We start from the raw sequence: 53743 nt of genomic DNA, 5'->3' as shown, positions 1-53743 counted from the left end.
GGGACGATGCGCCCAGCGGCGAGAACCTCGAATACGATCCAGCCTTCACCGAGATGGAGCTGGCTGCGCAGCCCGGGGAAGAATCCGTTGTGGGCAACGAGACCATCGAGGCCACGGATCCGGATTACCGAGAAGTTCAGAAGAAGGCGCTGGAGGTTTTGGAGCGCAGCCACGACCTGCGCGCGGCGGTGTTCCTTGGCGACGCGCTGCTGCATTCCGAGGGGCTGACCGGGTTTGCCGATGTGACAACCTACATGCGCGGCTGCCTGGAGGACTTCTGGGAGACCTGCCATCCGGAGCTGGATGAGGATGACGGCGACCCGACGATGCGGATCAACGCGGTGCAGGACCTTTGCGGCCAGCCGGACGGGATGGCGGGGGCGTCGCCGCTTTACCGGTCGCTGCGGCGGGCGCCGCTGAGTGAGAGCCGCGGCTTTGGCCGGTTCTCCCTGCGCGATATCGAGATTGCCGAAGGGGTGATGACCGCGCCTGCGGACATGGAGCATATCCCCGACACCGCCACCATCGGCGCTGCCTTTCAGGACAGCGATGAGGAGATCATCGCCGAGCGGCTGGCGGCGATCGAAACGTCAGAGGAGAACGTCCGGGCGATTTCGGCGGTGTTTGATGAGCAGACACCGGGGCAGGGGCCGGACCTGAGCGCGCTGATCAAACTGCTGCAGCAGACCGCCAAGCGCATCCGCGACTATGGCAATGTGAGTGCCGGGGACGGGGCCGCCGAAGACGGTGCTGCGGATGATGGTGCTGCGGACGAGGCCGGAGCGGCAGCCGCTCCGGCGGCGGCAGGCGGGCGCGCAGCGCCGGCAGCGCCGGGGGCGATCAACTCGCCCGCGGATGTGTCCAATGCGCTGGACCGGATCATCGGCTATTACCGGCGGGCGGAACCGTCGAGCCCGCTGCCGATCCTGCTGGAGCGGGCCAAGCGGCTGGTGGGGGCCGACTTCCTCACCATCATGAACGACATGGCGCCGCAGGGGGTGGACAACGTCAACCTCATTGGCGGCATCGAAGACGACGACGACTGACAGACACGGGAGCACGCTGCGGCCGGACCGGCGGCGGGGCCCGTGACAGCAAGACGAGTAAGGAGACCTAGATGGCCGGAAGTTCACAGAAATTCATTGCACGCAACCGGGCCCCGCGGGTCCAGATCGAATATGACGTGGAGCTGTATGGCGCCGAGAAGAAGGTGCAGCTGCCGTTTGTGATGGGCGTGATGAGCGACCTGGTGGGCAAATCCGAAGTGGAGCAGCCCGCGGTCGCAGACCGCAAGTTCCTGGAAATCGACGTGGACAACTTCGATGACCGGATGAAGTCGATGGCGCCGCGCGCCGCCTTCACCGTGCCCAACACGCTGACCGGCGAGGGCAACCTGGCGGTCGACATCACGTTTGAGAGCATGGACGATTTCAAGCCCGCCGCGATCGCCGCCAAGGTGGAGCCGCTGCGCGAGCTCTTGGAAGCGCGCACCCAGCTGTCGAACCTGATGACCTACATGGACGGCAAGACCGGCGCCGAGGATCTGATCTCCAAGATCATTCAGGATCCGAGCCTGCTGAAAACCCTGGCCGCGCAGCCGAAGCCCGGCGGCGACGCCGACAGCGAAGAATAATAGGGGAGGACAAAGATGGCTGAAGAAGAACTTCAGGCGGAAGCCGCTGCCGGTGAAGCCGCCTTTGGCTCTGCCGAATTCGCCAACCTGCTGCAGAAGGAATTCCGCCCCAAGTCGGACCAGGCCAAGACCGCTGTCGAAAGCGCGGTCAAGACCCTGGCCGAACAGGCGCTGGCAAATTCCGCGCTGATTTCGGATGACGCGCTGCGTTCGATCGAGAGCATCGTGGCGGAGATTGACAAGAAGCTGACCGAGCAGGTCAACCTGATCCTGCACAACGAGGAATTCCAGCAGCTGGAAAGCGCCTGGCGCGGGCTGCACTATCTGGTCAACAACACTGAAACGGATGAGCAGCTGAAGATCCGGGTGATGCCGATCACCAAGAAGGAAATGTCCAAGACCCTGAAGAAGTTCAAGGGGACGGCCTGGGATCAGTCGCCGCTGTTCAAGAAGATCTATACCGAGGAATTCAGCCAGCTGGGCGGCGAGCCCTATGGCTCTTTGGTGGTGGACTACCATTTCGACCATTCGCCGCCGGACATCGAGCTGCTGGGCGAGCTGTCCAAGATCGCCGCGGCCGCGCATGCGCCGCTGATCACCGGCGCCAAGCCGACGCTGTTCCAGATGGACAGCTGGGCGGAACTGTCGAACCCGCGCGATCTGACCAAGATCTTTCAGACCCCGGAATATGCCGCCTGGCGGTCTTTGCGCGACAGCGAAGATGCCAAGTATGTCGGCCTGGCGATGCCGCGGTTCCTGGGCCGTCTGCCCTATGGCTCCAAGACCGACCCGGTGGAGGAGTTTGCGTTTGAGGAAGACACCGCAGGCGCGACCAGCGACAAATACGGCTGGGTCAATGCGGCCTATGGCATGGCGGTGAACATCACCCGGTCGTTCAAGATGTACGGCTGGTGCTCGCGCATCCGCGGCGTCGAAAGCGGCGGCACGCTGGAGAACCTGCCCAGCCACACCTTCCCGACCACCGATGGCGGCGTCGATCAGAAATGCCCGACCGAGATTGCCATCGACGACCGGCGCGAGGCGGAACTGGCGAAGAACGGCATGATGCCGCTGATCCACCGCAAGAACACCGATGTGGCGACCTTCATGGGCGCGCAGTCGCTGCACAAGCCGGCCGAATATGACGATCCGGACGCGACCGCCAACGCCAACCTGGGCGCGCGGCTGCCGTATCTGTTCGCCACATGCCGGTTCGCGCACTATCTCAAGTGCATGGTGCGGGACAAAGTCGGCTCGTTCAAAAGCCGTCAGGACATGGAATCCTGGCTGCAGGACTGGATCAACAACTATGTTGACTTCAACGCGGATATCTCCTCGGAGAACGAGAAGGCGCGCAAGCCTCTGGCCGCAGCCGAAGTGGTTGTGGAAGAGGTCGAGGGCAACCCGGGGTATTACACCTCGAAATTCTTCCTGCGCCCGCATTACCAGCTTGAGGGGCTTTCCGTCTCGCTGCGGCTGGTATCGAAACTGCCCTCGGAAAAAGGAGGCTGATTTCCACTCCCCAGCCTCAAACCCATCATAGTGCAGTAGAGTTCTTAGTTTTTGAAAGGATAGAAAAATGGCTGCAAATATGTTCGTGCATATCTCGGATATCGACGGCGACGCGACCGAGGAACAGCACAAGAAATGGATCGTTGTCCAGTCCGCGAGCTGGAATGTTGAACGTGCCGTGGAAATGACCGACCTGGGGTCGACCCAGCGGATGCATGCGAACTCCAACTTCGGCAAGGTCGAACTGACGTCGCAGATGGGCAAGGCGTCCAACGATCTGGCGCTGTCGGTTGCCAACGGCACCGTGCGCCCGGAAATCACCATGCACTGGTGCCGGTCGGGTGACAGCGCCAGCCAGGGCCTGCTGGTCTATTCGATCTGGAAGTTCAAGGACGTGGTGGTGGACAGCTATTCCATCTCTGCCAGTGAAGACGGCATTCCGGAAGAGACCTGGTCGCTGGCCTATGCCTCGATCGAGCATGAGTACAAGTCGACCAACCAGAAAACCGGTAAACTCACCACTGAAGGCACCTTCAAGTGGAACGTGCAGACCGGCAAGGTCGAGTAAGACATTCGGCTGGCCCCGGGCGTGTTTGCGCCCGGGGTCCGTTTTTTCTGAAGCATTTGCAGCATCCAGTCCTAGTTGCGGAGTAGAGCCCCATGACACCCGAAGAGCATCTGAAGGCCGGTGATCCCAGGGCGGCGCTGGAGGCGCTGCAAGACAAGATCCGGGCGGACGCGAGCAATGCCAAGCTGCGGGTTTTCCTTTTTCAGCTGCTCTGTGTGCTGGGCGACTGGACCCGGGCGATTGCCCAGCTGAAGGCGGCGGCGGGTCTGGATGAAGGCGCCACGGTGATGGCGCAGGCCTACCGCGAGGCGATCATTTGCGAGGTTTACCGCGAGAAGGTTTTTGCCGGGGAGAAATCGCCGCTGATCCTGGGCGAGCCGGAGGAATGGCTGGCGCATCTGATCGAAGCGCAGAAACTGCTGGCGCAGGGCAATCCCAAGGAAGCCGCGGAGCTGCGCGCCAAGGCGTTTGAGGCCGCACCTGCCAGCCCGGGCGAAGCGAATGGCAAGCGGTTCGACTGGATTGCCGATGCCGACATGCGGCTGGGCCCGGTGCTGGAGACCATCGTCAACGGCAAATACTACTGGCTGCCGTTTACGCAGATCGTCTCGTTCGAGGCGGAGGAGCCGAGCGACCTGCGCGATGCAGTCTGGACCGCCGGCACTCTGACGCTGGCGGGCGGCGGCGCGGTGGCGGCGATGATCCCGACCCGCTACCCGGGGTCTGAAAAGGCCGACGGTCTGTCGATGCTGGCGCGAGCCACCGTGTGGGAGGACGCCGGCGAGGAAACCTATACCGGTCTGGGCCAGCGGCTGCTGACGATCGGGGAAGAGGACATTGCCATCATGGATGTGCGCACACTCCGGATGGATGGGCATGACGTAGAAAATGGCTGACAAGACACTGGCCGAGCGCCTGCAGCCCTCGCTGCTGGACCGGCTGACCGACAATGCACCTGGCGATCTGAAGGAAACCCGCGAGAGCCGGGTGATCGACCTTGTGCGGCTGCGGGAAATCATTCAGCGCGATCTGTCCTGGCTTTTGAATACCCAGAATGTGGAAAGCCATTTTGATGCGGAGAAATACCCGTCGGTGTCGGCCTCGGTGCTGAATTACGGGCTGGTGGAAGTGGCGGGTGAAGCCTCGACCACTGAGAAGGCGGAGGCGATCCGCCGGTCGATCAAGCAGGCGATTGCCACCTATGAGCCGCGGATCATCGACGGATCGGTCGATGTGCGGCTGCAGGACGGGACTGACGCCACCGAGATGACCGTCGGCCTGGAGATCCGCGCCGACATGTGGGCGCAGCCGATGCCGCTGGAGCTGTATCTGCGCAGCAAGGTCGATCTGACCACCGGTGAAGTGGAAATGGAAAGGGCGCTGTGAGATGGATACACGGCTGCTGACCCATTACGAGAACGAGTTGAACTACCTGCGCGACATGGGCGCGGAGTTTGCCGCCGCCTATCCCAAGATCGCCGCGCGGCTGGGGATGGAAGGGGTTGAGGTTCTTGATCCTTATGTGGAGCGGCTGCTGGAGGGCGCCGCCTTTCTGACCGCGCGTGTGCAGCTGGAGCTGGAGCTGCAGTATCCGAATTTCACCTCCAACCTCTTGGAGATCATTTATCCGCATTACCTGGCGCCGACGCCGTCGATGATGATCGCGGCGTTTGAGCCGGATGCGGCGAACTCGGCGGTGAAAAGCGGCTATGTGCTGCCGCGCGGCTCCACCCTCAGGTCACGGCTGACCGAAGGCGAGCAGACGCCCTGCGAGTTCCGCACCGCCGCCGATCTGACCATGTGGCCGATCGAGATCACCGAGGCGCAGTATATCGACGGGCGCGGCGAGCTGGTCGCGGCGGGTGTGGCCACCGGCTATGACGCGCGGGCGGGTATCCGGCTGCGCATCAAGCGGATCGACGGCGACCCGATCAGCAAATTGCAGATGGACAGGCTGTCGCTGTACCTGTCCGGTGCCGCGGGCAACAGCTGGCCGCTTTTGGAACTGCTGTGCACCCAGGTGCAGGGGATCGTCGCGCGCTCTACTGACCGGCGGGCCGATTGGCAGCTGCCGCTGCGTGGCGCCAAAGTGGTGCAGAAGGGGTTCAGCCCGGAGGAGGCGCTGCTGCCGCTGCCGCGCCGGGTCTATGACGGCTACCGGCTGCTGCAGGAATATTTCGCCATGCCGGAGCGGTTCCGCTTTGTCGAGCTGCAGGGGCTGCGGGCGGGGCTGGAGAAATCGGCGGGCAATGAGGTGGATCTTTATATCCTGTTGCGCGAGGGCATGTCCGAAGTTGCCCCGATCGTGGTGCCGGAGGTGTTCCAGCTGAACGCGGTGCCGGCCGTGAACCTGTTCGAGAAACGCTGCGACCGGGTGCGGATTGCGCCGATTGATACCGAGCATCACGTGATCCCGAACCGCACCGCAGGCCTGGATTTCGAGGTCTATGCGCTGCAAAGCGTGGTCGGGATCAGCGGCGAGGGCGAGGACGATGTTGTGTTCCGCCCGTTCTATTCCGCCAATGACTTCACTGCGGCAGGCGAAAGCCACCCGGCCTATTACACCGTCAAACGGCGGATGCGGCAGCGGTCGGAGAAGGAGCGTTTGCGCGGGGTGCGCAGCTCTTACCTGGGGTCGGAGGTGTTCCTGACGCTGGTCGACCGTGCGCAGGTGCCCTATTCGCCGGGGCTGGAGCAGCTGGCGGTGACCGCGCTGTGCACCAACCGCGACCTGCCGATGCTGCTGGCGACCGGCAGTGACGACGTCTTCCACCTGCCCGAAGGCGGCCCGGTCAAGAAGGTGACACTGCCGGTGTCGCCCACCCGTCCGCATCCGACGCTGGCGCAGGGGGATACTGCCTGGCGGCTGATCTCGCACCTCAGCCTCAACTACGTGTCGATTGCCGAAACAGGCAAGGGCCAGTCGGCGGAGGCGCTGCGCGAGCTGGTCGGGCTGTATGCGCCCCTGGGCGACCGGGTGACCGAGAAGCAGCTGGAGGGGATCCTGTCGGTCGGCGCGCGGCCCATCGTGCGGCGGATGAGCGATGAGATCCTGTCCACCGCGGTGCGCGGGCTGGAGATCACCCTGGGCTTTGACGAGAGTTTTTTCGAAGGCAGCAACATCTACGCGCTGGGGGCCGTGCTGGAGCGGTTCTTCCGCGGTTATGCCAGCATCAACTCATTCACGGAGACCGTCCTGAAAACTGAAAAACGCGGGGAAATTGCCAGATGGCGACCGGAAAAGGGCCTTGGCCGGATGATCTGAGCCTCTATGGCCGGCTGGCCATGGAGCCTGAGAAACACCACGTTTTTCAGGCCCTGAGGGTATTGGAGGCGCATTTCGAGGAGGCCCCCCGGCTTGGCGAAAGCCGCCGCCCGCGCGAGGACAAGCTGCGGCTGGGACAGGAGGCGGAGCTGGCCTTTCCGCCCTCGACCATTGCCGCGTTCAAGCCGGCTGAAGGGGACAAGCCCGCGGTGCTGACCAACCGCTTCTTCGGCCTGTTCGGGCCGCAAGGGCCGTTGCCGCTGCATCTGACCGAATACGCCCGCGACCGCAAACGCAACCACCGAGACCCGACGATGGTGGCCTTTGCCGATATGCTGACGCACCGGCTAATGAGCCTGCTCTATCGCGCTTGGACGCAAGGCTCGCCCGCCGTCAGCTTTGACCGGGCGGATGATCCGATGGCGCGCAAGGTGGCGTCGCTGATCGGCTATAATGGCTTCAAGTTCGCCCGCCGGGACGACATGCCCGACCTGGCCAAGCTGCATTTTGCCGGTCACCTGGCGCGCGGCGCGAAGAACCCGGAAGGGCTGGTGTCGATCCTGGCGGCGTTTTTCGAGGTGCCGGTTTCCTTGGAGGAATACATCGGCAGCTGGCTGGAGCTGGAGCCGGACGACCGCTGGGGGCTGGGCTATGGCGGGCTGGGGCAAAGCACCAGCATCGGCAACAAGGTGTGGAGCCGCACCGCCAAGTTCCGCATCCGCATCGGGCCGCTGACGCTGAAGGATTACGAGCGGCTGCTGCCGGGCGGGGAGGCGCTGAAACGGCTGCGCGCCATTGTGCGCTCTTATGCCGGCGATGTGCTGGACTGGGACGTGAACCTGGTGCTGGCGGGCGATGAAGTGCCGCGGGCGTCCCTGGGCGGAACCACCCGGCTGGGGCACACCAGCTGGATCCGTTCGCGCCCGGATCCGGATGCGGATCAGCCGGACGTGAATGATTTGTACCTGTACCCGGGATTTGGCGCCGGGGCTGAAGAGCGAGTAGAGGGAGGGATTTGAGATGACCGAGATCAGCCGCGTGGCGCTGTTTGGCAAGCTGAACAAGCTGGGATACCAGGCCGTTGAAAGTGCAACCGTGTTCTGCAAGATGCGCGGAAACCCCTATGTCGAGCTGGTGCATTGGATGCATCAGCTGCTGGCGCAGCAGGACAGCGACCTGCACCGGATCATCCAGCATTACGATCTGGATGCGGGTAAGATAGCCACCGAGCTCACCCGCGCGCTGGACATGCTGCCGCGCGGCGCCTCGACGATCTCGGACCTCTCCGATCACCTGATGGATGCGATGGAACGCGGCTGGGTCTGGGGCTCGCTGCTCTACTCCTCGGGGCATGTGCGCAGCGGCCATCTGCTGCTGGGGATGCTGAAGACGCCGGCCTTGCGCAACATCCTGTCGACCATGTCGCCGGAGCTGGCCAGGATCGGCGCGGATGATCTGGCCGACAATTTCAACGAGGCCACCGATGGCTCGCCCGAGGAAACGCTGGGGGCGCAGGACGGCTCCAACGTGACCGGCGGCGGGGCCGAGCCGGGCGAGGCTTCCTCTGCGATGGCGCCGGGCGCGATGGGCAAAGGTGAGGCGCTGGAACAGTTCTGCACTGACCTGACCGAACAGGCCCGCAACGGCGAGATCGACCCGATCGTGGGCCGGGACGAGGAAATCCGCCAGATCGTCGACATCCTGATGCGGCGGCGGCAGAACAACCCGATCCTGACCGGCGAGGCCGGGGTGGGCAAGACCGCGGTAGTCGAGGGCTTTGCCCTCAGGATTGCGCGCGGCGACGTGCCGCCCAGCCTGCACGATGTGCGGCTGCTGGCGCTGGATGTGGGGCTGCTGCAGGCTGGTGCCAGCATGAAGGGTGAGTTTGAAAACCGTCTGCGCCAGGTAATCGACGAGGTGCAGGCGAGCCCGGTGCCGATCGTGATGTTTGTGGATGAAACCCACACGCTGGTGGGGGCAGGGGGCGCGGCCGGCACTGGCGATGCGGCCAACCTGCTGAAACCGGCGCTGGCGCGCGGCACCCTGCGCACCATCGGCGCCACGACCTGGGCCGAATACAAGAAATACATCGAGAAGGACCCGGCGCTGACCCGCCGTTTCCAGGTGGTCAAGGTCGATGAGCCGGATATCCCCAAGGCGGTGCTGATGATGCGGGGCATCGCCTCGATGCTGGAACAGCACCACCGGGTGCAGGTTCTGGACGAGGGGATTGAGGCGGCAGTCAGTTTGTCGGCCCGCTATATTCCGGCGCGGCAGCTGCCGGACAAGTCTGTGAGCCTGCTGGATACCGCCTGCGCCCGCGTGGCGGTGAGCCAGCACGCGGTGCCGGCCGAGGTCGATGACAGCCAGCGCCGGATCGAGGCGCTGACCACCGAGCTGGAGATCATCGGCCGCGACGAGACCGCAGGGTATGAGGTTGCCGACCGGCGCGAGGCGGTGGAGGCCGCCAAGGCCGCCGAGGAGGAACGGCTGGCCGGGCTGACCGAGCGCTGGGACAAGGAAAAGGCGGTTGTCGAAGGCATCCTGGACCTGCGCGCCAAGCTCCGGGAGGGGGCTGCGCCCGTGGATGATGCCGGGGATGCTGGGGACGACGCAGCGGAGGGCGCCGCCGATAGCCCGCTGTCGGACGATGAGCGCGCCGAGCTGATGCAGCAGCTGAAGGACAAGAACGCGGAGCTGGAAGCCTTGCAAGGCGACTCGGCGCTGATCCTGCCGATTGTCGACCACCAGGCGGTGGCCTCGGTGGTGGGCGATTGGACCGGCATTCCGGTGGGGCGCATGGTCAAGGACGAGATCGAGACCATCCTGAACCTGGAAGAGCGGCTGGCCCAGCGGGTGATAGGCCAGGACCACGCGATGAAGATGATCGCCAAGCGCATTCAGACCAGCCGCGCAGGCCTCGACAACCCGAACAAGCCGATCGGTGTGTTCATGCTGGCGGGCACCTCTGGCGTGGGTAAGACCGAAACCGCGCTGGCGCTGGCTGAGGTGCTGTATGGCGGTGAACAGAATGTCATCACCATCAACATGTCGGAATACCAGGAGGCCCATACCGTCAGCTCCTTGAAAGGGGCGCCTCCGGGTTATGTCGGCTATGGCGAGGGCGGGGTGCTGACCGAGGCGGTGCGGCGCAAGCCCTACTCCGTTGTGCTGCTGGATGAGGTCGAAAAGGCGCACCCGGATGTGCATGAGATCTTCTTTCAGGTGTTCGACAAGGGCGTCATGGAAGACGGCGAGGGCCGCGTGATCGACTTCAAGAACACGCTGATCCTGCTGACCTCTAATGTGGGTACCGAGACGATCATGGATCTGTGCTCTGACCCCGATCTGATGCCGGAGCCGGAGGGCATGGCGAAAGCCTTGCGCGACCCGCTGCTGAAAGTGTTCCCGCCCGCCCTGCTGGGGCGTCTGGTGACGATCCCCTATTACCCGCTGTCGCCGGACATGATTGCCGAGATCACCAAGCTGCAGCTGGGCCGCATCCAGAAGCGGGTCGAGGAAGCGCACGGGGTGCCGTTCTCTTACAGCGGCGAAGTCGTCGACAAGATTGTCGAGCGCTGCCAGGAGCTGGAATCCGGCGGCCGGATGATCGACGCCATCGTCACCAATTCGATGCTGCCGGACATCTCCAACGAATTCCTGCGCCGTCTGATGGAAGGCAAGGAAGTGGAGAAGGTCGAGATCGGCGTTACCGACGGAGAGTTTTCATACGCATTTGACTGATGCGGCGCCGCACAGCCTGCGCCGCAGGGTGATGAGTACAAGGGAGAAATGAGATGGCCAAGACAACAACCGTTAAGCACAAGTTCTATGTTGTCGATCTTGTGCGTTCCAAACCCAAGCTGAACTACATCGAACTGCCGAAATACCGGGTCGATGTGGAGTTTGAAGTCACCACCAAGGGCACGGTGAAAAAGCCGGATCCGGCACCCTCGACCAAGCTGAAGCGCCTGGAAGAGGCCGGCATGGCGGAGCTGGAGCGCTATGAGAAGGTGATCACCGAAGAGGCGGTGAAGCTGGACGCCAAGGTCGGCAAGCTGATGGAGACGCCGGGGGCGGCGGCGCAGAAAGAAGCGGAAAAGATGATCCAGGCGACCAACGCCTCGATCAAGAACGCGATGGATTCGGCGGAAGGGGCCGCACAGAAAGCCATCGAGGCCCGGCTCAAGAAAGAGGCCCAAGGCGACAAGCTGCTGAAGGAGGCGCGGGTCAAGACCACGCTCAAGGTGGGGCTGGGCACGATCAAGATTGCGGGCTCTGTGGCCAAGCTGGTGGCGACCTCCGGCGCGGATGTGACCTCTTACAAGACCATCGTTGTTGAGGTTGTGAAGCTGGGGATGGAGATCAATCAGCAGCTCAAGAACGAGGCCAAGCTGCGCAAGGATCTGTATACCGGGATCCAGGCCTATATCACCCTGCGCGGCACCGTACTGATGCAGGCGGCGGAGCGGCAGGGGATCACCGACACCTCCGGCATTTCGGTGAAAAAGCCGATTGAAGCGATCAAGAAGCTGACCGCCAAGGCGCTGGCGATGGGCGATGAGGTGACCAAGGGCAAGGATGCCAAGTCGATCGCCAAGAACCTGCTGGACGCCACGGTCAAGGGGATCTCAGCCAAGGTGAATGACGCCGAGAAGGCGCGCAAAGCTTACCGCGAGCACACCACCAAGACCCGCAACAAGACCGACAGCCTGGGTGTTTCGGCGGACAAGCTGATGAAGAAGGTGCGCGCGTCGAAAACCCTGAAAGAAGGGGTGAAGCTGGGTGCCGAATGCATGACGCTGAAACGCGCCGCCAGCGAGCTGGCCGCCAAGCTGAAGGACCGCGAGGCCTATCTGGAGGAAATGCAGGCCCTGATGGAGGGCAACGGCATGAAGATCGACGACCAGACCACGATCCAGAAGCTCAAGGCCCTGGACAAGAAGTCGATCGCCTCGGAAGCGGCCACGCTGATGGGGGCGATCAAGACCGTGAAGACCCTGGTAGACAACGTCAGCAAGGCGGTCGCCTGATCCAGACCGGCAGACGATTGGCCCGGCCCAAAGCCGGCCGGGCCGCGAAAAAGGGAGAAGACCAGTGGAAACCCAGGCCAGCACCGGCATGACGCTTCGGGACCGCGCCCGTGAATTCGTCGAACGCCCTTGGGTGACCAATACCATTTTGGGCATCATCATCTTCAACGCCATCACGCTGGGTCTTGGCACCTCTGCCGCGGTGCGGGCGCACGCGGGCGGGCTTCTGGACGTGATCGACACAGCGGTTCTGACCATCTTTGTGCTGGAGCTGGCGCTGAAGCTGTTTGCCTATGGTCTCCGTTTCTTCTCCTCTGCCTGGAACATCTTCGATCTTGTCGTGGTCTCCTTCGGGCTGCTGCCGGACAGTCAGGGCCTGTCGGCCTTGCGCGGCCTGCGGGTGGTGCGCGCCTTGCGCCTGCTGTCCGTCATCCCGCAAATGCGCGCGGTGGTGCAGGCACTGCTGGACGCCTTGCCGGGCATGGGCGCGGTGATCGTGATGATTTCCATCGTGTTCTACGTGTTCGGCGTGATGGCGACGATGATGTACGGGCAGGCTTTTGACGAGTGGTTCGGCACCCTGGGCCGGTCGCTGTATTCGCTGTTCCAGATCATGACGCTCGAAAGCTGGTCGATGGGGATTGTGCGCCCGGTGATGGAGGAGTTCCCCTTTGCCTGGTCGTTCTTTGTTCCCTTCATCGTGATCACCGCCTTTTCGGTGCTGAACCTGTTCATCGGTCTACTGGTCAACACCATGCAGTCGGCGGTGGAGGCGGAAGCCGAGGCAGAGTTTGAGAAGCTGCGGGATCTGGTGAAGTCGGAGACGGATGTGATCGACGAGCGTGTTCTTGAGCTGCTTCAGGAGATCAAGGCGCTCAGGGCGGAAGTCGCAGAGCTGAAAGGGCAGGGCAATGGCTGACAGCTCGCAGAAGTTCATCGCCCGCAACCGGGCGCCAAGGGTTCAGATCGAGTATGATGTGGAGCTGTACGGCGCCGAGAAGAAGGTGCAGCTGCCCTTTGTCATGGGGGTGATGAGCGATCTGGCGGGGAAATCCACGGTGGAGCAGCCCGCTGTTGCAGACCGCAAGTTCCTGGAAATCGACGTCGACAACTTCGACGAGCGGATGAAGGGGCTGGCACCGCGCGCCGCTTTCACCGTACCCAACACGCTTACTGGTGAGGGCAACCTGGCGGTGGATCTGACGTTTGAGAGCATGGCGGATTTCTCGCCCGGGGCGATTGCCGCCAAGGTGGACGCCTTGCGGCCCCTGCTGGAGGCGCGCACCCAGCTGCAGAACCTGATGGCATATATGGACGGCAAGACCGGCGCCGAGACGCTGATCGAGACGATCCTGAACGACCCGTCGCTGCTGCAGGCGGTGTCGGCGCCGGCGGCGGATACGGACAGTGCTGCTGCATTGGACAGCCTGCGTAATCTGGAGCTGCCGGAGGAAGAGGAGGACACCAGCGGCGACGTGCTGGCAGGCCTTGCCGCGCAGGCACCGGCGGATACGGCACCTGAGGATGCTTCAGGCGGGGTATTGGAGGGTTTGCGCTCTGCCGCTCCGGTGGAGGCTGAACCGGAAGACACCTCGGCGGATGTGCTGGCGGGGCTGGCCGCGCAGGAGGTGGAGGAGGACACACCGGAAGACACGGCCTCAGCCGCGCTGGAGAGCCTTTCGGACGTTGAAGTGGCCGAGGCGGAAACGGAGGATCATTCCGGCGTTTTGGATGCGCTTGCTGACGCCGGAGTGGAAGAGCCTGAGGACACCGCCGCGGAGGACGCGCTGGAAAGCCTTGGGGCTGTTGAAGCTGAAGAGCCGGCGGAAGAGGATGCTGCGGGTGCTGCTTTGGAGAGCTTGGCGGCGGCCGAAGTGCCTGAGGCTGAAGACACTGAGGAGGCCTCTTCGGTTCTGGATGAGCTTGCCGCAATCGAGGTGCAGGAAGAAGGCGAAGACGAAGACGCCGCCGGAGCCGCGCTGGAGAGCCTGGCCGCGGCGGAGGTTGAGGCACCCGAGGCTGAAGATCACTCGGACATTCTGGAAGGGCTGGCAGATCTGGAGCCTGACGAGGCCGAAGCGGATGATTCTGCGGAGGCGGCTTTGGGCAGTCTTGAACCTGTGGAGGCCGACGGGGGCGAAGAAGAAGATGTTTCCGGTGTTCTGAGTGACCTCGCGGATGCCGAGCCAGAGGCAGACGAGGAGGGTGCGGAGGCCGCTGCTGCGCTGGACAGCCTGGCGGATGCAGAGGTTTCCGCGGCTGAGGAAGACGACGGCCTGGACGATGTACTTGGCGGCTTTGTGGAGGAAGCTCCTGCGGAAGAAGACGCCGGCAGCGAGGCGGAGGGCGCGCTGGAGAGCCTTGCGTCCGTTGAGGTTGAGGAAGAGGACGATGACGGGTCCGATGACGTTCTGGAAGGGCTGCTGGAGGGCGGCCTGAATGAAGCGGAGGACACGGACGAGGATCTGAACGCGGTTCTGGATGGCCTTGAAGCGCCCGAGGAGGCAGACGCCGGGGAGACTTCTGACGATGTGCTGGCCGGGCTTGCCGATGACCTGCCGGAGGAAACTGCGGAAGAGGACAGCGGCCTGGAGACGATCCTCGGCGGGCTGGATGCGCCGGAGGAAGCGGAGGAAAGCGATGATCTGAGCGCCGCGCTGGACACCCTGGACGCGCCTGCGGAGGAAGACGCGGACGATAGCGGGCTGGACGATCTGCTTGGCGACCTTGGCAGTGACGGCGTCGAAGATGCGGAGGAGGATGCCGCCGGGGTGCTGGATGCTCTGACCGCGGACGAGGACAGCCCGGAAGACGCAGGCGGCGGCGAGCTGGACCTGGATCTGGACGCTTTGCTGGACAGCGGAGACGAGGCTGAGGACACAGCCGGGGATGATGACCTTGACAGCTTGCCAGGGGACCTGACCGAGGAGACAGCAGGCTCGGATGATGATGATCTGGATGCGCTTCTAAGCGGTGCCGATGATGAAGCGGGCGCCGAGGACAGCGGTCTGGATGATTTGCTTGGCGATTTGGATGATGTGGAGGCCGACGCGGCTGAGGAGGGCAGTCCCGGCGCGCTGCTGCCGGACGATGGGGGCTCAGAAGAAGCCGGCGGGGATGATTTGGATGATTTGCTGGGCGATCTGGATGAGCCCGGAGATGAGGCCGCGGAGGAGCCCGAAGACAGCAGCCTGGATGATCTGCTTGGCGGGTCGGAGGACGACGGCGCCGCCGCTGCCGGCGGGGCTGGCGATGATGACCTGGACTCACTGCTTGGGGATCTGGACACGGAGGATGCCGGGGAGGCTGATGACGCCAGCCTGGATGATCTTCTCGGCGATCTGGGCAGCGGTGAGGAAGACGACGGTGATCTCGACGATCTGCTGGCCGGTCTTGGGGAAGAGGCGGAGGCCGAGGAGGCGGCAGATGAGGAGAGCGCCGAGGATGACCTTGACGCGCTGCTGAGCGGCTTGGGGGATGCGGACACCGACCTGGACAGCCTGATGGGCGAGGATGGGGATATGGATCTCGACGACCTGCTGGGCGATCTTGGCGGCGATGATGAGGCGGCGGAGGATGATGGCGGAGACGATCTGGATGCGCTGCTGGGGGATCTGGAGGAAGGCGGCAGCGAACCGGAGGCCGTGGCTGCGGTGGAGGCTTCGGAGGAACCGGAATTCGCCTATGGCACTATGAGCGCGGACCGGCCCGAACCGCAGAAGCTGGCGCGCAAGCGGTTCCGGATGGCGGTGCTGGGGGATTTTTCGGGCCGTGCGGCCAAGGGGCAGCTGGAGACCGGCGACGCGCTGGCGGCGCGCAAGGCGATTCTGCTGGACCCGGATACGGTTGAGGATGTGATCGAGCGCTTTGCCACCGAGCTGATCCTGCCGATCGGCAAGGAGGGCGCCGGGATTGCGGTCAAGCTGGAGGATCTGGACGGCCTGCATCCGGATGAGCTCTATGAAAACGTTGAACTGTTCTCGGAGCTGGTGGGCCTGCGCAAGCAGCTGCAGAGCGGCGCGACGGCGGATCATGCGGCCAATACGCTGAAGGCCTGGGCGGAGAAACACGGCACCAAGGCGCGGGCGCCCAAGCGGACCTCGGCGGGCAATGCAGTACCTGCTGACAAGCGGTTGAGCGCCTTTCAGCAGCTGATCAAGGACACTGGTATCACGCCGCGCCCGGCGACGCCGGTGGAGGAGCTGCTGGCACGGGTTGTCGGCCCGCATATCCGGGCGCTGCCGGATCCGGACGTGGCCGCGATGCAGAAGGCGGTGGATGAGGCGTTGTCGGATGCGATGCGGCTGGTGCTGCATCATCCGGAGTTCCAGTCGGTCGAAGCGCAGTGGCGTTCGCTGGATCTGATGGCGCGTTCGATCGAGGCGGACGATACGCTGGATGTGATGCTCTATGACATCTCGGCGGAGGAGCTGGCGGCGGACCTGGCCGCGGAAGAGGATCTGTCGAAGACCGGGTTTGTGAGGCTGCTGACAGAGGAGCCGCTGGATGAGGAGAACGGCCGCGGCGGCTATTCGGCGCTGATCGGCATGTATCAGTTCGAGGAAACCCCGCCTCATGCGGAGCTGCTGGGCCGGATCGCGCGGGTGGCGGCGCATGTGGATGCGCCGTTCTTCGCGTCGATCTCGCCGGAGTTCCTGAAAACGCCCAAGGCGGAGCGGCCCAAGCTGGTTGCGGAGGCCTGGGATACACTGCAGGGCATGGCGGAGGCCGGGCATCTGGGGCTGGTCAGCCCGCGGTTCCTGCTGCGGCGCCCCTATGGTGAGAAAACCGAGCCTTGTTACGAGTTTGATTTCGAGGAATTCACCGAAGCGGAAGGCCTGAAGGGTATGCTCTGGGCCAATCCGGTGGTGCTGGTGGCGATCCTTCTGGGGCGGTCCTTCAAGGAATACGGCCCGTCGCTGCAGCTGGGCAAGATCATGTCTTTGGGGGGAATGCCCTATCATTATGTGAACGACAAGTTCGGCGACCAGGTGGCGCTGCCCTGCACTGAGCGCAATATCGACCTAGACAAGATCGCGCTGGCACAGGAGCGCGGCTTTATGGCGGTGAGCGCGGTCAAGGGGCGGGACGAGGTGCGGCTGACCTCCTTCAATTCCCTGAAGGGCAGCGAAATTCTGGGGCCCTGGACCGGATTGCCGGCACCTGAGCCCTCGCCGCCGGATCCGCGCGGCCTGCCGAAACCGGCGGCTCCTGCGGGCGGCGGGGATGAAGATGACCTGGATTTGGGCGGAGATGACGGGGACGATCTCGGCCTGGATGACCTGGACCTCGGGGGTGATGAGGAAGACGACCTGGATCTGGGCGAACTGGACTTCGATGCCGATGACGGGGGGCTTGATGATCTGCTGGCGTCGTTTGGGGATGACGACAACGAGGATGACGAAGACGGCAGCGGCGATGAGGAAATGGATGCAGAACTCGCCGCGCTTTTGGATGATTTGTGATGCGAATGTTTGAGAACACTGCCGGTGATTTCCGGCCCGGTTCCCTTCGCGGAAAGGAGGAACCATGGTTGTAAGCAAGGGCCATGAAAACGACCTCGCCTGGATGTCGGGGAGCTACAGCACCGATGGGCTGATGCTGAGCCGCGCAATTGTGCGCGAGGGCTTGAGCAAGCTGACCGAGACCACCATCGAATTTGCCGCCACCAAGGCCCAGCCCAAGCTGGAGGATCTGGTCGGCAAGACGATGAACGTGCATGTGATGCGCAACCCGGACACGGAGCAGCAATTCTCAGGCCTGTGCATCTCGGTCGAATACCTTGGGTTCCGCAACGGCTATGAGATGTATGTGGCGGAGGTGCGCCCCTGGTTCTGGCTGCTGACGCGGACCAGCGATTTGCGGGTGTTCCAGGAAAAGACCACGGTCGAGATCATCAAGCAGCTGTTCAGCGAGTACGGGTTCAGCGACTACACTGACAAGCTGAGCGACAGCTATGAGCAGCGCGAGTACTGCCTGCAGTACCGAGAGAGCGATTATGCCTTCCTGTGCCGGCTGATGGAGGAGGAGGGGATCTATTTCTACTTCGACAGCACCACGAGCCCCAGCAGCCCCGAGAAACTGGTGCTGTGTGACGGCGTCAGCGGCCATTCTCCAATCAAAGGTGGTGCGGAGATCGAATTTCACGCCCGCGACGACCGCGACCGGCGGCGGGAGGAGCATATTTCGGAATGGGCCAAGGAGGAAATCCTGACCCGCGGCAAGGTTACCCTGAACGATTTCGACTTCCTGACCCCGTCGGCGGATCTGAAAGCGGCCACGGCCATTGCCAAGGGCAAGCATTCCCACAAGGATTACGAGGTTTACGATTACCAGGGCCATTACCGAAAGAATTCCGGCCTGGGCACCAAACGGACACGGGTGCAGATGGAGGCGCAGGCGATCAAGCACAAGCGCTGGCGCGGCGCGTCCAGTGTGGCGACCCTGGGCACCGGCTATACCTTCACAATGAAGAAGCATCCGGTTGCGGAGAATAACCAGGAGTATCTGGTCACCGATGCAGAACACCATATCAAGCTGGCCTGGGACTACGGCGAGCGGGAAAGCCGCACGACCGAGGTCGCAACCTCGGGCGAGATGCGCCATGACGTGAAGCCGCGCAACATGGACTACCCCAAAGAGATGGAGCACGACACCTATGCGGCCACCTTCGGGGTGATCCCGAAGTCCGATCAGTTCCGGGCGCCGCTGGTGACTCCCTGGCCGGAAGTGCAGGGGCTGCAGACCGCGACTGTGGTCGGTAAAAGCGGCGAGGAGATCTGGACCGACGAGCACGGCCGGATCAAGATCCAGTTCCACTGGGACCGCGAAGGGCAGGAGAACGAGACTTCGTCGTGCTTTGTGCGGGTGATGACGCCCTGGTCTGGCAAGAACTGGGGCATGGTGGCGATCCCGCGGATGGGCCAGGAGGTGGTGATCCAGTTCGAGGACGGCAACCCGGACCGGCCGATCTGCACTGGCATGCTTTACAATGCCGAAACGATGCCGCCCTATACCTACCCTGACGATCAGACCCAGCTGGGGATCAAGACCAACTCCTCCAAGGGAGGCGGCGGCTATAACGAGCTGATGTTCGACGACAAGAAGGACAGCGAACTGATGCGGGTTCAGGCCGAGAAGGACCACCAGATGCTGGTCAAGGACCGCTCGACGGTGACGGTCGGCATGGATGCGCCCGACCCGGAGGTCACTTCGGCGGACGAAAACAGCTATGTGTTCACGGTCCAGCAGCACATGACGGAAACCGTGCACCAGGGCGACCGCACCGAAGTGGTGGAGACCGGCGACAAATCCGAGAACATCCAGACCGGCAACATGACCCTGGATGTGGATACCGGCAACCTGACCGAGACCATTGCCCAAGGAAACCACACGGAGACCGTGTCGCTGGGCAATCTGACCGTCGATGTGACCGCGGGCAAGATCGCGATGAGCGCAGGCCAGGAGATCAAGCTGACCGTGGGGGCCTCGGAGGTCAAGATCGACAATTCCGGCGTGACCATTAAAGGGCCGATGATCAAGATAGAAGGCTCCGGCATGGTCGAAGCCAAAGCACCGATGACCACCGTCAAAGGCGAGGCCATGCTGACCCTGAAGGGCGGCCTCACGATGATCAACTAGGTGGTGCAGATGTCGGCAAGATTTGAAAAGCTGATCAAGATGCCCGCCGACCCGGTGGCCAAACTGCTGTCGCGGGCAAATGTGATCCTGAAGACGCCGCTGGAGGCGCCGCCAACGGCGCAGGCAGGGGTGGTGCTGGAGGAGCTGGACCGCAAGGGCGCGCTGGTCGATCTCTTGCGGGTGCTGGCCGTTCTGCTGCCCCCGCGGGAACGGGTGTGGTGGGCCTGTTTGGCCGCGCGCGACTATATCGGGCCGCGGTCGGACAAGGATCCGGCCTCGCTGACGGCGTCGGAGGCCTGGGTGTTCGAGCCCAGCGAGGAAAACCGCGACAAGGCGCGGATCACCCTGGATCATGCCTATGTGGATGATGACACGGTGAACTGCGCGCTTGCGGTGCTCTATGCCGCGGGAACGCTGGGACCCGGAGAATTAAATCAATATCCTGCCCCGGCAGGCGCCTCTGAGGCGGCGGCCTTTGCCATGAATATGGTGGCCTTGGGTCAATTGTCTGATAAGTTTGAAGAACACGGCGGCGTGCTGGTTGAGCGCGCGCTGGATATCGCGCGCGGCGGCAAAGGTCAGGTGATCGAAGTCCCGCAGCACGCGGCGCAGGAATAACGGGGAGGATGTAACAGATGGGAATGCCACAGGCCCGGTTGACGGATCTACATGCCTGCATGCTGCCCTCCACCCCGCCGCCGCCGGTTCTGCCGGTGCCGACGCCGATCCTGCCGCCCTGTGCGGTAACTGTACTGGTGGGGAAGCTGCCGGCTGCGCGGTTGGGCGACATGTGCACCGCGGCGCCCGCGCCGCACCCGATCATCAAGGGGTCCGCAACGGTGCTGATCAACAGCATGCCGGCCGCTCGGATCCTGGACAACACCGCCTGCGGCGGCATGGTCGTCAAGGGTGAATTCACCGTGCTGGTGGGAGGTTAGGCCCAGTCATGGGAGTGACGCTGAAGTTTCAAAGCTCGGGCGCGATGCCCGGCGATGCGGCCCCTGTTCCAATGCGGGGGCCGAGCCTCACGGTGGGGCGCGGGGCCAGCTGCGACCTGGTGCTGCCGGATCCGGACCAGATGCTGTCGCGCAATCACTGCGTGATTGAGGATCACAACGGCAATGTGGTGGTGGTGGACCTGAGCTCCAACGGCACCTTTCTGAACTATTCCAAGATCCCGCTGGGCCGGACGCCGACGCCGCTCAACAATGGCGATGTGCTGTGCATCGGCAACTATGAGCTGGTGGTGGAGATCCGCGACGATCTGATGGACCTTGGGGACATGATCGCGGCACCTGCGGCGCAGGCGCCCATATCGCACGGCAACGCAGCGAATGCGCCCGATCCGCTGCAGCTGCTGGAGGACAGCGGCACGGGCGGAGATTTCCTGGACGATCTATTGGGCGAGGGTCCGAAGGGGCCCGCGCAGCTGAACCCGGTCGACCCGATTGACGAGCTGTTGCCGCCGCTGGGCGAGGAGGAGGATCCGTTCTTTCAGAAAGCCAGCGACGGGCGCGAAGGCGAAGGGGCCAGCCTGGCCAACCACAATCCGACCGCCTCGGACGGGTTTGCCGCGCCCGCGGCGCAGTCCGGCATGATCCCGGACGATTGGGATGACGAATTTCTGTCCGGCATCGGCGGGCCGGAGGAACCGGAGCCCAAGCCCGAGCCGCCGCGCGAGGTTCCGGCGCCGCCGCAGGAAGTGCCGCCATCGGGTCCGCCGCAGGAAGCCCCTCCGGCACCGCCTCAGGAAACGCCGCCGTCGCCGCAGGAGGCCCCGCCCTCTGCACCGCCCGAGATTCCGCCTTACCAGAAATCGGGTGCGCAAGCAGCTCCGCCTGCCGGGACGCAGGACGCGCTTGAGGCTTTTCTGAATGGCGCCGGCGCCGAGATCAGCATCGACCCGGCGGATCAGGCCAGCACAATGGCGCGTATGGGCCGGGTCATGCGGACGCTGGTCACCGGCTTGCGCGAAATCCTGATGACGCGGACCTCGATCAAGTCGGAATTCCGCATCGAGCAGACGATGATCTCGGCCGGCGGAAACAATCCGCTGAAATTCTCGATCACGCCGGAGCAGGCGATCGAGGCGATGGTGCGCCCGGCGACCAAGGGCTATCTCAGCCCCGAAACCGCCGCCGAGGAGGCGCTGAAGGACATCAAAGCGCATGAGGTGGCGATGGTCACCGGTATGGAAGCAGCGCTGAAGGGCGTGCTGAAACGCCTCGACCCCAAGGCGCTGGAAGCGCAGATCGAGGACAAGGGCGGCTTTACCGGCCTCTTGCGCGGCAAGAAGGCGCGGTACTGGGACGTTTACGAACAGCTTTATGCGGAGATTTCCGACCAGGCTGAGAATGATTTTCACGACCTGTTCAGCCGCGAATTTGCGCGGGCTTACAAGCAGCAGCTGGACAGGCTGAAGGAATGATTGGCGGCGCGCTCTGGCGCGTGCCTGCAAAGTAAGAGGAGATCCCGGTGTCCTGGGACAGCAAGGTACTTTGGACGGAGGGGCTGTTTCTGCAGCCGCATCACTTCCAGCAGTCCGACCGTTACAACGAGGCGCTGGTTGCCGGGCTTGCGCGGCGGCTCAGCCCCTATGCCTGGGGCGTGAACGGGCTGGAGATTGACCACGAGGCGCTGAAGATCGGCCAGTTTGCGGTGAAGTCCTGCGAAGGGCTGACCCATGACGGCACGGTGTTCCGGGTGCCGATGGCGGACCCGCATCCTCCGGCAATGGAGGTTCCGTCCACCGTCAAGGACTGCATCGTCTACCTGACCGTGCCGCAGCGGCGGCAGGGGGCGGTGGAGGTCGACCTGAGCGGCGCCGAACGCTCGGCCAGCCGCCTGCGCCCCGACAAGCAGGAAGTGACCGATGTGACCTCGACCGAGCGCAAGCCGGTGGAACTGGACGTCGGCAAGATGCGCCTGCAATTCGCGCTGGAGGTGGATGATCTGGCCGACCTTCTGGCGGTGCCGGTGGCGCGCATCATCGAGGTGCGCCCGGACAAGGAGATTGTGCTGGACCAGGCGTTTATCCCGTCCTGCCTGGATGTGCGCGCAGCACCTGCGCTGAGCGGTTTCCTGCGGGAGCTGGAGGGGCTGCTGGCGCACCGGATGGAGGCGCTGGCGGGCCGCCTGTCAGAGGCGGGCGGCGCCCGCGGCGTGGCGGATGTGTCGGACTTCATGCTGCTGACGGTGGTGAACCGTCTGCTGCCGCAGGTGCGCCACCTGCGCAATATCGAGAACCTGCACCCCGAACGCCTGTTCACCCTATGCGCCGGGCTGGCGGGGGAGCTGTCGGTGTTCATGTCGACCGAAAAGCAGGCGCCGGAGTTTCCGCCCTATACCCATGACAACCTGATGGAATGCTTTGCGCCGGTGATCCGGGTGCTGCGCCAGTATCTGAGTTCGGTTCTGGAGCAGACCGCGATCCCGATCAAGCTGGAGGCGCGCAAATACGGCATCTCGGTGGGGGTCATTGCCGACCGCAAGCTGCTGGGCAACGCCGGTTTTGTGCTGGCGGTCAGTGCCGATATCCCGGCCGAGGATGTGCGCAAGCATTTCTCCGGCCAGGCCAAGATCGGCCCGGTGGAGGAAATCCGCCAGCTGGTGAACTCGGCGCTGCCGGGGATCACCCTGCGCCCCCTGCCGGTGGCGCCGCGGCAGATCCCCTATCATTCGGGTGTTGTCTATTTCGAGATGGACGCGGACAGCCCCTATTGGCGCAAGATGACCACTTCGGGCGGAATCGCGGTGCATGTGTCGGGACAGTATCCGGGGCTCAAGATGGAGCTTTGGGCAATCCGTAATGCATAAGGGAAGGCGCTGAGATGGCTGATTATGACGATCCCTTTGCCGAACCGGGGGATACCGACAAAACGGTGATCAAGCCGAACCCGGGCGGGCGGCGCTCTGCCGCGCCGATGCAGCAGCCGGAGACACCGCAGGCCCAGCCGGCGCCGGAACAGCCCGCCGCGCCTGCCGAGGCCGGTCTGGATGCCTATGGCGTGCCGCAGGCGGCGGCACCGAAACCGCAGGCTGCTGCGGGCGGTCAGAAAGCGCCGAAGATGGCGCTGACAGGGATGAACCAGCTGACCGCCTGCGCCTCGACCCTGTTTGCGCTGATTTCGCGCATCCGAAACCGGGCCCAGCACATGGACCCGGACGCGCTGCGCAAGAGCGTTGTGGCGGAGGTGCGCGCGTTTGAAAACCGAGCCCTGCAGGCGGGCATTGCCGCGCAGACCGTGAAGATCGCGCGCTATGCGCTGTGCGCGACGCTGGACGATGTGGTGTTGAATACGCCCTGGGGCGGGCAGTCTTCCTGGGGGTTGCAGTCGATGGTGGCGACCTTCCACCGCGAGGTGGTCGGCGGCGACCGGTTCTATGACCTGCTGGCGCGGCTGGAAAAGGAGCCGGGCGCGAATATCGACATGCTCGAGTTCCTCTATATGTGCCTGTCGTTGGGGTTCGAAGGACGCCTGCGGGTGGAGCAGGGCGGTTCCGAGAAACACCTGCAGATCCGTGGAGCGCTGGCGCGGATCATCCGAAACCAGCGCGGGCCCGTCGAGCGCGATCTGTCGCCGCATTGGGAAGGCCTGGTGAAACCTTTCAAGGCGCTGTCGGTATGGCGGCTGGTGTGGATTACCCTGGCGGCCACCGCTGCAGTGCTGGCGCTGCAGTTCATCGGCCTCAGCTGGATGCTGTCGAACAAGACGGAGAATGTGGTGGGGCAGCTGTCCATTGTCGACTCAGGCCCCAAGGTGGAGCTGGAACGGCGCGCGCCGCCGCCGCCGCCGCGACTGGCACCGACCACCGAGGAACAGGTCGCCAAGGTGGCCGGCTTCCTGGAGCCGGAGATCAAGGAAGGCATCGTGCAGGTGTTCCAGAAGGGCAACACGCTGATCATCCGGCTGACCGGCTCTGGCATGTTCGGCTCCGGCTCGGATCAGCTCAGCAAGGCGTTCCGAAACCCGGTGAACCGGGTGGCCGAGGCACTGAATGATGAAAAAGGCAGGATTATCGTGGCAGGGCATTCCGACAATGTGCCGATCCGGTCGTCGCGCTTCCCGTCCAACATGGCGCTGTCGCTGGCGCGCGCGAAATCGGTGATGGCGGGCATGGCCAAGGTGATGACCAATCCGGACCGGCTGTCGGCTGAGGGCCGCGCGGACAAGGAGCCGATTGCAGACAACAGCACCCGCGCAGGGCGGGCCAAGAACCGCAGGATCGAAATCCTGCTGGTTCAGGAGGTTGAAGGATGATCCGCCGTTATATCTTTCCCCTGTTCCGGTCGATCTACACCATCCTGCTGATCCTGGCGTTGGTGCTGTCGGCCTGTGTTTGGTTCTTTGCGCCCTTCATTGGGAGTTCCGAGTGGCGACCCTTTGACGGTGCTATGGCGCGGCTGATCACCATAGGGGTGATCTTCCTGCTGTACTTCATCATCATCGGCCTCATCTTCTGGCGGCGGCGCCGCAAGGACAAGGAGATGACCGAGGAGATGGCCGAGGTGGCGGACACCTCGGAAGATGATGTTTTGTCGGAGGAAATCGGCGAGCTGCGCGGCAAGTTCAAGGACGCGATGAAGGAGCTGCGCAAGTCCAAGGGCGGCCGCCGGCACCTGAACGACCTGCCGTGGTACATCATGATCGGCCCGCCGGGTGCGGGCAAGACTACTGCGATTGTGAATTCCGGCTTGCAGTTCCCATTGGCCGAGAAAATGGGCAAGGCGGCGATTGGCGGCGTTGGCGGCACCCGCAACTGCGACTGGTGGTTCACCAATGACGCGGTGCTGATCGACACCGCCGGGCGCTATACCACGCAGGAGAGCGATGCGGATGCGGACAACGCCGCCTGGCTCGGCTTCCTGGGGCTGCTCAAGAAATACCGCAAGCGGCAGCCGATCAACGGCGCCATTGTCGCGATTTCGCTGTCGGACCTCAGCTTGCAGGATGAGATCACCCAGAAAAGCCACGCCGCCGCGGTGCGCCATCGCCTGACGGAGCTGCGCGAGAAGCTGGGGGTGCGTTTCCCGGTCTATGTGCTGTTCACCAAGACGGACCTGATTGCCGGCTTCCAGGAATTCCACGACAACTTGGGCAAGGAGGACCGCGAACAGGTCTGGGGGTTCACCCTGCCGCTTCCCAAGGGCAAGAAGGAAGAGCCGCCGATTGCTGCGTTTGACGAGGAATTCGGGCTGCTGCTGGGGCAGATCAACGCGCAACTGCTGGAGAAGATGCAAACCGAGACCGACCATCAGCGCCGGGCGCTGATTGCCGGCTTCCCGGCGCAGGTGGCCTCGATGCGCGGGGTTGCCCGCGACTTCCTGATGGAGGTGTTCCAGGACAACCGCTATGCGCAGCGTCAGATGCTGCGCGGGGTCTATTTCACCTCCGGCACGCAGGAAGGCACTCCGATTGACCGGCTGATGCTGGGTATGGCCCAGACGTTCGGTATTGGACGTCAGGCGATTGGCTCGGGGCAGGGGACCGGGCGTTCCTTCTTCCTGACCCGGCTGTTCGAAGGCGTGATGTTCCCGGAGGCGGGGCTGGTTTCTGCCGATGACAAGGTCGAGCGCCGCTACCGCTGGACGCGGCGGATTGCCATCGCCGCAACCGTGCTGGTTGCCATTGCGATGGGCACGCTGTGGGTTCGGTCCTATCTCAAGAACACCGATCTGATTGCCCAGGCGGAGGGCCAGGTCTCGGCCTATCAGGCTGCCGCGGCCCAGCTGCCGCCAAGCCCGGTCGGCGACACCGATCTGGTGCCGGTGGCCGCGGCGCTGAACAATCTGCGCGACATGCCGGGCAATCCGGTGCTGTCGGACCCGGAGCCTGAGCGGGCGATGACCTATGGCCTCTATCAGGGCGAGGTGATTGGCACCCAGGCAGCCCAGACCTACCGGGCGGCGCTGAATCAGCGCCTGCTGCCGCGGCTGCTGGTGCGGCTGGAGCAGCAGATCGAGGGCAATACCAACAACCCCGATACTCTCTACGAGGCGCTGAAGATCTACCTGATGTTGGGCCTGCAGGGTCCGATGAACCAGGATCTGGTCAAGGAATGGATGCGGCTGGATTGGGAAAACATTGCTTATCCCGGCATTGCCCGCACCCAGCTGCGTGCGGACCTGATGGACCACCTCACGGCGCTGCTGTCGCAGCCGATGGAGGAGATTGCGCTGAACGGGCCGTTGGTAGCCCAGGCGCAGAACATCCTGTCGGAAATGCCGCTGGCGCAGCGGGTCTACAACGGCATCCTCAATTCGCAAAAGGCCACCAGCCTGCCGAAATGGCGGATCACCGATGTCGGCGGCCCGTCGGTCAAGCGGGTGCTGGTGCGCAGCTCCGGCAAGCCGCTGAATGACGGGATCGAGGGCATCTTTACCTATGATGGCTTCCACAACGTGTTCCTGCCGGAAGCGGTCAGCGTCGCCGAGCGTGTCCACCGCGAGGCCTGGGTTCTGGGCGAACAGAGCGGGGCAGCCCAGAACGAGGCGGTGCTGCTGAAGCTTAGTCGCGATGTTCTGGACCTCTATTACAACGACTACATCAGCCGTTATGACCAGATCCTTGGCGATATCGACATCATCCCGCTCGAGTCTCTCTCCCATGCGGTAGAGGTGACCAATGTGCTGTCGGGGCCGACCTCTCCGATCGTCAATATCCTGACCGACGTCAGCAAAGAAACCCGGCTGAACGAGGACAAATCGCTTCTGGACGCGGGCACTCTTGCCGCGGGCGCCCAGAACGTGGCCGCGATTGAGGCGCGTTCCAACCTGTCGATCCAAGGGCAGATCCTGCTGGAGGCGTTGGTCGGCTCTGCCGAAAATGCGCCTGGTCAGGCGGCTAAGCCGCCGGGAGCCTATGTGCAGGAGCGGTTCCAGTGGCTCTATGACCTCGTCAACCGGCCCGAGGGGCAGCCCTCGCAGCTGGATGATCTGATGGGGCAGCTTCAGATGGTCTATCAGGAGCTGAACAAGATGTCTTTCTCCGGTGTTGCCACCGGCGGGCAAACCGGGCAGGCACTGTTGCAGTTCCAGCAGACCGCCAGCCGCATGGGCGGCCCGCTGCCCCGCTGGGCAACGCAGATTTCGGCGGGCTCCTCCGGGATCACCTCTGAGGGAACGCGGGCGTCGATCAACGCGCGCTGGCAGTCCGCCGTGCTGCCGTTCTGCGAACAGGCGCTGGCCAACCGTTATCCGTTCAACCGCTCGGCCCGGGCAGATGTGGCGATGGCGGATTTTGCCAAGCTGTTTGCGCCGGGCGGGCTGATCGACGGCTTCTTCAATGACCAGCTGCTGAAATATGTCGACACCCGCAGCCGCCCCTGGACTTGGAAGCGGGTGAATGACGTGGATCTGGGCATCAGCCAGGCGGTGCTGCAGCAGATGCAATATGCCTCCGAGATCAAGGAGGCGTTCTTTGCCGGCGGCGCGCAGCCCGCGGTGCAATTCCAGATCACCGTCAACGCACTGGACCCCAAGGCCAAGGAGGTTCTGCTGGAGATCGACGGCACCAAGGTCGCCTACAACCACCGCTCCGGCGCGCCGACGCCGGTGGCGGTGACCTGGCCCGGCTCGGTCGGCCTGGCGCGGCTGACCCTGCTGCCGCAGAAGCGTGACAGCGAGAATGTGCTGTCGCGGGACGGGCCCTGGGCTTGGTTCCGGCTGCTGGACGCGGCAGAGGTGCGCCGCACCAATGTCTCGGACCGCCGCCGGGTGAATTTCCGCGTGGGCGGCCGGCTGGCGCTGTTCGAGCTGCAGTCCGGTTCGGTGATCAATCCCTTCGCCCTGCCGGCGATGGCAAAATTCAGCTGCCCGAAGTCGATGTGATGGCGGGTTTCGGTGCCTTCGGTAAGATGCCTTCAGCCGGGGATTTCTTCCGGCTGAACACGCCGGGCGGGTTTGTGCGGGTGTGGGATGCCTGGCTGCAGCAGGTTCTGCTGGACGGCAGGGCGGCCTATGGCTCAGGCTTTGACGCGCACTACATGACCGCGCCGATCTGGCGGTTCACCCTGCCCGCCGGACTGGGTGGTTCGGGTAAGGTCATGGGCGTCATGATGCCCTCGGTCGACCGCGTCGGGCGCCGGTTTCCGCTGACGCTGATGGCGGGATTGCCGGGGCAGGGCGCGGTGGCGTTGTACCATTTCGGCGAGGCCGCATTATTTGAACGGCTGGAGGATGTGGCGCTGGATGCATTGGAGGACACGATGACCAAGGACCGCCTGGCAGAAACACTCGCAGAGATACCGGCGCCGGCGGCACGGGTTGCCGCACCCTTGGCAGCACCAGACATGGCGGTGGTTCTGGCAGGAGCGCACGGCACAGTGAGGCTGACGGCCGCGGCGGCTGGCGCCCGGCTGGCGGGATGCAGCCTGTGGACGGCAGTTCTGGACGGGGAGCCGCGGACGCTGGCGTGCAGCGGGCTGCCGCAGGGCCTTGCGGCGCTGGGGCTGTTTGACCTTGGCGCGCCGGTTTGGGCGGGGGCCGAGGTTTCATGATGAACCCGATGCGCAAATACCGTTACACCGCGAAAACCCATGTGGGGCTGAAGCGCAAGGTCAACGAGGATGCCGTGCTGGCACTGCCGGAGCATGACATCTGGCTTGTGGCCGATGGCATGGGCGGCCATGCAGCGGGTGATTACGCCAGCCGCTTGATTGCCGATGCTGCCGCGACGATCCCGCTGGGGCTGGATCCGGCGGCGCGGATGCGTGCGCTGCGGGATGCGTTTCAGACCGCGCATAAGGCGATCCGGGCGGAGGCCGCCTCCCGCGGCGGCGGCACCATCGGCTCAACCGTGGCGGCGCTGATCATGGCGAACCAGCATTTTGTCGGCCTTTGGGCCGGGGACAGCCGCATCTACCGGCTGCGTGATGGCCGGATCGAGATGCTGACCGAGGATCATTCGGCGGTGGCGGAATATGTTCTGGCGGGCAAGATGACCTGGGATGAGGCCGACCAGCACCCGCAATCCAATGCCATCACCCGCGCCGTCGGGGTGGGGGAGGACCTGGAGATCGATAAGGTCCGCGGGGATACAGAGCCGGGCGACCGCTTCCTGGTCTGCTCCGACGGGCTGACCAAATACGCCACCTTCGCGATCCTTGAGGATGTGCTGGGCGGCACACCTTTGGAAACTGTCGGTGACCGGCTGATCCAGATTGCGCTGGACGGCGGCGGCGCAGATAATATCACCGCCGTCGTGGTCGATGTGATGTAAGCCGACTGTTCTCCTGTACGGGAGGACGCCCGGAAAACTCATCTCACGGTTCTGCGATTAGGGTTTGGCAGTAACCAGAATACGGCTGTCGAGAGAGCGGATGCGGCTGGAATCCGCCTCGTAGCTGGCCTGCAGCGCTTCTGCAAAACCCACGGCGCTTTCCGAGGTCGGGCGCATGCCGTCAAACAGCGGCTCCGAGGAGTGCAGCACCAGAACCTTGCTTTTACCCAGGGTGCTGTCATCCACCTTGAAGGCGATGCCGCCGCCGGAGGAGGATTCCTCAAGGCTGTAGGCAACCCGCACCGGCACATCGCCCGCAGCACCGTCGCGCAGGCTGGCCACCGCATTGTCGGGCCGCGCGATATTGGGCAGCAGGTGGAACACGTTGCCGGATACATCCAGCACCGAGACGGTCAGGTAGCCATCGGTTACATCCGCCGGCAGCACCACGTCGATCACCGGGTTTTCCCCGACAAAGAAGCGGCCCGACGGGTTGGGCTCGACAGACGAGCCGCCCACCGCAAATTGAACCTCCGCACCGCCGGGGGGCGCCTTGGGCAGGTGCTGCTCTACTACGCAGAGCGAGTCGTTCAGCACTTCGACATCCAGCACCACCTGCCGTTCATGGGCCAGCGCACGCAGGGCGTCGAACAGTTCCAGCCGGGTTCCGGTGCTGGCAACCCGCCCGCTGATCAGGATAGGATCGGTGGGCGCATAGCCGTCGTAGTGGCCGTTGCCGTCGCGCACAAGCGGGCCGCAATCGGCAAAGGCCTCCATCACCGCCTTGACCTCAGCCACCGGCAGCATCGGCAGTTCAAACCGGATTTCCGCCTTTCCCTCCAGCGCGCCGGGAAGGCCGTTGCGGAAACGTTCGTTCAGCATTTCTGCAGTATTGGTGTCATCGGTTGTGCCGGTCAGGCGGGCCTTGTTGTTGCTGACCACCAGCCGCCATTCGCGCAGCCCCTCAAGCGGCTGCACCGTGTCCAGCACATCGGCGCCCCAGGTCTCTGCGATTTCACCGGAGGCAAGGGTCAGGTCCGCGTCCTGCGCCAAGGCCAGCAGGGCGTCCCGGGTGGCCTCTGATGGCACGTTGCCGACGATCTGCACCGGGCCATCTGCCGGTTTTTCGGCGATCAGGGAATAGGGGCGCACAATCGGGTACGACGGTCCCATAAAGCTGTCGAGCATCCCGCTGAAATAGGCTCCCGCACCGCCGCCGCCGAGAAGCAGCAGAACTGCAAGGGCCGCCCACAGGCCGCCGCGGCTTTTCTTCTCCCGGGTTTTCTCCGGCGCCGGTTTGGGCGGGGGAGGCGGTGCCGGCTGGTGCGTTTGCGGCACGATGATCGTGGCATCTTCGGCTGCGGGCCCGTCCAGCACATCCGCCAGGCTGCCGCCGTCGGGATTGTCGAGGAACGCCAGCACCTCGCCTGCGCTTTGGAAGCGGTCATCCGGGTCCGGTGCGCACATCCTGTCGATCAATGTCTTGAGCGGTTCCGGCACGCCGCTGGTGTCCAGAGGCTTCTGCTTGTTTTCGACCACTTCCATCGGATTGGCGCCCAGCCTGGGCGCTTCGCCGCGGAAGTTGGCCAGCAGCAGCGCCCCCAGCGAATAGATGTCGGAGCGCGCGTCGGTTTCGCCGCTCATCTGTTCCGGTGCGGCATAGGAGTACTTGCCGGCAAATTCATTGCCGACAATGGTCTGGGCACCAGGGTTGGTGTCCTTGGCAATGCCGAAATCGATGATCACCGCTTCGGCCGGGTCGCCGCCGCGCAGGATGATGTTATCGGGGCTGAGGTCGCGGTGGACGATGTTGCGGGCATGTGCGGCCTGCAGCCCCTCGGCGACGCGGCGGCAGATCACCAGCAGATCCTCGGCCGCCATCGGCCCCTGCTTAAGGCGCTTGTCGAGGCCGGGGCCTTCGACGTAATCCATCAGCAGGTAGATATGGCCGTCCGGCGTGCGGTGGTTTTCCGAATAGCGGACCACCGCGGCATGGCGGATTTCGCGGATATTCTCCTCGCGCGCCATCAGGACGGTAAAGTCCTCATTGGCGGCAAGCTCTTGCTTCAGCACCTTCAGCGCCACCAGGTTGCCGGAGATTTCCGACTGCGCCTTGTAGACATCAGAGGTGCCGCCACGCCCCAGCAGGCCTTCAATCCTGTAGGTGTTGTTCAGCAGATCACCCGGCTGAAACAGGTCGCCAGGGCGCGATTTAAGCATGTAGTTCTCCCTGGCCTGCAGTCCGCCGCGAGTCCAAACCGGGCTTAGCCCAGAGCCTGGAATTCGACGCGGCGGTTTTCGTCCGCACGCGGGTTGTTCTGGTTAAAGGGGGCAGTCTCGCCCATGCCGATCGCCTTGAGCATGTCCTCAGGCACACCGCAGGAGCTGATCAGGTGGCGGCGCACTTCCTGCGCGCGCAGCAGCGACAGCCGCTCATTATAGGCTGCGGAGCCGGAACTGTCGGTATGACCGATGATCTGGAACACGGTGCCGTCCATCAGCTTCATCGACTCGCACATATTGGCCAGCTTCGGCGCCTGGTCCGCGCGCAGCGCAGCGCTGTCGAAGTCAAACGAAATCTGGACATTGATCTGTGTCTGCCGGTCGACCGGATTGTATTCCTCAGCCGCGGCGGCCACGGTCGCAGTTTCCTGCGCGGTGTCCTGGGTTTGCTCCGTGCTGCTGGGCACGATCACCAGGCCGCGTGTTTTCTGTTTCTTGAAGGCGTTGGTGATTTCCTCAACCGACAGTTCACCGCCGTTTGATTGCGCCTGCGCCAGCGGTGCAAAAATCAGGCCGGCCCCCAGAATACTTGCGAAAATTCCTTTCAGGCGGATCATGCTCAGCGCCCTCCCCTACCGTTGCAACATCGACTGCAGCTTATACCAGCACCCGCGGCCTGCCAATGGCAGGCACAGGCCCTCCGCGGAAAAAACATGGTGTTTCCGGCAAGTTGTAATCAGGGGGTTTACTGACGCGCGGCGAACGATTGAAATGGGCGCAGATGAACCGGGAGGAAACATGCGGGTTCTGCCAGCAGTCATAATTGCCATTGGCCTGGTGCTGGCCCCGGCGGTCTGGTTCGGGCTGAGCTGGCTGCTGAGCGAGGAAGATTACCAAGGGGCTGGCGGTGTGGATTCCACCGCGCGGATCGAGATTGAGATGCTGCGCCAGCAGGTCGAGGATCTGCAGGCCCGGGTCAGCGATTTGCAGAATGAAGTTGCCAGCCTGCCCGCGGGAGGGGCAGGCACGGGAACCCCTTTCACCGATGACGCGGCAGGTGAGGCCGCGATCTGGAACCAGACCGAGGGTGCGGATCTGGACTATGCCCAGGTGGTGCTGATCGCCGACCGTCTGAACGTGAACCGCGGGCTGAAGGTCACCGGCGGACGGTATCTGACAGAGAAGCTGGGCCGTCCGCGGGAGGATCTGAACGACAATTGCCAGCCGATGACCAACCCGGACCTCAAGGAAAAGCTGGTGACAGAGCAGGTTGGCCCGATCCGGGTCAGCATGTTGCGCCCGGCAATTGAAAGCCTGAAGGTGGTTTTCGAGAACATCCGCCAGGCGGATCCCGATCTGTATGCCCGCATCAACACCGCCGGGGCGCTGTGTGTGCGCCGGATCCGCGGCACCTTGAGTTCGCTGTCCACTCACAGCTATGGGCTGGCGGTCGACCTTAACATCGACGGCAAGCTGGACAATTTCACCGACGGCAAGACCCAGCTTGGGCTGACCATCATGGCTGATTTTTTCTACGATCAGGGCTGGGTCTGGGGCGCAGGCTTTCGCCGCGAGGACAGCATGCATTTCGAAATCAGCCGCCGCCAGCTGGACCAGTGGCTGGCTGAGGGGCTGTTGTAGAAACCCGCCTCAGGCAGATCTTAGGAGAACCTTGCTGGAGTCGATCGCCGCTGCAATCCTCTGATAACGCACAATAGACCGTGTGGGCGAGTTTTCCGCGGACCTGAGCAGTTTGGTCTGGGCTTCCTCCAGCACGGCCAGCGCCTGCGCCTTGGCAGCGGTTTGCCGTTCCGGTGCGACAGCGACAATCGGGCGGTGCGACCGCTCGGTGCTGTTCAGCGACCGCGCCTTCCCCCTTGGTTTTGAGGGGTCACGGTTTTCCCGCGCAATCTGCCGCAGATCCCGGGCCGTATCCTGAAGGATTTCCCGCAGCGGCTCATGGCCAGGCAGGCCAGCCAAATCCTTTTCCAAAGCTTCGAAACGTTCGGCAAGGCAATCGATAAGGTAGGGTCCTACAATACCGCACAGGTTCCGGAAGCCTGCGACACGGTCCACCACTTCGTCAGCAGAGCGTATGCGGTTGCCAAAGAACCGTCCGTTTCCGGATGGGCCTCCGTAGGTACTGCCTTCGCCATCGCCGCCGCCACTGCCTCCACGAGAGCTAACGCCACCAGCACCGCCGTCGCCGCTGCCGCCATCACCGCTGCCGCCGTCGCCGCTGCCGCCGTCGCCGCTGCCGCCATCGCCGCTGCCGCCGTCGCCGCTGCCGCCGTCACCGCTGCCGCCGTCGCCGCTGCCGCCGTCACCGCTGCCGCCGTCACCGCTGCCGCCGTCACCGCTGCCGCCGTCACCGCTGCCGCCGTCGCCGCTGCCGCCATCGCCGCTGCCGCCGTCGCCGCTGCCGCCATCGCCGCTGCCGCCGTCGCCGCTGCCGCCGTCACCGCTGCCGCCGTCGCCGCTGCCGCCGTCACCGCTGCCGCCGTCGCCGCTGCCGCCGTCACCGCTGCCGCCGTCGCCGCTGCCGCCGTCGCCGCTGCCGCCGTCACCGCTGCCGCCGTCGCCGCTGCCGCCGTCGCCGCTGCCGCCGTCACCGCTGCCGCCGTCGCCGCTGCCGCCGTCGCCGCTGCCGCCGTCGCCGCTGCCGCCGTCGCCGCTGCCGCCGCTGCCGCCATCGCCGCTGCCAACACCGCCAGCGCCGCCATACCCTCCGGCTTGGCTATCCAGGGGACTGTTCAGGAAACAGGTGAGCAGAAGAAGGAACAAAGCACGATGTAACGACATCCGCTTGAAGTAGGGCGCTTATCCTTCCAGTCCATAGGCCTGGCGGATACCCCGCTGCGTTCCCGGTCCGAAGTCGCCGTCAATTGCGCCCGCATAGAAGTTGTTGTCCTTCAGCTTCCGTTGCAGCGCGCGCCGGGTTTCGGCGGTGAACATATTGGGCCGTTCGCTAAGCAAATTGAGCACATCAGAACTGCCGCTGCGCAGCGCTGCATAGAGGTAATGTGCTAAATCCTCTGGGCCTTTTGAGGGGATCAGCCCGTCATCAATCAGCGCGGCGAAGTTGAACTGGGCCTGCGGGTGACGCAGGTCCGCGGCGCGTTCAAAGAATGTCAGCGCTTTTTTCGGATCGGCGCGAAGCCCCAGCCCGCCCTGGTAGTGAAGAAACCCGAGATCATTGATAGCGTCGGCGAAATCCTGGTCTGCCGCGGCCTGATAAAGCTCCAGCGCCTTGGCCGGGTCTGCTTCGACACCGGTGCCGCGCTCATACAGCTTGGCCAGTTCGAACTGCGCCTCCGGGGAGCCGGCGTCCGAGGCGCGCTGGAGAAATTCCACGGCTGCCTTGGGGTCGAACCGGCCCTCATTCGGATTGAGGCGGATATAGGCCAGTCCCAGCATCGACCGGGTGTCGCCGAGGTCGGCCAGCGCCAGCAGCTGTTCTTCCTGGTCCGGCTTCAGCGCGGCCCAGGCGGCGGAGGCATCGGCCACCGAGACCGGAGTGTCGTTTTCGCCGGGGCCGGCCAGATAAAAGGGTACTCCGGTGAGCGAGCCGTATGTGTGGGGTTCCTGCAGGTTGGCAGTGTTTTCCAGAACCCGGTCGCGCACCTGGCGGAACATCAGGCTGATCTCCAGCCCGGGCTGCACCATTTTCTCCATCAGCGCAGTTGCATACGGGGAGTTGCTGCCGCTGCCGTCCAGCGCCACCTGGCCGTCCTTGGCGGCAAAGGCCACCAGGGTGCCGCGGTCCGGATCGGCCGGCGCCATGCCGCCGCCGCCGCGGGTGGTTTCGCTGGAGGCCGCCGTTTGCACGCTGCTCTGCTCCAGCGCAATGGAGTTGCCCAGCGGGTTGTCGCGGCAGCTGTCGAGGATCACGATGCGCATTTTGCGGGCGCGGTCGACTGCCGCCAGCAATTGCTTCAGCGATAGCGACTGGCGCTGAACATCCCGGTTGCTGGCCACCTTGGCATCTGCCGGAATGAGGAAATTCTCGCCCTGCACCTCGATCCCGTGGCCGGCAAAATAGACCAGCGCCAGATCGGCGACTTCGGAGCGGAAGGCGAAATCATCCAGCATCTGCTCCATTTCCGCCGTCCCCGGATCCAGCGCCAGGCTGACGTCAAAGCCGATCCCCTCCAGCGTGTCCGCCATTGCGACGGCATCGTTGCGGGTATTTTCGAGCGGAGGCAGGTACTGGTATTCCGCCACGCCGATGACCAGGGCGATGCGGTCGCTAGCAGCCTGCGCCCCTGCCGCAATCATCAGGCAAGCGGTGAAAATCAACGGTTTAAAAAGGAAAGACATACGGATACCCGGGCTGGCGGTTTCAGCTATGCCCAATGTAGTCCGCTGCGGCAGCAATTAAAAAGAAAATTCGCCGCTGCTGGCAGGACAGCCCCGCCCTGGTCAGGGCGGGGCAGGGGAGTTCAAGTGCTTGCCAGGTTGCTGGCAGAGCGCAGCCGGTCGCGCAGCTTTTCCAGGGTGACCCCCGCTGCGGCGGCCGGCAGGTCGGCGGGGCCTGACTCGTCAACCTGCGCCTGCACGCGCTTGTAAAAACCTGAGAGCCCGGCCAGGGTCTGGATCACCAGATCGAAGTCCTGCAGGGAGCGCAGTTCCTGGCTGGTCGGGGGCGTGCCCCGCTCCAGCACGTCGAGCACGACGTCTTCCAGCGCCTGCATCTGACTGCGCAACTGCTCCATTTCCCACGCCGAGGCGGCGCAAAGTTCGCTCAGGGCTGTGCCGGGACGCTCCATCGTTACAGCCGCCCGACGACCTGTTCGATGGCCTGCTTCATCGTGGCAACCGTGAACGGTTTGCGGACAATGTTGTTCAGGCCGATCTGCTTGCCGACCTGGATCATCTCCGGCGTCGGCTTGCCGGTGACCAGGATGAAGCCAACCCGCTGGGTGACCTGGTGGCTGCGCAGTGCCTTCAGCAGGCCCAGACCGTCCATGCCAGGCATGTTGTAGTCGGACAGCACCATGTGCACCGGTGTCTGAACCAGTTTCTTGTAGGCGCCCTCGCCGGAGTTTTCGACCATGTAGTTCTTAATGCCGATCTCATCCAGGCTCTGTGTGATGATCCCCCGGCTGGTTGACATATCGTCAACGACCATAACGCGGAGAGAGTCTTTCAAGCTCATTTTTCTTTCCTTCTGCTCTGCTTGCAGCCGTGGTCAGGAGGTCCTGCCAGCGGGTGAGTTGACATAAGTTGTGATCCCGGCCGTCTTCAGGTGCTGCGCTGCCGGGCCGGACATGCGCTCGGAGTGCCCGATGAAGAGATAACCGCCCGGGTTCAGGGCATTCTGGAAGGCCTGCCACACCTTCTGCTGGGTCGGGTTGTCGAAATAGATCGCCACATTGCGGCAAAATATGGCGTCGAACTTGCCCCGGAACGGGAACGGCTCGATCAGGTTCAGCACCCCGAAGGTGATCAGCTTGCGCAGGTTGTCCGGCAGCCGCCCTTCGGCGTCCCGGGCGGGCACCAGCTTGCGGTATTTCGCGTCGATTTGGGCCAGCTCGTCCTCAGGATACTTCGCTCCTTGGGCGTGGCGCACCACAACCGGGTCGATATCGGTGCCGAGGATCTTAAAGTCCAGCTTGGCCGCGTCCGGGCACAGGTCCAGAACAGTCATGGCGATCGAATAGGGTTCCTGTCCGTTGGAACAGCCCGCCGACCAAAGCCGCACCCGCCCGCCGCGCCGCGCCTGCTCGATCAGCGGCGGCAGGACGTCGTTGCGCAGCGTCTCAAAGTGATGCGGCTCCCGGAAGAAGTGGGTCACATTTGTGGTCAGCAGCGACAGCAGGCCGCTGCGCTCCTGCTCGGAATTGGGACCATCCAGACACGCCAGATATTCCTTGAAGCTGGAGAAGTTTCGCTGGCGCAGCTTGCGCGCCAGCCGCGAAGACACCAGCGGTTTCTTACTTGCCGCCAAGGCCAGGCCGAAGTGTTTATGCGCGAATTGCGCAATCGACTCGAATTCCTGGTCTGTCAGCGACAAGCTTTCAGCTGCGGGAGAGATGGAACCTTCTGCGCTCACGGCATCACCTGCTCCGGAGCCGAGATAACCGCATCCAGATTGATGATGCGCACCATGGTGTCATCATGCGAGATGATGCCTTGGATGTATTCCATCGTGTTGCGGCTGTCGACCGGCGGGGTGTCCTGGATGTCGTCCGGGTTGATCGAGATGATCTCCGAAACCGACTCCGCCAGAAGCCCGACAGGCTTGCCATGCACCGAGACCACAATGACCACATTGCGCTCGCTGGCTTCGGTCTGATGCAGGCCGAAGCGTGCCGACAGGTCATAGATCGGGATCACCGCGCCGCGCAGGTTCATCACGCCCAGCACATCGGCCGGAGCATGCGGCAGGATGGTCACCGGCGACCAGCGCCGGATCTCGCGGATCTGGGTGATCTTCAGGCAAAAGGCCTGGCCTGCCACGGTGAAGCTGACGAACTCGCTGTGTTCAGCGTGCTTCACTTCCTGATCGGTTTGCTTCACTTCAGCTTGCATTGCTCATTCTCCGCTCGGTGTCAAAGGCGGCCGCCGTGGGCGAGGCCGCAATGATGCTTTCTGGGTCCAGGATCATGGCGATCTTGCCATCGCCCAGAATGGTTGCAGCGGCGACGCCGGGAATTTCCCCGCAGACGCCATCCAGGCTCTTGATCACCACCTGGCGCTGGTCGTGGATATCATCCACCGCCAAGGCGCAGCGCTGGCCGGTCTCGGTCTCCACCAGCAGGTAGACGCCGGCCTGCTGGTCGCTCTCGCGGTACAGGCCCAGGCCGCCTGCCACATCGCAGATCGGCACGAAGTTGCCGCGGATCGACAGCAGGGTGCCGTCGGCGCCGAGGTTGTTGATCATGTCGTCGCTGCCGCGCATGGTTTCGACGATCGAGGTGATCGGCACCACCATGGTCTGATCGGCCACCGACACCACCATGCCGTCCATAACCGCCAGCGTCAGCGGCAGGATGATGGTAAAGGTCGAGCCTTTGCCCGGGGTCGAGGAGATGTTGATGCGGCCGCCAAGGCCGGTAACCGCGTTCTTCACCACATCCATACCGACACCGCGTCCCGAGAGGTTGGAGACCTCTTTTGCGGTGGAAAAGCCCGGTGCGAACAGCAGATTGTCGATCTCGCTGTCGGTGAGCTCGGCATTTTCCGGGATCAGGCCTTTTTCGATGGCGATCTGCTTGACCCGCGGCCGGTTCACGCCGGCACCGTCGTCCTTGATCTCGATGCAGACGCTGCCGGAACGGTGCGAGGCAGACAGGCGGATTTCACCAGTGGTCTGTTTGCGTGCGGCTTCCCGGTCTTCGGGCTTTTCGACGCCATGGTCGACCGCATTGCGCAGAATATGCGTGAGCGGATCGGACAGCCGTTCGATCACCGTCTTGTCGACTTCGGTGTTTTCGCCTTCGGTGACCAGCTTGCAGGTCTTGCCGGTGGCTGCGGAAGCCTCACGCACGATCCGGGCCATGCGCTGGAACAGCGGTTTCACCGGCTGGGCACGGATGGCCATGACACCTTCCTGGATGTCGCGCGCCAGGTTTTTGAAACCTTCGAGCTCCGTCTCGACGTCGCGCAGGTCGGCGACGTTGAGATTGGCAATCTGCTGCGCCAGCATCGAATGGTTGATGATAAGCTCCCCGACAGCGTTGATCAGCCGGTCCACCCGCTCGAGCTCGACGCGGAGCGTCGGCTTTGGACCGCCGCGCTGCTCCTGCTTGCCGCTCTCGGCTTTCGGGGCCGATGCCTTTTCTTCGGCAGCTGCCGGCTTGGCTTCGGGTTCAGGTGCGGGGACCGGCGGTTCAAAAGGGGCGGCTGCGGCCTCCCCGTCTGTGCTGTCTGCGGCAGCAGGAGCGGATGGGGTGCTGAACATCGCATCCAGTGCGGCCAAGGCATTTGCCTCTGCTTCCGCGTCACCATCCCCGGCAATCGACAGCTCGCAAAGGCCTTCGACAAACTCAAACACCGCCTCGACCACTGACCGGGTCTCCTTGGTCACCAGGACCAGATCCCAAGCCAGGTAGCTTTCGTCCATGTCCATGGTGTCAAAACCAGGCAGCTCGTTCTCATCGAGCTTCACGGTCAGGTCACCCATGTCCCTCAGCGCCTGGAACAGGAAAAATGGCTCATTACCGGTGCCGTACATTTCCTTCAGCGGCTGGAACCGGATCCGGTATGTCTCCTCCTGCGGTTCCGCCGGGGCACCGCCGATATCACCAAGGTCCATCATCGGTGCCGGGCCGCCAAGTCCCATCGGCTCGAAGGTGAGGTCTTCCTCTTCCTCCGGGATATACTCATCCAGGGCCGCCAGCAGGGTATCATGGTGTGCCTCGTCGATCTGGCCGCCATCGCGGGCCGCCTCGACAAGCGCCGACAGGTGGTCGCTGGAACGCAGCAGCAGCTGAATCAGCTTCTCGTCCAGATCCAGCCGGTTGGAGCGCACTTCGTCAAACACGGTCTCGAACCGGTGGGCAAAGGCCACCAGATCATCGAGGCCAAAAGCCCCGGCGCCGCCCTTGATCGAGTGCACGGCGCGGAAGATCGCATTGACAACCTCAGAGTCGTGATCGCCTCCTTCGATGGCGGTCAGACCCTCATCCGTTGCTTCGAGGAGCTCTTCGCACTCCTCAAAGAAGGTATCCTGAATCGAGCCGGACATCTCAGGCCGCAGCTCCGGTTACACGCTTGAGCGCAAAGATCAGCGAAGCATCGTCAAACGGCTTGGTGATCCAGCCGGTGGCGCCTGCACCGCGGGCGCGGGCCTTCAGCTCCGGTGCGCTTTCGGTGGTCAGCACCAGGATCGGCACCTTGGAGTTGATGCCGTGGCCGCGCAGCTCTTCGATCACGCCGAAGCCGTCGAGGTTGGGCATGTTGATGTCGGTGATCACGACGTCGGGGTCGACGTCGGAGTACATGTCCACCCCTTCGCGGCCATCGACCGCACAGTGGTATTCAAACCCGGCCTCTTCCAGGGTTGCGGCCAGAAGATTCCGGATCGTGCGGGAATTGTCGATTGCCAGAACTTTGGTCTTCATGCTGTTTCCTCGTCTTCAAAACGGTTGGGCTCCAGCCCCAGAAGCGTCAGGGACTTGCGGCAGGATTCGGTGATATTGGTGACTGAGAAGCCTACCCCCTCGGACCGCCACTGCTGCTCTGCTCCGAGCAGAATCTGCAGGCAGCGCGAAGGCATCAGAGCAACGCCGCTGCAGTCGATTTCGACCGCCTTGGCACGTGCCCCTTGAAGGAAGGCGATCAGCGGATCCAGCTCCGCGAAGGCATTCGGCAGATCAAGAATATGCTTTTGCGTTTCCGTGGTCATGTTCGGCGATTCGCACCCCCGTTGTCGGCGATCAATTCGAGTTCGATGAAGCAATTGATAGGTGCGGGGCCTTAACATTTGATTGCCGCAGCGCGCCCGCCAAGGGGGATTCATAAGGAGAGGGCGGGCAATTCCGCGTGGAAATTCCTGTCAATTTTTAACGGTGGCTCAACGCTCCAGAGAATCACCTGAACGCCATGCTGGCGTGCTTGCGGGCGTGCCCAGGAGACGGCGCTCAGCCAGAAGATGCATCTTTACCTGACCTTTACGGAGTGACGCTGTTGCGCTTCGGATTCCCGTCCTTTTTTGCTGTCGAACAGGATCAGGCTGCCCTTCCGTAAGCTGCAAATTAACATCTGCACGACATCCTGAGAGGCATCATCAATTGCGGTGGCCCAGACCGCAATACTCTTAGGAGGACGGAATGAAAGCCCTGAAATCGCTTAAACTGGCACATAAGCTGCCGTTGTTTGTTGTTGGATTGGTTGTGCTTGTGACGGCGATTCTCGTCACCATCAGCACGCTCAGCTTCCAGCGCAGCGCAGAAACAAATGCCGAGGACCAGCTGAGCTCCATGGTGGCGGACCGCAAGCTGTCGGTGCAGACCTTGCTGGACGGGATTCATGCGGATGTCCAGACGCTGGCCTCCGTGCCGTCGACGGCAACCGCCATAGAATGGCTGACGATGACGTGGAACGACCTGGAGGGAAATCCGGGCGAGATTCTGCGCCAGGCCTATATCGACGACAACCCGCATCCGGCGGGGCAGAAACATCTGCTGGCGCGCGGCAAGGGCGACTCCCCCTATCACATGCATCACGAGAGCTTTCATCCGGCCTACAAAACGCTGATCGAAAGCAAGGGGTATTATGACGCCTTCCTGATCAACCTGGCCGGCGACGTCGTCTATTCGGTGTTCAAGGAAAACGATTTCGGCACCAATATGATGACGGGACCGTTCAAGGACACCGGCCTTGCAACCGTCTATCGTGAAGCGCTCGAAGGCAGCCGCGGCGAGGTGTTCTTTGCCGATTTGGAGCCTTACGCAGCAAGCGGGGGCAAGGCAGCAGGCTTTGCCGCGACGCCGGTTGTGAACGACGCCAATCTCACCGTGGGTGTGCTGGCAGTGCAGATTCCGGTCAGCTTGATCGGGTCGATCATCAACAATGAGCAAGGGATGGGCGAAACCACCCAAGTCTACTTGGTTGGCTCCGATATGCAGGCCCGCACGAATTCGCGATTCGAAGAGGGTTTCAAAGTGCTCTCGCAACTCCCCCCGACCAAGCAGGTGGTGGAAGCCTTTGATGGAAAATCGCACGTGCAGAAAAATGTTCCCGGCCTCGACGGGCATCCTGTGCTGGCCTATTCGGAACCGCTTCCGCTCGCCTTTGCAGATTGGGCGATCATCGCCGAGCAGGACTTGGCCGAGCTGATTGCTCCGGCGGAAAAGAAGCGTAACATGCTGCTTCTGGCCTCGGTCGCCTGCGCAGCCGCCATGTCGTTCCTCGGTTGGCTGTTCGCCCGCTCCATCACCAAGCCGATCGACCGGATCTGCGACAACATGGAGGCGGTGTCCTCCGGTGATCTCGACATTACCGTTGCCGAGGCAAGCCGCAGCGATGAGATCGGCAAAATCGGCAAGACGCTAGTGTCAATGCAGCAGGACCTGAAGCAGGCCCGCGCTGCGGAAGAGGAACGTGCTGAAATGCAGCAGCAGCAGCAGCAGGTGGTCGAAAGCCTGAGCGCGGGCCTCGTGCGGCTGGCCGATGGCGATTTCTCGCAGCAGATCAGAGACTCCTTTCCGCAGGAATACGAACAGCTGAGGAAGAATTTCAACAGCACTGTCACCAATCTGAGCGGCACCGTCCAGCAGGTGGTTGAGGCCTCCGGCAGTATCCGCAACGGTGCCGCCGAGATCAGCCAGGCCTCCGACGACCTCTCGCACCGCACCGAAAGCCAGGCTGCCACGCTGGAGGAGACCGCTGCGGCGCTGGATGAGCTGACCGCATCGGTGAAATCCGCGGCTGAAGGCGCCCGCAGTGTTGAGGCCACCATGGCTGAGGCGCGCACCGAAGCGGAGAACAACCGCGAGGTGGTGCAGAGCGCGGTGTCGGCCATGACCGAAATTGAGCAAAGCTCGAACCACATCAGCCAGATCATCTCGGTGATCGACGACATCGCCTTCCAGACCAACCTGCTGGCGCTGAACGCCGGGGTTGAAGCCGCACGGGCAGGCGAGGCCGGCAAGGGCTTTGCCGTCGTCGCTAGCGAAGTGCGGGCGCTGGCGCAGCGCTCCTCGGATGCGGCGATGGAGATCAAGACCCTGATCAGCGACAGCTCCAAACAGGTGGAGCGCGGGGTGGATCTGGTCGGCAAGGCCGGCGAGGCGCTGCAAAGTATCGTCGAACGGGTCACCCATATCTCGCAGCTGGTCTCCGGCATTGCCGAGGGCGCCGCAGAACAGTCGACCGGCCTTAATGAGATCAACACCGGCGTCACCCAGCTGGACCAAGTGACCCAGCAGAACGCGGCAATGGTGGAAGAGGCGACCGCGGCCGGCCACATGCTGAACACGGATGCCACCAAGCTGGCGGAACTGGTCGCCCATTTCCGGGTGGCTGGCGGCAGCGCGGCAGCCCGTCCTGCTCCGGCAGCGGCCCCGGCCGCTCCGGCGGCAAAGCCTGCACCTTCGGCGCATGGCGAGGACAACTGGGAGATCGAGGCCAGCGCAGCGCCTGCCGCCGCGGCAGCAGCCGGAAGCGGCAATGCTGCCCGCGATCTCTGGCAGGACTTCTAAACGAAACTCACCGGAGGCGCCGCTGCCCGGGCAGCGGCGCCTCCAGGCCATGGCAACCTGTGCCGCAATTCTGACGGTACCGCAAATTGACTGGGGAACCCATTGTCTTCGAATAACTTATTGATCATTACCACTGACCGCAGCTTTGCCAGAAACCTTCAAAGCTATATGGAGTCCGCCTACCCGGGCATGCGGGTGTATTTGGCGAACAACCTGATGATGGCCTACAATCAGGCTGAAGCGGCGCAGCCGGTTTTCGCCTTTGTGGAGGACGGTTTTACCAAGCTGCCGGAATTCGAGATGATGATGGCTCTGTTCTCGGCCATGGACACGCGCTGGGTCTCGGTCATGGACACCCACGGCGCGACCCCGGCCCGGAAATCCTCGCCGTTGCTCGACGTCGGTGCGGGCATCTTCGAGCTGACAAAGGCGGACCACCCCAGCCAGTTCGCCCAGTATTTCGACATGATGGTCAAGGCGCCGCGCCGCAGCCCCCGTGCGGCGTCCCGGACATCGGCCAGCCGCCCGGCGTCAGCCGCGGGCGGCAGCCGCAAACTGATCCTGATCGGGTCCTCAACCGGCGGGGTGGAAGCCCTGCGCAGCATTCTGGTCGGTTTCCCATTCGACTGCCCGCCGACCCTGATTGTCCAGCATACCGGCAAGAATTTCGGCTCTGGCCTGGTCTCGCTTCTGGACCGGATCTGCCCGGCGCGGGTGCGCCCGGCCGAGGACGGCGTCGCGCTGGAGCCGGGCCATGTCTACATCGCTGCCGGCCAGCGCCGCCACATGGGGCTGAGCAACCGCAAGCCGCTGCGGCTGCGGATGAAGGAAGGGCCGGATATTTCCGGCCACACGCCGTCTGTTGACGCTCTGTTCACCTCTGCCGTGCCATATGGAAAGGACGTTGTTGCCACCATCCTGACCGGCATGGGCCAGGATGGAGCCCGGGGATTGCTGGACCTTCGCAAGGCCGGCGCCAAGACCTTTGCCCAGGACGAGAAGTCCTCGGTCGTTTACGGGATGCCCAGAGTCGCGTGGGATATCGGCGCCGCGCAGCAGCAGGTGCCTCTGGCCCGGATGGCCAGCACACTACTACAGGCCAGCAAGGCCTGAACACACCGCAGGAAGGGACTAAAGCCTTGACCACTGTTTTCGCCAACTCGAAATCCGTAACGGTTCTTCAGGGGGAATACCGGGTGACCACCGATCCGAAAACCGTGTTCTCCACGGTGCTTGGCTCGTGCATCGCGGCGTGTATTTACGATCCGGAAAATGGTGTCGGCGGGATGAATCACTTCCTGCTGGCAAATGCCCGCCAGGGCGGGGCGGCAAACGCCCGTTACGGCATTCACGCGATGGAGCTGCTGATCAACGGCATCATGAAGAAGGGCGCCGTGCGGTCCAATCTGAAGGCCAAGGTCTTCGGCGGCGCCAAGATGTCTGCGAACCTGTCGGATATCGGCGCCTCCAATGCCGATTTCGTGCAGCGGTTCCTGCGCGACGAAGGTATCCCCTGCGTTTCCTCCAGCGTCGGCGGCACGTCTGCCCGCAGGGTGCGGTTCCATGCCTGTTCCGGCGCGGCCCAGCAGACCCATGTGCAGGACGACCGCAAGCTCGGTGAAATGGAGCAGCGCGCCGCAACGCGCCCGGCACCGGCACCCGCACCGGCGGCAGGCGGCGCGGGCGCTGTCACCCTGTTCTGACCGGTCAGAACGGCAAGCCCGGCAGGCCGGGCCGCCCGGTGCAAACCGGGCGGAGTTAAATACCGTTTGCCCGCGCTGCCCGGCGCGGGTAGTCCATTAGAGGCTATGAGAACAAACCAGGCTTCATCATCGCCTCCTCAGATTCTGCCGGGCCTCCGGCGGGGCTTGGCAGCGGCTGTTCTGCTGATATGCGGCATGGCGGCGATGGCGCAGGCCCAGATCACGGTTTTTGCCGCCGCCAGCACCAAGACAGCGCTGGATGAGGCCGCCACAGCCTACCAGTCCGCGACCGCACGGACCGTCACGATTTCCTATGCCGGCTCTCCGGCGCTGGCCCGGCAGATCCAGCTGGGTGCGCCGGCGGATGTGTTCCTCTCCGCCAACCCCGGCTGGATGGATGTTCTGCAGCAGGAGGGGCTGGTAGATCCGGCCTCGCGCCTGGATCTGCTCGCAAATCGCCTGGTGCTCATCGCTCACGGGAAAGACGCCGCCGAATTGAACCTGCCGTCGAGTGACCTGAGCGGGCTGCTCGGTGAGGGTAAGCTGGCCATGGCACTGGTTGATGCTGTGCCCGCGGGCATCTACGGCAAAGCCGCCCTCACGGCATTGGGCCAGTGGACGGCGGTTGCGCCCAAAGTGGCGCAGACCGCCAATGTGCGTGCTGCGCTGGCGCTGGTGTCCTCTGGCGAGGCGCCGTTGGGAGTTGTCTACGCGACCGATGCCAGCGCAGACAACAGGGTATCGGTGATCGCAGTCTTTCCGGAGGGAAGCCACCCGCCCATCGTCTATCCAGCCGCTGCCGTCGCAGGCGGCAACACCCCAGAAGCTATGGCGTTTCTTGACTATCTGCGCAGCCCCGCGGCACAGGAGATTTTTCTGCGCCACGGCTTTGGGGTGCTGGCGGAGTGAGCGCTGAGGCGGCATGGCTGGGGCCGCAGGAATGGCAGGCTGTGATGCTGTCGCTGCGGGTCTCTCTCTGGGCGACGCTGGCGGCGCTGCCGCTGGCCGTTTTCGTGGCCTATGCGCTGGCGCGCTGGCAGTTTCCCGGCAAGCAGATTGTCAACAGCCTGGTGCATCTGCCGCTGATCCTGCCGCCGGTGGTGACCGGTTACCTGCTGCTGATGGTGTTTGGCACCAAGGGGCCGGTTGGCGGAGCGCTGCAGCAAATTGGCATCGTCTTTGCCTTCCGCTGGACCGGGGCGGCACTGGCGGCCGGGATCATGGCCTTTCCGCTGATGGTGCGGGCCATCCGCCTGTCGGTGGAGGCGGTGGACCCCAAGCTTGAGCAGGCCGCCGCCACCCTCGGCGCGTCGCGCCTGTTGTGTTTTGTCACGATCACCCTGCCGATGATCCTGCCCGGGCTGATTGCCGGCGCGGTGCTGGGCTTTGCCAAGGCGATGGGGGAGTTCGGGGCCACCATCACATTTGTTTCCAGCATTCCCGGGCAGACCCAGACCTTGCCTTCAGCGATTTACACGTTCCTGCAGGTTCCCGGCGGTGAGACCGCGGCGCTGCGGCTGACGCTGGTGTCGATCGCAATCGCCCTGACCGCTCTGCTGCTGTCGGAACGGCTGGCGCGCCGGGCCGCTGACCGGGCCGGGGGGCGCTGATGCTGACCGTGTCGCTGCAACATGCGCTGACGGGGTTCGGGCTGGATGTGCAGTTCGAGGCGCCGCCGGGTGTGACCGTGCTGTTCGGGCGGTCCGGCACCGGCAAAACCACGGTGATCCAGGTGGTTGCCGGCCTGCTGCGGCCTGATCAGGGGCGGGTGACGCTGAATGGCGAGGTGCTGTTTGACACCGCCCAGCGGCAATGGCTGCCGCCGCACAAGCGCCGGATGGGCTATGTGTTTCAGGAGGGGCGGTTGTTTCCGCATCTGACCGTGCGGCAGAATCTGCTGTTCGGGCAATGGTTTGCTCCGCGCAGCGCCAAACCGGAGAGCCTCGGGCGGGTGGTGGATCTGCTCGGCATCGGCCCGCTGCTGCAACGGCGGCCGGGGCTGTTGTCGGGTGGCGAGAAACAGCGGGTGGCGATTGGCCGGGCCCTGCTGTCGGCGCCGCGGATGATCCTGGCGGATGAGCCGCTCTCGGCGCTGGACGAGGCCCGCAAGGCGGAGATCCTGCCCTATTTCGAGCGGCTGCGGGACGAGATCGGCATCCCGATGCTCTATGTCAGCCATTCCGCCGCCGAAGTGGCCCGTCTGGCGACAACGGTTGTGGTGCTGCAGGACGGCAAGGTGCAGCGCCAGGGCAGCGCGGCGGAGGTGCTGGGGGATCCGGCGGTCATGCCCGCAGGCGTGCGCGCCGCGGGCGCCCTGCTGGAGGCTCGGGTCGCCCGCCACCACTCCGATGGGCTGACAGAGCTGGAGGCGGGCGGCGTGCCGCTGTTCCTGCCGCAAATCGCCCGGGCACCGGGCAGCCCGGTGCGGGTGCGGATCTCGGCGCATGAGGTGATCCTGTCGCGCCAGCGCCCTGAAGGTTTGTCGGCGCTCAATATCCTGCCGGGCACGGTTGAGCATGTCCGCACCGGCAGCGGTCCCGGCGCCATGGTCTCACTGCAGACACCCGCAGGCCGGGTGTTGGCCCGGGTCACCCGGCGGTCGGCGCATGCATTGGAGCTGGAGCCGGGGGCGGACTGCTTTGCCGTGGTCAAAACCGTCTCCATCGCGCCAGAAGATATCGGCGGGGCCGGATAGGACGGAGTCCCTTGCTTTCAAAATTTCCGGAACAATCCTTCAGGTAATCTTGATACGGAAATAAGTTCGGTTGCGCGCGCAGCGCGGGTATCAATAGGGGCAGCAGTTCAGCAGGAAAGGCAGCCCATGACCAAACGATCCTATTACGCACCGGAAGGCGGGCTGCCGCCGCAGACCCAACTGCTCACCGACCGGGCGATGTTTACCGAGGCCTATGCGGTGATCCCCAAGGGCACGATGAGCGATATCGTGGCAAGCCTTCTGCCGTTCTGGGACAAGGCCCGCTTCTGGGTGCTGTCGCGGCCTCTGTCAGGCTTTGCCGAGACGTTTTCCCAGTACATCGCCGAAGTGCAGCCCGGCGGCGGCAGCGACCGGCCGGAAACCGAGCCGAGCACCGAGGCGGTTCTGTTTGTCGTCCAAGGCTCCATGACGCTGACCATCGACGGCACGGCGCATGAGATGGACGAGGGCGGCTATGCCTACCTGCCGCCCGATGCCGCTTGGAGCCTTCGCAACAACGGCAGCGCGCCGGTGCGGTTCCACTGGGTCCGCAAAGCCTATCAGGCGGTTGCGGGCCTGGACGCGCCGGAGGCCTTCGTCACCAACGAGAACCACGTCGACCCAACCCCGATGCCCGAAACCGAGGGCAAATGGGCAACCACGCGTTTCGTCGACCCCAATGACCTGCGCCACGACATGCATGTGACCATCGTCACCTTTGAACCCGGCGCGGTGATCCCCTTTGCCGAAACCCATGTGATGGAACACGGCCTGTATGTGCTGGAAGGCAAGGCGGTTTATCGGCTGAACCAGGACTGGGTCGAGGTCGAGGCCGGCGATTACATGTGGCTGCGCGCCTTCTGCCCGCAGGCCTGCTATGCCGGCGGTCCGGGCAAGTTCCGCTATCTGTTGTACAAAGACGTGAACCGGCACATGCCGCTGGCACCGCTGCGCTGACGGCGGGGGGAGCGCCCGGCCCTGATATGTGCCCGGGCGCTGCCCGGCTTGTCAGCCGGGCGGGGTCTGATCCGCTGCCGGCGCGCCCAATCCATAGGACAGTTTCTCTGCGGCGCCCCTGACCAGGGCGCCGATTTCGTTGATGCGCGCGTCCGGCATCCGGGTGGTGGGGCCGGAGACGGAGATCCCCGCCAGCACCTCGCCCTGCATTCCAAACACCGGCGCCGCCACACAACGCATGCCCGGCGCCTTTTCCTCATCGTCGAAAGACCAGCCGCGGCTGCGGATCTGCGCCAGATCTTCGCGCAAGGTGTCGGCCGAGGTCAGGGTTTTCTCCGTGAACTTCTGCAGCGTCCGCCCGCGCAGGAAACGGCTCAGCTGGTCCTCGCCAAAGCAGCTAAGCAGCGCCTTGCCGATACCCGAGGCGTGCATTGGAGACGTCGTGCCAGGCGGGAAGAAGGCGCGGATCAATTCATGGGTCTCCACTTGGCTCACGAACATCACATCGCCGCCGCGCTCAATCCCGAGGTTTGAGGTCTCGCCCGTTGCCTCCATCAATTCCCGCATCACCGGCCGCGCCCGTTCGATCACGCTGGAGCGGCGCAGGAAAGCAGAGCCGAGGCGGAAAGCCATCGCGCCGATGTGCCAGGTCTGCGACTGCGGCTCCATCTCGACGATCTGGCGCGCCTCCAGCGTCGCCAGTACCCGGTACATGGTGGCCGCCGACTGATTCAGCACCGTGGACAGTTCGGTCAGCGTCATGCCGCTGGCGCCCGCCAGCGCATCCAGCACGTCCAGCGCCCGGTCAAGCGATTGAATCGTGGGCGGCTGACTGGCGGAATCAAAGCTTTTGGGGCGGCCCTTGCGGCGCGGTGCTTGCGGCATTTTCAAGCCTCCCGAGGCGATTCAATAAGCAGCTTATGGATAAAACTGAAAATCACTTCTGTACAGTGAAAAAACTAAAGCCCTTGTTATTATGCGCAAAATCGCCATTTATTGCGTTTCTGAAAGCTTTTTTCAAAAAAATTTCCCTGCGCGCATCTTGCCTTTAGAGTGAAGGAAATCGCCACAGGAGGGCACGATATGAGCTTTCAAAACCCGGTTTTCATTCCCGGTCCGACCAATATGCCCGAAGCGCTGCGCAAGGCAGTGGACATGCCGACGCTGGACCACCGCTCGCCGCTGTTCGGCCAGATCCTGCACCCGGCACTGGCCGGAGTGAAGAAGGTTCTGAAAAGCGAAACCGCCGAGATTTTTGTTTTCCCGTCCACCGGCACCGGCGGCTGGGAAACCGCGATCACCAACACGCTGAACGCAGGCGACAAGATCCTGGCCGCGCGCAACGGCATGTTCAGCCACCGCTGGATCGACATGTGCCAGCGCCACGGGCTGGACGTTCAGGTCGTCGAAACCCCTTGGGGGCAGGGCATTCCGGCTGACCGCTACGAGGAAATCTTGACCGCCGACACATCGCACGAGATCAAGGTGGTTCTGGCGACCCACAACGAGACTGCAACCGGCGTGAAATCCGACATCGCCGCGGTCCGCCGCGCGCTGGACGCCGCTGGCCACCCAGCGCTGCTGTTTGTGGATGGCGTGTCCTCCATCGCCTCGATGGACTTCCGGATGGATGAATGGGGCGTCGATATCGCCGTCACCGGCTCGCAAAAAGGATTCATGCTGCCGCCGGGCCTGGCCATCGTCGGCTTCTCGCCCAAGGCGATGAAGGCGGCGGCGACCGCGACCCTGCCGCGCACCTTCTTTGACATCAAGGACATGGCCAATGGCTATGCCAACAGCGCCTATCCCTATACGCCCTCTGTCGGTTTGCTGAACGGTCTGAACATGGCCTGTGGTATGCTGCTGGACGAAGGGCTGGAGAACGTCTTTGCCCGCCACCACCGGATTGCCGAGGGCGTCCGCGCCGCGGTCCGCGCGTGGGGGCTGGAGCTGTGCGCCATGTCGCCGGACGTCTACTCTGACAGCGTCAGCGCGATCCGCACGCCGGACGGCTTTGACGCCAACAAGTTCGTCAGCCTGGCGGCCGAGAAATACGGCGTCGCTTTTGGCACCGGCCTGGGTGAGGTCGCGGGCAAGGTGTTCCGCATCGGCCACCTGGGCAGCCTGACCGACGTGATGGCGCTCTCGGGCATTGCCACTGCCGAAATGGTCATGGCCGATCTGGGCCTGAACATCCCGCTGGGCTCCGGCGTGGCGGCGGCTCAGGACTACTACCGCGGCAACACCGCCTCCAGCACCAAGGCTGCCGCCTGATGAAGGATACCGCTATGTATATCCCGACCTACGAGGACATGCTGGCTGCGCATGAGCGCATCCAGCCCCACATCCGCCGCACGCCGGTGCGCACCTCCGATTACCTGAATGAGCTGACCGGGGCTGAGCTGTTCTTTAAATGCGAGAACTTCCAGGAGCCGGGCGCCTTCAAGGTGCGCGGCGCGACCAACGCGGTGTTCGGGCTGGATGAGGAACAGGCGAAGAAGGGCGTCGCCACGCATTCTTCGGGCAACCACGCTTCCTGCCTGTCTTATGCAGCTATGCTGCGGGGCATACCGTGCAACGTGGTCATGCCGCGCACGGCACCGCAGGCCAAGAAGGACACCGTGCGCCGGTACGGCGGCCGTATCACCGAGTGCGAGCCCTCGACCAGTTCGCGCGAGGAGACCTTTGCCAAGGTGCAGGCGGAGACCGGCGGCGATTTTGTGCATCCCTACAACGACCCGCGCGTGATTGCGGGGCAGGGGACCTGTGCCAAGGAATTCGTGGAGCAAACTGGCGGCCTCGACATGGTTGTGGCTCCGATCGGCGGCGGCGGCATGATCTCCGGCACCTGCCTGACGCTGTCGACGCTCGCCCCGGAAACCCAAGTGATCGCGGCAGAGCCAGAGCAGGCCGATGACGCCTACCGCAGCTTCAAGGCGGGCCACATTATCGCCGATGATGCGCCCAAGACCGTCGCCGACGGGCTGCTGGTGCCGCTTAAGGACCTGACCTGGCACTTCGTCAGCAACCACGTCAGCGAGATCTACACCGCGTCCGATGCGGAGATCATCGACGCGATGAAACTGATCTGGAAGCACCTGCGCATCGTGATGGAGCCGTCCTCTGCGGTGCCGCTCGCCATCATTCTGAAAAACAAAGACGCCTTCGCCGGCAAACGCGTGGGCCTGATCGTCACCGGCGGCAATGTCGACCTCGACAAGCTGCCCTGGATGAACAGCTAAACTGGGGAATACTGAAATGAACGCACAGACAAATTTTGATCAGCTCGAAGTCGGCTTTGACGTCCCGGCGATCCCGGGCATGGACGAGGCTGACATCCAGACCCCGGCGCTGGTCCTCGACCTGGACGCGCTGGAGCGCAACATCAAGAAGATGGGCGATTATGCCAAGGCGCATGGCATGCGCCACCGGGTGCACGGCAAGATGCACAAGTCGGTGGACGTGGCCAAGCTGCAGGAAGAACTGGGCGGCGCGGTTGGCGTCTGCTGCCAGAAGGTGTCCGAGGCCGAGGTGTTTGCCCGCGGCGGCATCAAGGACATTCTGGTCTCCAACCAGGTCCGCGACCCGCAAAAGATCGACCGTCTGGCCCGCCTGCCTAAACTGGGCGCCCGCACCATCGTCTGCGTCGATGATCTGGACAACGTGGCCGACCTGTCGGCAGCGGCGCAGAAGCAAGGCACCGAACTGGAAGTCTTTGCCGAGATCGACTGCGGCGCAGGCCGCTGCGGTGTGACCACCACTGAGGCGGTTGTCGAGATCGCCAAGGCGGTGAACGCGGCAGAGAACCTCAAGTTCTCCGGCATCCAGGCCTATCAGGGCGCGATGCAGCACATGGACAGTTACGAAGACCGCAAGGCCAAGCTGGACATCGCCATCGCCCAGGTCGCTGATGCGGTTGAAGGCCTGAAGGCTGAAGGCATCGCGTGCGAGCTGGTTTCCGGCGGCGGCACAGGCTCCTACTACTTTGAATCGAACTCGGGCGTGTACAACGAGTTGCAGTGCGGCTCCTACGCCTTCATGGACGCGGATTACGGCCGCATCCTGGACAAGGACGGCAAACGGATCGATCAGGGCGAGTGGGAAAACGCCTTCTTCCTGCTGACCCAGGTGATGAGCCACGCCA

44 protein-coding genes and 1 pseudogene (1 of these 45 running past the window's edge) are annotated in these 53743 nt (G+C 63.7%); 33 read left to right on the top strand and 12 right to left on the bottom strand.

Annotated elements, in window-relative coordinates; translation table 11 throughout:
* From tssA to ACXAED_RS25665, 22 genes and pseudogenes are all read left to right on the top strand, one after another.
* A partial coding sequence (gene tssA / locus ACXAED_RS25770) for a type VI secretion system protein TssA (RefSeq protein ID WP_475054699.1) occupies positions 1-1046 on the top strand: 1046 nt, incomplete at its 5' end.
* A gap of 71 nt (positions 1047-1117) precedes the next feature.
* On the top strand, positions 1118-1633 hold the full coding sequence (gene tssB, locus ACXAED_RS25765) for a type VI secretion system contractile sheath small subunit (protein ID WP_027260175.1): 516 nt from the start codon (positions 1118-1120) through the stop codon (positions 1631-1633).
* Positions 1634-1648: 15 nt separating this feature from the next.
* Positions 1649-3145, top strand: coding sequence for a type VI secretion system contractile sheath large subunit (gene tssC, locus ACXAED_RS25760; protein WP_475054698.1), 1497 nt, complete (start codon positions 1649-1651; stop codon positions 3143-3145).
* 67 nt (positions 3146-3212) lie between these two features.
* Positions 3213-3713, top strand: a complete 501-nt coding sequence (locus ACXAED_RS25755) for an Hcp family type VI secretion system effector (protein ID WP_475054696.1) — start codon at positions 3213-3215, stop codon at positions 3711-3713.
* Between the two features lie 92 nt (positions 3714-3805).
* Positions 3806-4609 (top strand): type VI secretion system accessory protein TagJ, encoded by an 804-nt coding sequence (locus tag ACXAED_RS25750; RefSeq protein WP_475054695.1) that lies wholly within the window; start codon positions 3806-3808, stop codon positions 4607-4609.
* Positions 4602-5099 carry a type VI secretion system baseplate subunit TssE gene (gene tssE, locus ACXAED_RS25745; protein ID WP_475054692.1) on the top strand — a complete coding sequence of 166 codons (498 nt, stop codon included), beginning with the start codon at positions 4602-4604 and terminating at the stop codon, positions 5097-5099. Before ACXAED_RS25750 ends, tssE begins: the two co-directional genes overlap by 8 nt.
* 1 nt (position 5100) lies before the next feature.
* Positions 5101-6978, top strand: a complete 1878-nt coding sequence (gene tssF, locus ACXAED_RS25740) for a type VI secretion system baseplate subunit TssF (RefSeq protein WP_475054691.1) — start codon at positions 5101-5103, stop codon at positions 6976-6978.
* A complete protein-coding gene (gene tssG, locus ACXAED_RS25735) occupies positions 6942-7997 on the top strand; it encodes a type VI secretion system baseplate subunit TssG (RefSeq protein WP_475054689.1) in 1056 nt (351 codons plus the stop codon). Before tssF ends, tssG begins: the two co-directional genes overlap by 37 nt.
* 1 nt (position 7998) lies before the next feature.
* On the top strand, positions 7999-10722 hold the full coding sequence (gene tssH, locus ACXAED_RS25730) for a type VI secretion system ATPase TssH (RefSeq protein WP_475054687.1): 2724 nt from the start codon (positions 7999-8001) through the stop codon (positions 10720-10722).
* A 53-nt stretch (positions 10723-10775) separates the two neighbouring features.
* Positions 10776-12011, top strand: a complete 1236-nt coding sequence (locus tag ACXAED_RS25725; RefSeq protein WP_475054685.1) for a hypothetical protein — start codon at positions 10776-10778, stop codon at positions 12009-12011.
* 88 nt (positions 12012-12099) lie between these two features.
* Positions 12100-12930 (top strand): ion transporter, encoded by an 831-nt coding sequence (locus ACXAED_RS25720; RefSeq protein WP_475054708.1) that lies wholly within the window; start codon positions 12100-12102, stop codon positions 12928-12930.
* Positions 12923-13420: pseudogene (gene tssB / locus ACXAED_RS25715) on the top strand (type VI secretion system contractile sheath small subunit); the annotation flags it as partial. The gene ACXAED_RS25720 and the pseudogene tssB (ACXAED_RS25715), both read left to right, overlap by 8 nt.
* 2094 nt (positions 13421-15514) lie before the next feature.
* The gene (locus ACXAED_RS25710; RefSeq protein ID WP_475054706.1) at positions 15515-17476 is read left to right on the top strand and encodes a type VI secretion system contractile sheath domain-containing protein; all 1962 of its coding nucleotides are present in this window, start codon (positions 15515-15517) and stop codon (positions 17474-17476) included.
* Between the two features lie 64 nt (positions 17477-17540).
* Positions 17541-19652 carry a type VI secretion system Vgr family protein gene (locus ACXAED_RS25705; protein WP_475054683.1) on the top strand — a complete coding sequence of 704 codons (2112 nt, stop codon included), beginning with the start codon at positions 17541-17543 and terminating at the stop codon, positions 19650-19652.
* Positions 19653-19661: 9 nt separating this feature from the next.
* Positions 19662-20270 (top strand): DUF6931 family protein, encoded by a 609-nt coding sequence (locus ACXAED_RS25700; protein ID WP_475054681.1) that lies wholly within the window; start codon positions 19662-19664, stop codon positions 20268-20270.
* Between the two features lie 17 nt (positions 20271-20287).
* Positions 20288-20590, top strand: a complete 303-nt coding sequence (locus tag ACXAED_RS25695; protein ID WP_475054680.1) for a PAAR domain-containing protein — start codon at positions 20288-20290, stop codon at positions 20588-20590.
* A gap of 8 nt (positions 20591-20598) precedes the next feature.
* Complete coding sequence (gene tagH, locus ACXAED_RS25690) at positions 20599-22080, top strand: type VI secretion system-associated FHA domain protein TagH (protein WP_475054678.1); 1482 nt, start codon at positions 20599-20601, stop codon at positions 22078-22080.
* Positions 22081-22127: 47 nt separating this feature from the next.
* Positions 22128-23468 (top strand): type VI secretion system baseplate subunit TssK, encoded by a 1341-nt coding sequence (gene tssK, locus ACXAED_RS25685; protein ID WP_475054676.1) that lies wholly within the window; start codon positions 22128-22130, stop codon positions 23466-23468.
* 14 nt (positions 23469-23482) lie between these two features.
* Entirely contained in the window at positions 23483-24913 is a 1431-nt protein-coding gene (gene tssL, locus ACXAED_RS25680; RefSeq protein ID WP_475054674.1) for a type VI secretion system protein TssL, long form, read from the top strand.
* Complete coding sequence (tssM, locus tag ACXAED_RS25675; protein ID WP_475054673.1) at positions 24910-28482, top strand: type VI secretion system membrane subunit TssM; 3573 nt, start codon at positions 24910-24912, stop codon at positions 28480-28482. Before tssL ends, tssM begins: the two co-directional genes overlap by 4 nt.
* Positions 28482-29150 carry a type VI secretion system-associated protein TagF gene (gene tagF / locus ACXAED_RS25670; RefSeq protein WP_475054671.1) on the top strand — a complete coding sequence of 223 codons (669 nt, stop codon included), beginning with the start codon at positions 28482-28484 and terminating at the stop codon, positions 29148-29150. The genes tssM and tagF overlap by 1 nt, the downstream gene beginning before the upstream one ends.
* Complete coding sequence (locus ACXAED_RS25665) at positions 29150-29872, top strand: PP2C family protein-serine/threonine phosphatase (RefSeq protein ID WP_475054704.1); 723 nt, start codon at positions 29150-29152, stop codon at positions 29870-29872. The genes tagF and ACXAED_RS25665 overlap by 1 nt, the downstream gene beginning before the upstream one ends.
* A 57-nt stretch (positions 29873-29929) precedes the next feature.
* Here the strand turns inward: ACXAED_RS25665 and ACXAED_RS25660 are convergent, their stop codons facing one another.
* Positions 29930-32092, bottom strand: a complete 2163-nt coding sequence (locus ACXAED_RS25660) for a serine/threonine protein kinase (RefSeq protein WP_475054670.1) — start codon at positions 32090-32092, stop codon at positions 29930-29932.
* A gap of 44 nt (positions 32093-32136) precedes the next feature.
* Positions 32137-32712, bottom strand: coding sequence for an OmpA family protein (locus ACXAED_RS25655; protein ID WP_475054668.1), 576 nt, complete (start codon positions 32710-32712; stop codon positions 32137-32139).
* Positions 32713-32893: 181 nt separating this feature from the next.
* Between ACXAED_RS25655 and ACXAED_RS25650 the strand changes: the two genes are divergently transcribed.
* The gene (locus tag ACXAED_RS25650; protein ID WP_475054666.1) at positions 32894-33736 is read left to right on the top strand and encodes a M15 family metallopeptidase; all 843 of its coding nucleotides are present in this window, start codon (positions 32894-32896) and stop codon (positions 33734-33736) included.
* 9 nt (positions 33737-33745) lie between these two features.
* Here ACXAED_RS25650 and ACXAED_RS25645 read toward each other — a convergent pair whose 3' ends face one another.
* The 9 genes from ACXAED_RS25645 to ACXAED_RS25605 form a co-directional block, all read right to left on the bottom strand.
* Positions 33746-34879 carry a hypothetical protein gene (locus tag ACXAED_RS25645; protein ID WP_475054665.1) on the bottom strand — a complete coding sequence of 378 codons (1134 nt, stop codon included), beginning with the start codon at positions 34877-34879 and terminating at the stop codon, positions 33746-33748.
* 36 nt (positions 34880-34915) lie between these two features.
* Complete coding sequence (locus ACXAED_RS25640; RefSeq protein ID WP_475054664.1) at positions 34916-36415, bottom strand: caspase family protein; 1500 nt, start codon at positions 36413-36415, stop codon at positions 34916-34918.
* A 122-nt stretch (positions 36416-36537) separates the two neighbouring features.
* A complete protein-coding gene (locus tag ACXAED_RS25635) occupies positions 36538-36864 on the bottom strand; it encodes a hypothetical protein (RefSeq protein WP_475054663.1) in 327 nt (108 codons plus the stop codon).
* A gap of 2 nt (positions 36865-36866) precedes the next feature.
* Entirely contained in the window at positions 36867-37253 is a 387-nt protein-coding gene (locus ACXAED_RS25630) for a response regulator (protein WP_027233853.1), read from the bottom strand.
* Positions 37254-37286: 33 nt separating this feature from the next.
* Positions 37287-38150, bottom strand: a complete 864-nt coding sequence (locus ACXAED_RS25625; RefSeq protein WP_475054660.1) for a CheR family methyltransferase — start codon at positions 38148-38150, stop codon at positions 37287-37289.
* Positions 38147-38629 (bottom strand): chemotaxis protein CheW, encoded by a 483-nt coding sequence (locus ACXAED_RS25620; protein WP_008558479.1) that lies wholly within the window; start codon positions 38627-38629, stop codon positions 38147-38149. The genes ACXAED_RS25625 and ACXAED_RS25620 overlap by 4 nt, the downstream gene beginning before the upstream one ends.
* A complete protein-coding gene (locus ACXAED_RS25615) occupies positions 38619-40787 on the bottom strand; it encodes a chemotaxis protein CheA (protein WP_475054658.1) in 2169 nt (722 codons plus the stop codon). Before ACXAED_RS25615 ends, ACXAED_RS25620 begins: the two co-directional genes overlap by 11 nt.
* 1 nt (position 40788) lies before the next feature.
* A complete protein-coding gene (locus tag ACXAED_RS25610) occupies positions 40789-41163 on the bottom strand; it encodes a response regulator (RefSeq protein WP_475054656.1) in 375 nt (124 codons plus the stop codon).
* A complete protein-coding gene (locus tag ACXAED_RS25605) occupies positions 41160-41447 on the bottom strand; it encodes an STAS domain-containing protein (protein WP_421056856.1) in 288 nt (95 codons plus the stop codon). The genes ACXAED_RS25610 and ACXAED_RS25605 overlap by 4 nt, the downstream gene beginning before the upstream one ends.
* A 424-nt stretch (positions 41448-41871) precedes the next feature.
* On the opposite strand from ACXAED_RS25605, the gene ACXAED_RS25600 reads away from it, so the two are divergent.
* The 7 genes from ACXAED_RS25600 to ACXAED_RS25570 all read left to right on the top strand — a co-directional run bounded on the left by ACXAED_RS25600 (position 41872) and on the right by ACXAED_RS25570 (position 49599).
* Positions 41872-44244, top strand: a complete 2373-nt coding sequence (locus ACXAED_RS25600; RefSeq protein WP_475054655.1) for a methyl-accepting chemotaxis protein — start codon at positions 41872-41874, stop codon at positions 44242-44244.
* A 168-nt stretch (positions 44245-44412) separates the two neighbouring features.
* A complete protein-coding gene (locus tag ACXAED_RS25595; RefSeq protein ID WP_475054702.1) occupies positions 44413-45357 on the top strand; it encodes a CheB methylesterase domain-containing protein in 945 nt (314 codons plus the stop codon).
* A 26-nt stretch (positions 45358-45383) separates the two neighbouring features.
* Positions 45384-45947, top strand: a complete 564-nt coding sequence (locus ACXAED_RS25590; RefSeq protein WP_475054652.1) for a chemotaxis protein CheD — start codon at positions 45384-45386, stop codon at positions 45945-45947.
* Positions 45948-46142: 195 nt separating this feature from the next.
* Positions 46143-46856: a molybdate ABC transporter substrate-binding protein gene (modA, locus tag ACXAED_RS25585; RefSeq protein WP_475054649.1), complete on the top strand. Its 714-nt coding sequence runs from the start codon at positions 46143-46145 to the stop codon at positions 46854-46856.
* Entirely contained in the window at positions 46853-47557 is a 705-nt protein-coding gene (modB, locus tag ACXAED_RS25580; protein ID WP_475054647.1) for a molybdate ABC transporter permease subunit, read from the top strand. The genes modA and modB overlap by 4 nt, the downstream gene beginning before the upstream one ends.
* Positions 47557-48642 (top strand): molybdenum ABC transporter ATP-binding protein, encoded by a 1086-nt coding sequence (gene modC / locus ACXAED_RS25575; RefSeq protein ID WP_475054645.1) that lies wholly within the window; start codon positions 47557-47559, stop codon positions 48640-48642. Before modB ends, modC begins: the two co-directional genes overlap by 1 nt.
* 126 nt (positions 48643-48768) lie before the next feature.
* Complete coding sequence (locus ACXAED_RS25570) at positions 48769-49599, top strand: bifunctional allantoicase/(S)-ureidoglycine aminohydrolase (RefSeq protein WP_475054643.1); 831 nt, start codon at positions 48769-48771, stop codon at positions 49597-49599.
* Positions 49600-49650: 51 nt separating this feature from the next.
* On the opposite strand, the gene bhcR is transcribed toward ACXAED_RS25570, so the two are convergent.
* On the bottom strand, positions 49651-50484 hold the full coding sequence (gene bhcR, locus ACXAED_RS25565; protein ID WP_475054641.1) for an HTH-type transcriptional regulator BhcR: 834 nt from the start codon (positions 50482-50484) through the stop codon (positions 49651-49653).
* A 198-nt stretch (positions 50485-50682) separates the two neighbouring features.
* On the opposite strand from bhcR, the gene bhcA reads away from it, so the two are divergent.
* The 3 genes in view from bhcA to bhcC are tightly spaced (at most 16 nt apart) and all read left to right on the top strand, a layout consistent with a single transcriptional unit that may run on beyond the window.
* Positions 50683-51873 carry an L-aspartate--glyoxylate aminotransferase BhcA gene (gene bhcA / locus ACXAED_RS25560; protein WP_475054640.1) on the top strand — a complete coding sequence of 397 codons (1191 nt, stop codon included), beginning with the start codon at positions 50683-50685 and terminating at the stop codon, positions 51871-51873.
* A complete protein-coding gene (gene bhcB / locus ACXAED_RS25555; RefSeq protein WP_475054639.1) occupies positions 51873-52841 on the top strand; it encodes a beta-hydroxyaspartate dehydratase BhcB in 969 nt (322 codons plus the stop codon). Before bhcA ends, bhcB begins: the two co-directional genes overlap by 1 nt.
* Before the next feature lie 16 nt (positions 52842-52857).
* A protein-coding gene (gene bhcC, locus ACXAED_RS25550) for a 3-hydroxy-D-aspartate aldolase BhcC (protein WP_475054636.1) crosses the window boundary here: on the top strand, positions 52858-53743 show its 5' portion. 278 nt of this gene lie beyond the right edge of the window; only the first 886 of its 1164 coding nucleotides appear in the window; the start codon lies at positions 52858-52860; its stop codon lies beyond the right edge, outside the window.

Source organism: Leisingera sp. ABM4_103 (assembly GCF_056158685.1).
This window is presented reverse-complemented; position numbering and strand designations above follow the sequence as displayed.

Bases quoted from the DNA above. Each gene is read 5' to 3' on its own strand.
- ACXAED_RS25665 (WP_475054704.1), top strand. From the start codon at position 29,150: ATGAACCCGATGCGCAAATACCGTTACACCGCGAAAACCCATGTGGGG.
- bhcB (WP_475054639.1), top strand. From the start codon at position 51,873: ATGAAGGATACCGCTATGTATATCCCGACCTACGAGGACATGCTGGCT.
- ACXAED_RS25650 (WP_475054666.1), top strand. From the start codon at position 32,894: ATGCGGGTTCTGCCAGCAGTCATAATTGCCATTGGCCTGGTGCTGGCC.
- tssL (WP_475054674.1), top strand. From the start codon at position 23,483: ATGGCTGATTATGACGATCCCTTTGCCGAACCGGGGGATACCGACAAA.
- ACXAED_RS25630 (WP_027233853.1), bottom strand. From the start codon at position 37,253: ATGAGCTTGAAAGACTCTCTCCGCGTTATGGTCGTTGACGATATGTCA.
- ACXAED_RS25655 (WP_475054668.1), bottom strand. From the start codon at position 32,712: ATGATCCGCCTGAAAGGAATTTTCGCAAGTATTCTGGGGGCCGGCCTG.
- ACXAED_RS25570 (WP_475054643.1), top strand. From the start codon at position 48,769: ATGACCAAACGATCCTATTACGCACCGGAAGGCGGGCTGCCGCCGCAG.
- ACXAED_RS25610 (WP_475054656.1), bottom strand. From the start codon at position 41,163: ATGAAGACCAAAGTTCTGGCAATCGACAATTCCCGCACGATCCGGAAT.
- tssC (WP_475054698.1), top strand. From the start codon at position 1,649: ATGGCTGAAGAAGAACTTCAGGCGGAAGCCGCTGCCGGTGAAGCCGCC.
- tssM (WP_475054673.1), top strand. From the start codon at position 24,910: ATGATCCGCCGTTATATCTTTCCCCTGTTCCGGTCGATCTACACCATC.
- ACXAED_RS25635 (WP_475054663.1), bottom strand. From the start codon at position 36,864: ATGGAGCGTCCCGGCACAGCCCTGAGCGAACTTTGCGCCGCCTCGGCG.
- ACXAED_RS25600 (WP_475054655.1), top strand. From the start codon at position 41,872: ATGAAAGCCCTGAAATCGCTTAAACTGGCACATAAGCTGCCGTTGTTT.
- tagF (WP_475054671.1), top strand. From the start codon at position 28,482: ATGGCGGGTTTCGGTGCCTTCGGTAAGATGCCTTCAGCCGGGGATTTC.
- tssE (WP_475054692.1), top strand. From the start codon at position 4,602: ATGGCTGACAAGACACTGGCCGAGCGCCTGCAGCCCTCGCTGCTGGAC.
- tssH (WP_475054687.1), top strand. From the start codon at position 7,999: ATGACCGAGATCAGCCGCGTGGCGCTGTTTGGCAAGCTGAACAAGCTG.
- ACXAED_RS25755 (WP_475054696.1), top strand. From the start codon at position 3,213: ATGGCTGCAAATATGTTCGTGCATATCTCGGATATCGACGGCGACGCG.
- ACXAED_RS25720 (WP_475054708.1), top strand. From the start codon at position 12,100: ATGACGCTTCGGGACCGCGCCCGTGAATTCGTCGAACGCCCTTGGGTG.
- ACXAED_RS25660 (WP_475054670.1), bottom strand. From the start codon at position 32,092: ATGCTTAAATCGCGCCCTGGCGACCTGTTTCAGCCGGGTGATCTGCTG.
- tagH (WP_475054678.1), top strand. From the start codon at position 20,599: ATGGGAGTGACGCTGAAGTTTCAAAGCTCGGGCGCGATGCCCGGCGAT.
- tssG (WP_475054689.1), top strand. From the start codon at position 6,942: ATGGCGACCGGAAAAGGGCCTTGGCCGGATGATCTGAGCCTCTATGGC.
- modC (WP_475054645.1), top strand. From the start codon at position 47,557: ATGCTGACCGTGTCGCTGCAACATGCGCTGACGGGGTTCGGGCTGGAT.
- ACXAED_RS25615 (WP_475054658.1), bottom strand. From the start codon at position 40,787: ATGTCCGGCTCGATTCAGGATACCTTCTTTGAGGAGTGCGAAGAGCTC.
- ACXAED_RS25710 (WP_475054706.1), top strand. From the start codon at position 15,515: ATGGGCGAGGATGGGGATATGGATCTCGACGACCTGCTGGGCGATCTT.
- ACXAED_RS25640 (WP_475054664.1), bottom strand. From the start codon at position 36,415: ATGTCTTTCCTTTTTAAACCGTTGATTTTCACCGCTTGCCTGATGATT.
- ACXAED_RS25595 (WP_475054702.1), top strand. From the start codon at position 44,413: ATGGAGTCCGCCTACCCGGGCATGCGGGTGTATTTGGCGAACAACCTG.
- bhcR (WP_475054641.1), bottom strand. From the start codon at position 50,484: ATGCCGCAAGCACCGCGCCGCAAGGGCCGCCCCAAAAGCTTTGATTCC.
- tssB (WP_027260175.1), top strand. From the start codon at position 1,118: ATGGCCGGAAGTTCACAGAAATTCATTGCACGCAACCGGGCCCCGCGG.
- tssF (WP_475054691.1), top strand. From the start codon at position 5,101: ATGGATACACGGCTGCTGACCCATTACGAGAACGAGTTGAACTACCTG.
- ACXAED_RS25695 (WP_475054680.1), top strand. From the start codon at position 20,288: ATGGGAATGCCACAGGCCCGGTTGACGGATCTACATGCCTGCATGCTG.
- ACXAED_RS25705 (WP_475054683.1), top strand. From the start codon at position 17,541: ATGGTTGTAAGCAAGGGCCATGAAAACGACCTCGCCTGGATGTCGGGG.
- ACXAED_RS25725 (WP_475054685.1), top strand. From the start codon at position 10,776: ATGGCCAAGACAACAACCGTTAAGCACAAGTTCTATGTTGTCGATCTT.
- ACXAED_RS25700 (WP_475054681.1), top strand. From the start codon at position 19,662: ATGTCGGCAAGATTTGAAAAGCTGATCAAGATGCCCGCCGACCCGGTG.
- ACXAED_RS25620 (WP_008558479.1), bottom strand. From the start codon at position 38,629: ATGCAAGCTGAAGTGAAGCAAACCGATCAGGAAGTGAAGCACGCTGAA.
- bhcA (WP_475054640.1), top strand. From the start codon at position 50,683: ATGAGCTTTCAAAACCCGGTTTTCATTCCCGGTCCGACCAATATGCCC.
- ACXAED_RS25750 (WP_475054695.1), top strand. From the start codon at position 3,806: ATGACACCCGAAGAGCATCTGAAGGCCGGTGATCCCAGGGCGGCGCTG.
- modA (WP_475054649.1), top strand. From the start codon at position 46,143: ATGGCGGCGATGGCGCAGGCCCAGATCACGGTTTTTGCCGCCGCCAGC.
- ACXAED_RS25605 (WP_421056856.1), bottom strand. From the start codon at position 41,447: ATGACCACGGAAACGCAAAAGCATATTCTTGATCTGCCGAATGCCTTC.